Raw genomic sequence first — 56744 nt, forward strand, 5'->3', positions numbered from 1 at the left:
CACCACCCGGCACCACGATCAACAAACCACACGACGCCAAGCGACACACCACCCGCGCACCCCCCGCCCAACACGCACCCGACACCCCGCCCAACCACCACCCGGCACCACGATCAACAAACCACACGACGCCAAGCGACACACCACCCGCGCACCCCTCGCCCAACACGCACCCGACGCCCCGCCCCCAACCACCACGCGGCACCGAAGTCAAGAAATCTTGCGCCGGTAAATCACGTTGGCGAAGAAATACGCCACCACCAAAATCCCCACGCACCAAGCGAGCGCGGTCCAGACCCCGGCACCGACCGGTCGCTCGGCGAACAGGTCGCGGATGGTGTTGACGATCGACGTCACCGGCTGGTGTTCGGCGAACGCGCGCACCGGTCCGGGCATCGTGGCGGTGGGCACGAAGGCCGAGCTGACGAACGGCAGGAAGATGAGCGGATAGGAGAACGCGCTCGCGCCGTCGGCGGATTTGGCGGTGAGACCGGGGATCACCGCGATCCAGGTCAGCGCCAGGGTGAACAGGATCAGCATCCCGAGCACCGCGAGCCACGCCAGCGGGCCCGCGCTGGTGCGGAAGCCCATCGCGAACGCCACCAGCACCACGACGGCGACCGAGATCAGGTTCGCGATCACCGAGGTGAGCACGTGCGCCCACAGCACCGCCGAGCGCGCGATCGGCATGGACTGGAAGCGTTCGAAGATGCCGCCCTTCAGGTCCAGGAAGAGCCGGAACGCGGTGTAGGCGATCCCAGAGGCGATGGTGATCAGGAGGATGCCGGGCAGCAGATAGGTCACGTACGAATCGGAACCGGAGTTGATCGCGCCGCCGAAGACGTAGGTGAAGAGCAGCAGCATCACGATCGGCGTGACCGTCGTCGTGATGATGGTGTCCAGGCTGCGGGTGATGTGCCGCAGCGATCGTCCTAACAGGACTGAACTGTCGCCGATGAAGTGGCCGCTCATCGCCGGTCCCCCTTGTTTCCGGTGCCGACCAGGGAAAAGAAGACGTCTTCCAGCGTCGGCTGCTTCTCGACGTACTCGACCTTGGCCGGCGGAAGAAGCTGTTTGAGCTCGTCCAGCGTGCCGTTCACGAGCACCCGTCCCTCGTGCAGGATCGCGATCCGGTCGGCGAGGTGTTCGGCCTCTTCCAAGTACTGCGTGGTGAGCAGCACCGTCGCCCCCTGCTCGGCCAGCTCCTCGACGGCACGCCAGACATCGTTGCGCGCCTGCGGGTCGAGCCCGGTGGTCGGCTCGTCGAGGAAGATGACCTGCGGGTTCCCGATCAGGCTCATCGCGATGTCCAGGCGCCGGCGCATGCCTCCGGAGTACGTCGAGACCTTCCGCGCCGCGGCGTCCGTCAGCGCGAACCGCTCCAGCAATCCGTCCGCGATCTCGCCGGGATTCTTCAGATGCCGCAGCTTGGCGACCAGCACCAGATTTTCGCGCCCGGTCAGGATTTCGTCGACCGCGGCGAACTGGCCGGTGAGGCTGATCGACTCGCGCACGTCCGCGCCCTCGCTCGCCACCGCGAACCCGTTGACCTCCGCCTCCCCCGCGTCCGCCTTGAGCAACGTGGACAGAATCCGCACCACCGTGGTCTTGCCCGCCCCGTTCGAGCCGAGCAACGCGAAAATACTGCCGCGCTCCACCTCGAAATCAACGCCGCGCAGCACTTCCAGCTTGCCGTAGGACTTGCGCAGCCCGCGCACCCGAATCGCCGGTGCCGTCATATCGCACCGCCCACCGCGCGGTCGATCGATTCGGTCAGCCGCGCCCGCTCGCGGGAAATCCAGTTCCCCTCGGGATAGCTCCGAAGGAATTCCTCCGCGAACTCGACCGGCTCGTCGCCGACGATCTCCCGGACCGTCGTCCCGCCGGCCACGCTCTGCTCGAACAGGTCGATCAGATCGTCCAGCATCCGCAGATGCCCGTCCGCCGTGCCCGGCCCGAAGTACTGCAGATACCGGTGCAACGCCTTGATCGCGGCCCGGTAGTCCGGCGGCAGTTCCTCGACGCGCGCCTTGTACCGCCGGTACCGCTTCTTGTCCTCCAGCGGCCCGGTGACCACTTCCAGGTAATGCAGATACCTGCTCTTCCCGTCATTCCCCATGATCGATTCCCTCCTTGCGCAGCTGTTCGAGCCGGTCCGAGAGAAAGCGCCAGTTCCGCCAGAACTCGTCGAGACTCGCCCGCCCCGGAGCGTTCAGCGTGTAAACCTTCCGCGGCGGCCCCTTCTCGGACGGCACCTTTTCGACGTCGACGAGCCCGCGCTGCTCGATCCGCACGAGCAACGCGTAAACGGTGCCCTCGGCGAGATCGGTGAACCCCCGCTCGCGCAGCCAGGAGGTGATCTCGTACCCGTAGGCGGGCCGCCCGGCGAGAATCGCGAGGACGATGCCCTCCAAGGTCCCCTTGAGCATCTCCGTCGCCTGCTTGCCCATCGAACGCCCTTCAACTAGTCAGCGACACTGAGTACCAGTAGATAGTAACACTGACTACCGACGACGCGAGGGGAAATTCCGGGCACGCGGGAAACCGAACAGGTTTCGCGAGGTCGTTGCCCCGCAACAGGATTTGAGACCCCGCAACTGTGACTGGGGTCAAGAAGAGGTCACGCGTCGCCGCGGGCAAGCCGAATCAGCGGTCCAACGCCCGGACGCGCCGCGCTGAAGTTCAGGGCAGTTCCCGCCACCGGAGGTCGCCCCAGCCGGCCGAGGTGACGTCGGCCAGTTCGGCCCAGCGAGTCGTCCCGGGTCGCACGTGCGTGTCCGAGCCGATCGACCACTCGGGCGCTTCCGGCTCGACGTGGTCGAACTCGTCGATGCCGGACGGCGTGCGCCACACCGCGGTGCAGGAGTCGCACATCAGCACGACCTTGCCGTGCTCGGTGACGACCGGCCGAATCAGTCCCTGGTCCCAGAACGACGGACATTCGACCAGCCACATCGCGCCACCACCGCCTCGCGCCTCGGAAGCCTCGGAAACCGCCGCGGCCCGAGCAAGGCCGCAGCCTTTCGACAGCACAACACCGCTCCGTGAACGAGCCGCTACGCACGTGCCAACTCGGCCGGAACAGGCGCGGACGATGCCGGACGACCGGCGCCGCTTCGCCTGGATGCACGACCCGGCCCTGCCCCGGAGTCCCGCCGACCGGTGCCGCGCGGCAGCCGATCGCCGCGGCGCGCCGTCCGGGCCCACCGCCCCGCGACCCGAGTTCGACCCGAGTCCAGACAACCGGCCCCGCATCCGACTCACCGTGCGCGAGCCGGAGCGCATGGTCCGAACCAACCAAGCGGACAGCCGGGCCGAGCGGCGGCCGGGCAGGGATGTGGCCGGAATCACCCCAAACCGGCCGAGGGGACGGCAATCGGTTCGGGCGACGCGTACGGTGGTCTCTGCTGTCTGTCAGGCTGGGCCTCTCAACCGATCCAGACAATGACCTGTCTCACGAGCGTCCAGGTGGCGTGTTTCGGGCCACCGGCAGGGGACTAGCCTGGCGGTCAGCAGATGCTTGTGATATCGGATCGAGAATGGATAGAGGCGAGAGCCAGCCGTGGCCAGCAGCAGTCCCGCATCGCAGTTCGGTGCCAATGAGTGGCTCGTCGAGGAAATGTACGAGCGGTTTCTCGCGGACCCCCAGTCGGTAGACGCCGCCTGGCACGATTTCTTCGCCGACTACAAGCCCACTCCGGGCGGCAACGGCACGCAAGCGGGAGAGAACGGAGAGGTCAAGGCCGCCACGCCGGCCCCTGCCGCCAAGACCGCGTCCTCCGCGAAGGCCCCCGAGACCACGGCCCCGGCCGCGAAGGCTCCCGCGGCGAAGGCCCCCGAGGCCAAGGCTCCGGCGGCGAAGGCCCCGGCCAAGACCGCCCCGGCCGCGAAGCCCGCGCAGCAGGCGCAGCCCGCTCCGGCCGCCAAGACCGCACCGGAATCCAAGCAGCTCCGCGGCGCCGCGGCGGCGATCGCGAAGAACATGGACGCCTCGCTCGCCGTGCCGACCGCGACCAGCGTGCGCGCGGTCCCGGCGAAGCTGATGGCGGACAACCGCATCGTCATCAACAACCACCTCAAGCGCACCCGCGGCGGCAAGATCTCCTTCACGCACCTCATCGGCTACGCCATGGTGCGGGCGCTGAAGGACTTCCCGAACATGAACCGGCACTACCAGCTGATCGACGGGAAGCCGTTCGCGGTCACGCCGGAGCACGTGAACTTCGGCCTCGCCATCGACATGAAGGGCAAGGACGACTCCCGCACTCTCGTCGTGGCCTCCATCAAGGCCACCGAGAACATGACCTTCATGCAGTTCTGGCAGGCCTACGAGGAGATCGTCAAGAAGGCCCGCACGAACAAGCTCACCGCGGACGACTTCGCGGGCACCACCATCTCGCTCACCAACCCGGGCGGCATCGGCACCAACCACTCGGTGCCGCGGTTGCAGGCGGGCCAGGGCGCGATCATCGGTGTCGGCGCGATGCAGTACCCGGCCTCGTTCGAGGGCACCAGCGAGAAGACCCTGGTCGACCTCGCGGTCAGCAAGATCATGACGCTGACCTCGACGTACGACCACCGCATCATCCAGGGCGCGGAGTCCGGCGAGTTCCTGAAGCGGATCCACGAGCTGCTGCTCGGCGAGGACGGCTTCTACGACGACGTCTTCACCAGCCTGCGGCTGCCGTACGAGCCGATCCGCTGGGTCGCCGACATCCCGGACGGCCCGGTCGACAAGACCGCGCGCGTCATGGAGCTGATCGAGGCGTTCCGGATGCGCGGCCACCTGATGGCCGACACCGACCCGCTGAACTACCGCCAGCGCAGCCACCACGACCTGGACGTGCTCAGCCACGGCCTGACCCTGTGGGACCTGGACCGCGAGTTCGCCGTCGGCGACTTCTCCAGCCGCGAGCGGATGAAGCTGCGCGACATCCTCGGCGTGCTGCGCGACTCGTACTGCCGCACGGTCGGCGTCGAGTACACGCACATCCTCGACCCCGAGGAGCGCGGCTGGATCCAGGAGCGCGTCGAGGTCCGGCACAGCAAGCCGGAGCCGTCCGCGCAGAAGTACATCCTGTCGAAGCTCAATGCCGCCGAGGCGTTCGAGACCTTCCTGCAGACCAAGTACGTCGGCCAGAAGCGGTTCTCGCTGGAGGGCGGCGAGACCGCGATCCCGCTGCTCGACACGATCCTGGACAAGGCCGCCGAGCACGAACTCGACGAGGTCGTCATCGGCATGCCGCACCGCGGCCGGCTGAACGTGCTGGCGAACATCGTCGGCAAGCCGATCAGCCAGATCTTCCAGGAGTTCGAGGGCAACCTCGACCCGGGCCAGGCGCACGGCTCCGGCGACGTGAAGTACCACCTCGGCGCCGAGGGCAAGTACTTCCGGATGTTCGGCGACGGGGAGACCCGGGTGTCGCTGGCGTCCAACCCGTCGCACCTGGAAACCGTCGACCCGGTGCTCGAGGGCATCGTCCGCGCCAAGCAGGACATCCTCGACAAGGGCGGCGAGGGCTACACCGTGCTGCCGGTCCTGATGCACGGCGACGCGGCCTTCGCGGGCCAGGGCGTCGTGGCCGAGACCCTGAACCTGGCGCTGCTGCGCGGCTACCGCACCGGCGGCACCGTGCACGTCATCGTCAACAACCAGGTCGGCTTCACCACCGCGCCGGAGCACTCGCGCTCCAGCCAGTACGCCACCGACGTCGCGAAGATGATCGGCGCGCCGGTCTTCCACGTGAACGGCGACGACCCGGAGGCCGCGTACTGGGTCGCGAAGCTGGCGGTCGACTACCGCCAGGCGTTCCACAAGGACGTCGTGATCGACCTGGTCTGCTACCGCCGCCGCGGGCACAACGAGGGCGACGACCCGTCGATGACGCAGCCGGCGATGTACGACATCATCGACTCCAAGCGTTCGGTCCGGAAGACCTACACCGAATCGCTGATCGGCCGGGGCGACATCTCCGTCGAAGAGGCCGAGGCCGCGCTGCGCGACTTCTCCAGCCAGCTCGAGCACGTCTTCAACGAGGTGCGCGAACTCGAGCGGCACCCGGCGAAGGCGAGCCCGTCGGTCGAGGGCGAGCAGCAGATCCCGGCGAAGGTCGCCACCGCCGTGTCGCGCGAGGTCGTCGAGAAGATCGGCGACGCGTTCGTCAACCTGCCCGAGGGCTTCACCCCGCACCCGCGGGTCAAGCCGGTCATGGAGCGCCGCCACAAGATGTCCCGCGAGGGCGGCATCGACTGGGCGTTCGGCGAGCTGCTGGCCTTCGGGTCGCTGGCGCTGGAAGGCCGTCTCGTGCGGCTGTCCGGCCAGGACTCCCGGCGCGGCACCTTCACCCAGCGGCACTCGGTGTTCATCGACCGCAAGAACGGCCAGGAGTACGCGCCGCTGCAGCACCTGGCCGAGGGCCAGGGCCGCGTGATGATCTACGACTCGGCGCTGTCGGAGTACGCGGCCGTCGGCTTCGAGTACGGCTACTCGGTGGCGAACTCCGACGCGCTGGTGATGTGGGAAGCGCAGTTCGGCGACTTCGTCAACGGCGCGCAGACCGTGATCGACGAGTACATCTCCTCCGGCGAGGCCAAGTGGGGCCAGCGCTCGGACGTCGTGCTGCTGCTGCCGCACGGCCACGAGGGCCAGGGCCCGGACCACACGTCCGGCCGGATCGAGCGGTTCCTGTCGCTGTGCGCGGAGGCGTCGATGACTGTCGCGGTGCCGTCCACCCCGGCGAACTACTTCCACCTGCTGCGCCGGCACGCCCTCGACGGGATCCAGCGTCCGCTGATCGTCTTCACCCCGAAGTCGATGCTGCGCAACAAGGCGGCGACCTCGTCGGTCGAGGACTTCACCGGGCAGAGCCGGTTCATGTCGGTGATCGACGACGCCACGCAGGACCCGGCGAAGATCCGCAAGGTGCTGCTCACCTCGGGCAAGCTCTACTGGGAGCTGGTGGCCGAGCGCGAGAAGCGCGGCGCGGACGACATCGCGATCGTGCGGATCGAGCAGTACTACCCGCTGCCGAAGAAGAAGCTGCTGGCCGCGGTGGAGCGCTACTCGAACGCGCGGAGCATCACCTGGGTCCAGGAGGAGCCGGAGAACCAGGGCGCGTGGCCGTTCTTCGGCCTCAACCTGCCGCGGAAGTTCCCGGAGGTCTTCGCCGGGCTCGACGTGGTGGCGCGGCGTCCGATGGCCGCTCCGTCGGCTGGTTCGTCGAAGGTGCACGAGGTCGAGCAGAAGGCGCTGATCGCCAAGGCGTTCGACTGATCCTCAGTTGCTCCGAAGGCCGCCGCGGGACTCCGCGGCGGCCTTCGCCGTTGTGGGCTCGTGAGTGGCGATGCCGGTTCTAACCGGCTTCCGCACTCACGACCCCTCCACGCGGAACACCGCGATCTTCCCGGCGGCCGCCGCGACTCCGTCCGGTGTCGGCGACTCCGCCAGCCCGGTCGTCACGTACCGCCGGCCCACACTCGGCGGCCCGCCCGCCACCACTTCCCGCAACACCGGTCGCCTCTCCTCGACCGGCAACTCCGCGAACCGCACTCGCCGCGACCGGCGGCCCCGGGACAACGTTCCCTCCTTCGCCGCACGCACGTTCGCCACCCATGCGGCCTTCGGGAACGCCTGGATCAGGTACTCCCCGCCGTGGACGTGCAATACCGCCAGCGGAAAGGTCCGCGGCTCGCCGCTGCGCCGTCCGGGGACGGTGAGCAGCTCGGTCGGCCCGAACGCGAGCCCGGCGCGCTGCAGGGCGGTGATGACCCGGTTGATCGTGTTGACCTTGCGCCGGTATCCGGCTGCTTTGGTGTCCATGCCCTCGAGCGTACGCCAACTTATACGAGTTTCATACTTTCTCTAACTCGTATATATACCCGCCGGGTATGCCCGGGGTGCCGGAACGGCAGTGGCGGCCTCCTCGCCGGACCCAGTTGACTGGTTCGCAAACACCTGAGGAGGGTTGCGGTGCACTACGACGTCGTCGTCGTGGGAGGCGGTGCTGGGGGTATCGCCTCCGCGGCCGGAGCGGCGCGGGCCGGGGCACGGGTGCTGCTGGTCGAGCAGTACCCGTACCTGGGCGGCGCGGCGACGATCAGTTCCGTGCTGACCCTCTGCGGTTTCTTCGACCAGACCGGTCAGCAGGTCGTCGCAGGCATCGGCGAGGACGTGCTGCGGCGGCTGCGTCGGCGCGGTGCCTACGAAGCGAAGACGATGGGCTGGACCGGCAACAAGATCGTCCTGCTCGACCTGGAAACCACCAAACTGGTCTACGACGAACTGGCCGCGGACGCCGGCGTGGACGTCCTCCTGCACACCACGCTCATCGGCGCCCACCGCACGCACGGCGTCGTCACCGAGGTCGAACTGCACCATCGTGGCGGGCTGGAACGGGTCACCGCCGGCGCGTTCGTCGACGCCAGCGGCGACGGCGCGCTCTTGGCCGCCGCTGGCGCCGCCGTCCGCGTCGCCCCGCTGAGCGACCGGCAAACCAGCACACTCGTCTGCCGATTCTCCGGCGTCCCCGAAGACGCCGATCTCTCGCGCGAGGGCCTGCGCGCCGCCGTCGCCGCGTACCAACGAGAAACCGGCATCCAGCTGGCTCGCGACTACGGCATCGCCGTGCACCTTCCGTTGACCCGCGACGTCATCGCGCTCCTGGTGGACGAGCAAACCGACGTCCTCGACGCCGCCTCGCTCAGCCGCGACGAAGCCAGCGCGCGCCGCCAGGCCTGGCAATACCTGGACGCTTTGCGCAAACACCTCTCCGGATGGTCGTCGGCGCGCCTCGAAGAAACCGGCCCGCAGCTGGGCATTCGCGAAGGACGGCACCTGGTCGGCCGTGAACAGCTCACCGGCCGCGACGTCCTGACCGCCCGCAAGCGCCCCGACGTGTCGATCGGCCGCTGCGGCTGGCCCATCGAGGACCACGCGGGCCCGGGCGTCACGCGCTACGAACCGATCGCCGGCCGAGGCTGGTACGACCTGCCTTACGGCGCGATCTGCTCCGCCGACACTCCGAACCTCTGGGCCGCCGGCCGCCTGACCAGCTCCGACGACGACGCGTACGCCTCCGTCCGCGTCATGGGCACCGCCTTCGCGACCGGACACGCCGCGGGGATCGCCGCCGCCCAGTACGTCGACGGCCGAGCCCACGACATCCGCGCGATCCGCGCCGAGTTGCACCGGCAGGACGCGTTGGCTTGACCGCCGCCGCCGGTCACGGGAACCTTCCCTGATCATCCTCCCCGGCCGAAGGAGCGCCTATGCCGAGCCGCTATCGCTGGGTCGTCCTGCTGCTCTGCTGGGCAGTGTTCACGATGACTTCGGTGGACCGGTCGACGTGGGGCCCCGCGTCCTCGGCGGTCAGCGATTCGCTCGGCGTCCCGCTCGCCGCGCTCGGGATTTTCGCCACCTGCTACTACATCGGCTACGTCGTCTCCAACACCGCGGGCGGTTTCCTCTCCGACTGGCTGGGCGGCCGGTCGATCCTCGGCATCAGCTCTCTGGTGGCGGGCGCGCTGATGGTGGGATTCGGCTCCACCACCTCGATCGCCTGGGGCCTGGTCCTGCAAGCCCTGCTAGGTCTGTTCGCCGGAGTCGACTTCTCCGCCGGGCTGAAACTCATCACCACCTGGTTCCGCCCCGAGGAACACGGCCTGGCGAGCGGCGTCTTCATGACGGCGACGTCGCTAGGCACCGTCGTAGCCAACGCCGTCGTGCCCACGCTGGTGAAAAACAGCGGCTGGCCAGTGTCGTACCACCTCTTCGGAGCAGTCACCGTCGCACTCGGCTTGCTGTGCCTGGCCTTCCTGCGCAACGGCGACGTCGCTGCGTCCGGCCGTCGCGCGTTGCCGGATCCCCGCCCGCTCTTCCGCAATCGCGACCTGTTGCTGTTGGGCCTGGCCGGTTTCGGCGGCCTGTGGGGCACCTACGGTTTCGTCACGTGGTCCAACACCCTGATGATCCGCGGCGAGCACATCGACCCGGTCCGGGCGGGCGTAGTCCTGGTGATCTTCTCCGGCACGGCGGTGGTGATCAAACCGCTGATCGGCTGGCTCACCGACAAAATCGGCCTGGGCAGGCGGATTCCGATCATCGCGGTCCTGATCCTCTTCGGCGCCGCCCTGCTGATCTTCGGTTCGCTCAGCAGTTACCGCGCTTTCCTCGTGGTAGCCCCGATTCTCGGCATCGGCGCGTATGCCTACAGCCCGCTGACCGCCGCCATGATCCCCGCTCTGACCGGTGCCGGCCTTGCTGGGTCCGCTGCTGGCGCGGTGAACGCCTTCTGGCAGCTGGGCAGCGTCATCGTGCCCGCGGTGGTGGGCCCGGTTTTCCACGCGACCGGCTCGTTCTACTCCGCGTTCCTCACCCTGGCCGCCGGTCCGATTGTGGGCGCGGCGGTGCTCCTGTTCATGCGAGACGACCGTCCCGTCCGGAAATCAGTTTCCGCGCAGGCCGCCGTTCCGGGAGACTGAGCGGCATGCAGATCCGCCAGTCCACCGCTGACGACGCACCCGCCATCCACGCCGTGCACACCGCGGCGTTCCGGGTCCACAACCCGGACGTCACCGGCGAAATGCCGGAGGCGAAGCTCGTCCCCGAACTCACCGCGGACGGCGATCTGCTCCCCGCACTCTCGCTGGTCGCCCTCCGCGACGGCGAAGTGATCGGCCACGCCTGCTCCAGTTCCAGCCGGCTCGGCACCGACGCGGACTCCGCCATCGGCTTCGGCCCGCTCGGCGTCCTTCCCGACCAGCAACGCAGCGGCGCGGGCTCCGCCTTGGTCCACGCGACGATCGGCGCCGCCAACGCACTCGGCTATGGCGTGATCGTGCTGCTGGGCGACCCGGGGTATTACTCCCGCTTCGGTTTCGTACTGGCCGAGAAGCTCGGCATCACGCCGCCGGTACCGGAATGGGCACCGCACTTCCAGGCTCTCCCGCTGGCGGCGTACCGCCCGGAAAACCGCGGTGCCTTCCGCTACGCGGCGGCCTTCGAGCGGCTCTGAACCCTTACGAGGACTTCAGCCCGTTCCGCCGCAGAAACTCCTCCGCGATGTCCTTCGCGTTCCGCTTCTCGTCCGTGTACTGCACGTTCAGCTCAGTCAGCTGCTCCGTGGTCAACGCCGCCGAAACCCGGTTCAACGCGGCCGTTTCCGCGTCGTTCAACGTGCCCTTCGCCACGAGCGGCACGATATTCTGCGCCGGGAACATGTGCTTGTCGTCGTCCAGCGGCACGAACCCGTTCGACGCGATCGTCGCCGACGTGCTGAACAGGTCGGCCACCTGCACCTCGCCCGATTTCAGCGCGGCCACCGTGACCGGTCCGCCGGTGTCCGTGGTGCGGATTTCCTTGAACTCGCACCCGTAGAGCTGCTTGATCCGGTCCTTCCACCGGCTGCTCCACTGCCCCGGCCCGCCCATCACCAGGTCTTTGCAGCGCGGTCCCAGATCGGAGAACGTTTTCACCCCGGCGGCCGCGAGTTCCTTGCCCACCACGAGCAAGTCCTTGTCCTGCGCGGGCGACTGGTCGAGAACCGTGAACCCGGCCAGGATTTTCTGCTTGAGTTGCGCGTAAACGTCTTCCGAAGTGGTCGCCGCGGTGTTCTTGTCGAAGTACCGCAGCAGGTTCCCGGAGTAATCCGGGACCACGGACAGGGACTTGTCCTGCAACGCTTTCACCACGACTTCGCGACTGCCGACCGGCGGCCGCACCGTCACGTTGTGCGCGCCGACGTTCCGCAGCGCTCCGGCGTAAATCTGGGCCAGCAAAGAGCTTTCCCCGACATCGGAGGCACCGATGATGATGTCGCCGGTATTGCCGCCCTCGCCGCCGCCGGACAGCGGGTTTCCGCACGCCGACGCGAGCAGCGCCAGCCCGGCCACCAGGATCCCCCACCGTTTCACGCCGCTCCTCCCGCAGCCACTGCCCGTCCGGACGCGGCCTGTGCGGCCAGCCGGACTCCCTTGGGCACCAGGGCCCGCTGCGCCGCGGCGAGCAGCAGGTCGACCACGATCGCCAGCAACGCGGTGAGAATCGCGCCCGCGACGACCTCGGTGTAGTCCAAAATGGCCAGTCCGTCGAGCAGGAACCGGCCGAGTCCGCCGAGGCCGACGTACGCGGCCACCGCGGCGGTCGCGATCAGCTGCAGGACGGCGTTGCGAACTCCGCCCAGCACCAAGGGAAGCGCGATCGGCACCTCGACTTGCCACAGTCGTTGCCAGCCGGTCATTCCGATGCCCTGCGCGGCGTCGACGACATCGTGTTCGGCCGCTTGCAGACCGGCGTACGTGCCCGCCAGCACCGGCGGGATCGCCAGCACCACCAGGCCGATGATGGTCGCCGTCGTGCTTTCGGTGAAGAGCAGGAACAGGAACGTGACGAGCCCGAGCGTCGGCAGCGCGCGGATCGCGTTCCCGGCCCCGACCAGCACGACGCCGCCGCGGCCGGTGTGGCCGACGAACAGTCCGATCGGGATCGCGATCACCAGCGCGATGACGAGCGCCAGCGCGACGTAGCCGACGTGCTGGGCGAGCCGGGCGAGGACGCCGCCCGGGCCCTGCCAGTTCGCCGCCGTGGTGAACCAGGTGAAGACGTCGCCGATCATCCCGCCACCTCCGCGGCCGGCGCGCGACCCGCTCTCTCCCAGGGCGTCAGCAGATTGCGCAGCAGCACCAGCAGCAGGTCGACGACCAGCGCGAGCAGCATGGTCAGCACGATCCCGACCACGATCGGCGAGAAGTACTCCCGCTGGAAGCCGTCGGTGAACAGCACGCCGAGCGCCCCGGTGCCGATCAGCGCGCCGACGCTGACCAGGCTGATGTTGCTCACCGACGCCACCCGGACCCCCGCCGCGAGCACCGGCACGGCGAGCGGCAGTTCGACGCTGAAGAACCGGCGCGGCGAGCGGTAGCCGATCGCGGTGGCGGCCGCGACGATGTGCGGCGGCACCGCTTCCAGCGCGTCGAGCACCGGGCGCACCAGCAGCGCGGTGGTGTAGATGGTCAGCGCGACGATCACGTTGACGCTGTCGAGGATTTTCGTGCCGATCACGCCGGGGATCACCACGAAAAGCGCGAGCGACGGGATCGTGTACAGCAGATTCCCCACGACCAGCAGCGCGCTGCGCGCGGGCCGCCAGCGATGCCCGAGCCAGCCCAGCAGGATCGCCAGCACGATGCCCGCGACCAGCGGGACCAGCGCGAGGTAGATGTTCTCGAGCAGATTGGCGAGGATTTCGCCGCGGTTGTTGGGACTCGACAGATAGCGGCCGAGTTCGCCGAAGAAGCCGCCCATCAGGACGCCTGCGGGGAGGCCTCGATCACATCCAAGACCTGGTGCGCGACCACCGTCCCGAGCACGCGGTTCTCCTCGTCCACCACGACGCCGAGGCTGGCCGGAGACGACAGCGCCGCGTCCAGCGCTCCGCGGATCGGCGTGCCCTGCACGTACAGCGATCCGCCTGCCACGAGGTCGGTCTCGGCCAACGGACCGTCCACAGTGGAGCCGGGCGGAAGCCAGCCGCGCGGCTGCTTCTCCTCGTTCACCGCGAGCTGCCAGCCCTCCGACGGACCGTCGAGCTTGCTGCCGAGGTCGATAGTGCGGGCCGGCGACACCTCGACGCCGCTCCCGGGGAGGAAGGAAAGCCCGCGATAGCCCCGGTCGCGGCCGACGAAGGACGCGACGAAGTCGTCCACCGGATGCCGCAGCACCTCGGCGGGCGTGCCGTACTGCGCGAGCTTCCCGCCGACGCGCATCACCGCGACCTTGTCGCCGAGCCGCACCGCCTCGTCGATGTCGTGCGTCACGAATACGATGGTCTTGCCGAGCTGGGATTGCAGCCGCAGCAACTCGTCCTGCAGTCCTTCGCGGACCACCGGGTCGACCGCGGAGAACGGCTCGTCCATCAGCAGCACCGGCGAATCGGCGGCGAGCGCCCGAGCAACGCCGACGCGCTGCTGCTGCCCGCCGGACAGCTGCGCCGGGTACCGCTTCCCGAGTTCCGTCGGCAGCCCGACCGTCTCGAGCAGCTCGGCCGCACGGGCGCGCGCTTTGCGTTTGTCCCACCCGGACAGCAGCGGCACGGTGGCGATGTTGTCCAGCACTGTCCGGTGTGGAAAGAGCCCGGCGTGCTGGATCACGTAGCCGATGCCGCGGCGCAGCACCGCCGGGTCGCCGTCGCAGACGTCCTTCCCGTCCAGCAGTACCGTGCCCGAGGTGGGCTCGACCATCCGGTTGATCATCCGCAGCGAGGTCGTCTTGCCGCATCCGGACGGGCCGACGAATACCGTGATCGTGCCGTCTTCCACGGTGAGCGAAAGGCCGTCGACCGCGACCGTGCCGTCCGGATAGCGTTTGACGACGTCTCGGAATTCGATGGTCACAGACTTCTCCCCACGTCCGGTGCAAAGTCCGACGGTAGCCGACTCGCGCGGGCTTGGCAGCCTGTCTCGGAGGGTGGCCTACTACTCTCGGAGCCCGTGACCGCCCTAGACGACGTCCTCGCCGCACACGGCGCCGCCGTCCGCCCGCTCTACGAAGTGCTCACCCTGCTGCGCGGCGGCTCGTACGAGCTGGCCGACCTCGTGCGGCTCACCGCGGCCCCGCGCCGCAGCGTCGAAGACCTCTTGGCCGCGCTGGAACCGGACCTGGAACGCTCCCCGGCCGGCGTCCGGATCGCCCCGGGATCGCGCTCCGCCTACGCTTCGTACTCCCTGCCCGCCCTGCCCGATCCGCTCGACGCGGCAGTCGCCGCCCAGCCCGCTCTGCTCACGATGCTGGCCGAGCGCATCGCGGCCGTCCCGCCGCCGCTGGCCGCACTGGACCACGTGCAGGCGACCCCGGAGACCGTGCTGCGCCGCGCGTTGTGGCTGAACTCCCGCTACGACCTCCGCCGCAGCAAGGTGCTCTTCCTGGGCGACCACGACCTGACCTCGCTGGCCGTGCGCTCGGTGTGCCCGGAAGCCGAATTGTCCGTAGTGGACCTGGACGAACGCGTTCTGTCCTACCTGGACACCACCGGCGAGCGCGGCATCTTCACCGCGCACGCGGATCTGCGCGTCGGCCTGCCGCCCGCGCTGACCGGCAAGGCCGACCTGGTGTTCAGCGATCCGCCCTACACGCCGGAAGGCATGGGCCTCTTCGCGGCCCGCGCGGTGCAAGCTTTGCGTGAGCCCACCGAGGGCCGGATCCTGCTGGCTTACGGCTACAGCCCGCGGCATCCCGCGCTAGGCGCACAGGTGCAGCGCTCACTCGCCACCCTTGGCCTGACCTTCGAGGCGATTCTCCCGGACTTCAACCGCTACACCGGCGCTCAGGCGATCGGCAGCGCAGCGGATCTGTACGTCTGCCAGCCGACCGCGAAGGCGAAGAAATCGTTCGCCCGTAAGGGAAGCTCGGCGATCTACACGCACGGCCCGCAGTCGGTCGAATCCGCCGGCACGAAACCGGGCCTGCTCGCCGCTGCCCGGGAGATCGCCTCCGAAGGCGGCCTGGCGCTGGAAACCCGCCCGGTCGGCTGGGCCACGTCCGGACCGGAAGGCGACGCGGTCGCGATGGACCTCTCCGCCGACCCCGGCCCGTGGCTCCTGCGCACCCTGCTGGGCACGAACGCCCGCCGCTTGGCCCTGCTGCTGCCGAACAACCACCCAGATCTCGCCGATGCGGCCGCACAGTCGTCGCTCACCTCGCTGGTGGCGGACAAGTACCGGCTCCGCCTGCTGCGCAGCACGCCGGACAACCGGCACGCCATCGTCGTCGCCGACCTGGTGGACCACCCGTCCGAACTGCTGACCCGCGCCCACGCCCGACTGGCGAACGCGGCACTGAACGTCCCGGCGGAACTGGCGGACCTGCGCCTGGTGGACGTCCCGCGGCACCGACTGGCAGAACTCCTCCCCGGCTGACGCTCGCGCGAGGCGAACGCCGGGTGGCGGCACCCGATCGCGACGCCTCGCGCATGCGATCGCTACTGCCGTGCGGGGAAAAGAAAGGGCTCCCCGGCACCGAAGCCGGAGAGCCCTTCCCAGGAAAAACCTCAGCCGGTCACGCCGTCCTGCTCCGCGGCCTTGGCCACCGCCGCGGCCACCTCGGGCGCGACTCGCGGGTCCAGCGGGCTGGGCACGATCCGGTCCGGCCCGAGATCGTCCGACGCCACCGCCACGATCGCCTCCGCGGCGGCCAGCTTCATGTTCTCCGTGATCGCCCGCGCCCCGGCGTCCAGCGCTCCCCGGAAGACGCCCGGGAACGCCAGCACGTTGTTGATCTGGTTCGGGAAGTCGCTCCGCCCGGTGGCGACGATCGCCGCGTGCTGGGCGGCGACCGCCGGGTGCACCTCCGGGTCCGGGTTGGACAGCGCGAACACGATCGCGTCATCGGCCATCGTGGACAGCAGCGACGGATCGATCGTCGCGCCGGACAGCCCGAGGAACACGTCCGCCCCGCGCAGCGCCTCGGCGAGACCGCCGGTCAGCCCGGCCTTGTTCGTGGTCTCCACCAGCTGCCGCTTGATCGGGTTCAGGTCGTCGCGTCCGGCGTGGACGATGCCGCGCGAGTCGAGCACCGTCACGTCCGCGACGCCCGCCGCGAGCAGGATCTTCGCGCAGGCCACCCCGGCCGCGCCCGCCCCGGACACCACGACCCGCTCGCCGGCGATGTCGCGGCCGAGGACCAGGTTCGCGCCGCGCAGCGCGGCGAGGGTGACGATCGCGGTGCCGTGCTGGTCGTCGTGCATGACCGGGCAGTCCAGCGCTTCCTTGAGCTTGTCCTCCAGCTCGAAGCAGCGCGGCGCGGAAATGTCCTCGAGGTTGACCGCGCCGAACGACGGGCGCAGCCGGACCAGGGTCTCGACGATCTCGTCGACGTCGGTGGTGTCGAGCACCAGCGGGATCGAGTCCAGCCCGCCGAAGGTCTTGAAGAGGACCGATTTGCCCTCCATGACCGGAAGGGAAGCGCTCGCGCCGATGTCCCCGAGGCCGAGCACCGCGGTGCCGTCGCTGACCACTGCCACGAGCCGGTCCGCCCAGGTGTACCGCTTCGCCTTGGCCGCGTCCTCGGCGATCGCGCGGCTCACCTTCGCCACGCCGGGCGTGTAGGCGATCGAGAGGTCGCGCGGGTCGGAGATCGGCCGGGTCGCCGCCACGGAGAGCTTGCCGCCCTCGTGCCCGGTGAAGATCTCGGCGTCGGTCACGGCCGCGACGGTGCTGGCCTGGTCGGTCATCGGAGAACCTGTCGTGGGATTGACGGAAGCGGGCGGATGGGTCTGGGTCATCGAACGTACTCCTGGGACTGCGAGCGGGGGACCACCTGGTCGACGGGCGAAGACGCACCCGGCGAGAGTGGGAACTCGTCCTCCGGACGGCAGCCCAGCGCGGTAGCGCCGGCCTGTCGGCGAGGCGTCTGCACGGCCATCCGATCCGTGGGGTGTGGCGATGGCCGCCGACGCTGCGGTCCGTCAATCATGACAGGCCCCCGGTCGGGCCCGACCCCTCGGTGCGGCTCATGTCACAGATTCGCCCATTCCCAAGACGTCCGTCCGGTTTCGGAAGCAGTTCCGTCCCGGCCCGGAAAACGCACTCGATAGGGTGGCGGCCATGGACTTCCGCCCGCTCAAGGTCTCCGGCGCATTCGAGTTCGTCCCCCGGGTCTTCCCCGACGAACGCGGGCTTTTCGTCGCGCCGTTCCAGGAGGAAGCGCTCGTCCGCGCGACCGGGCATCCGCTGCGCGTCGCGCAGACGAACCACAGCGTTTCCCGCGCGGGTTCGATCCGCGGCGTGCATTTCGCCGACACTCCGCCGGGGCAGGCGAAGTACGTCTACTGCCCGAGCGGGTCGCTGCTGGACGTGGTGGTGGACCTGCGCGTCGGCTCGCCGACGTTCGGCGAATGGGACGCGGTGCGGCTCGACTCGGCCGAGTTCCGCGCGGTGTACGTGGCCGAAGGAATCGGGCACGCCTTCATCGCGCTGGAAGACAACACCGTGATGGCGTATCTGTGCTCGGAGCCGTACAACCCGGCCGGCGAGCACGGCGTCAACCCGCTCGATCCGGCACTGGACCTGCCGTGGCCCGCCGATCTGGCGCCCATTGTGTCCGAAAAGGACAAAGCGGCGCCGACCCTGGCCGAAGCGCTCGACCAGGGCCTGCTGCCGTCCTACTCCGATTGCGTGGCGTACTACGAAAAGCTGCGGGCAACGCAGCGCTAGGCGCGCACGCCGTCCTCGGCGATGACCCGTTCGATATTGCGCTCGGCCAGCGCGGTGATCGTCACGAACGGGTTCACGCCGGTGCTGCCCGGAATCAGCGAACCGTCCGTCACATACAGGTTCCGGTATCCCTTCACGCGCCCGTAGTTGTCCGTCGCGTCGCCGAGCACCAATCCGCCGAGCGGGTGGTAGGTGAAGCGGTTCTCGAACACCCGCGTGTCGCCGAAGAGGTCGTAGCGGTAGATCGTCGAGTTCGCCTTGTTGATCCGGTCGAACAGCGATTTCGCCGCGTCGATCGACGGCTGCCCCTGGTCCGGCGTCCACTGCAGTTTCGCCGAATCGCTGGCGGCGTCGTAGGTGAAGTGGCCGCGTTCGGGATTCTTGGTGATCGCCAGGTACAGGCTCGCCCAGGTTTCGAGCCCGGCGGGCACCGGCGCGATCTCGGCGAACACCGGATGCGTCGGGTTGTCCCAGTCGTCGATGCCGAGCGCGGGCATTCCGGCTTCGAGGCTGCCGGTCGTGTCCCACACGTGGTTGGCGCGGCCGAGCATCACGTTGCCGTTGGTGCCCCAGCCCTGGCCGACGGCCTCGGACAGCCGCGGCAGCCGGCCGGTGTCCCGGGCCCGCACCAGCAGTTCGGTCGAACCGAGGCTGCCCGCGCCGAGGAACAGGTACTTCGTGGACAGGTGCTTGGTGGCGAGCACGTTCCCGAGCGCGTCCGACTCGCGCACGACGAGCGTGTACGTGCCGTCCGGCTGCTGGATGATTTCGCGGACCTCGTGCAGGGTCTGGATGGTCACGTGCCCGGTGCCGAGCGCGGCGGCGAGATACGTCTTGTCCAGCGAACGTTTGCCGTGGTTGTTGCCGTAGATGACCTCGGAAGCCAGCGCCGAGCGTTCGACCGTGCCCGCTTCTTCTTTCTTCAGGTACTCGAAGTCGTAGACGCTCGGGACGAACGTCGTCTTCAACCCGGTTTTCTGCGCGGCTTTCCGGGAAACGCGCGCGAACTGGTAGGACTTGCACGTCTCGAACCAGTCCGGATCGATGTGGTTCACGCCGAGGCCCGCGTTCGCGCGCGGGTAGTACTTGCCGTACATCTCGTCGGCGTCCACCTGCGGCAGGATTTCCTCGAAGTACGAACGCTTCGGCTGCACCGCCATCGCGCCGTTCACCAGCGACCCGCCGCCCACGCCGCGCCCGACGTAGACCGACATCCCGCCGTAGTTCACCCGGTCCAGCACCCCGGCGTAGGGATCGATGTCGTGGTTCGCGAGGTCCAGCCACAGGAACGACGCGAGCGGCGCTTCCGTGCGCTTCTTGAACCACATCGACCGCCGGTCCGGCTTCAGCATGTCGCAGAAGACTTTGCCGTCCGGGCCCGGCTCGTTCCACAGCTGGCCCATTTCGAGCATCACCGTGGGCACGCCCGCCTCGCCGAGCCGCAGCGCGGTGACCGCCGCGCCATATCCGGTGCCGATCACGACCGCGGGCGAATAGTCCGGCAGCTTCGCCACCGTCGCGGCGCGTGCGGAAGTCGCCGAAATGCTGGTCAGTCCAAGGGCCGCGGCGGAGTTCAGCGCGGCGAGGCCGAGAAATCGGCGACGGTTGAGGGAGGCCATGCCCGGCATGCTGACGCGGCGGCGCGCACCCTGGCAAGGCTAAAACGAACGTCATTCGCATTTGCCCAGTAAACGGTGTTAAGTTTCACTCGGCCGGGGTAACGAGACGGACCGCTTTCGCCGGTCAGGCGGCTTTCTTGGGGGTTACCCACACCGTGATCGTCGCGGTGACCACCTCGGTCCCGCGAGAGTCCACGACGCGCACCGGAACCGGAAGATCGAACCCCTGGTCGCCGAACTCGGGAAGCTCCGGCAATTCGGCGATCGCGCGCAACCCCGTTTCGGCCTTCGCGACGTAACTCACTTCCATGCCCTTGGGCAGCCACCGATGCGTGGCCGGGACGGTGGCCTCGGCCAGCATGCCCATCGCGATTTCGGCGAGGTTGCAGGCGGCGATCGCGTGGAAGGTGCGGATGTGGTTGTGCACACCCCACCACTTCGGCGCGGTCACCGCGCAGTAGCCGGGGCGGATCTCCCGGATGCTGGGCAGCACGGTGCAGAAGTAGGGCACGCGCAGGCACATCGCGGCGGAAAACAGCTGCTTGCCACCCGGTTTGGCGGCCAGCTTGCGCCACAGCCCGTACGTCGACGGCGTACCCATCGGCACCTCCCAAGTGAAGTTACTCTCCAGTAGCGAAGCACACGACGAGCCTGCCGGGCAAACCAGCCCCGGCTATATTCGGCCGCGTGGCACATCGGCTCTTTCTTCTCCGGCACGGCCAGACCGAATGGTCGTCGAACGGCAGGCACACCGGGCGCACCGACATCCCGCTGACCCCGGCGGGCGAGGAACAGGCGCGCGCGGCGGGCGGCACCCTGCGGACCCTGCTCGGCGGACCCGGGCTGGTGCTGTCCAGCCCGCGCGGCCGCGCGCTGCGCACGGCGGAGCTCGCCGGCCTGCGCGTGGACGAGGTCACCGAAGACCTGGCCGAATGGGACTACGGCGACTACGAAGGCGTCACCACGCCGACGATCCGCGAGACGGTTCCGGACTGGACGGTGTGGACGCACCCGATCCCCGGCGGCGAAAGCGCGGAAGACGTGCAGGCGCGCGCGGACAAGGTACTCGACCGGGCCCGCCGCGAAATCGAGAACGGTGACGTCGTCCTGGTGGGACACGGGCATTTCAGCCGCGTGCTCGTCGCGCGCTGGCTCGGCCTGCCCGGCACCTCCGGTGTCCACTTCGGACTGGACCCGGCCGGTCTCGCGGTGCTCGGCGACGAGCGCGGCGAACCGCAGATCGAGCACCTGAACCTGCTGCCCGCGTTGGAGGGATGAAGTGACCGACCCCCGCGTACGGCGGATCCGGCCGGAAGACGTCGACGCCGTCGTGGAGCTCGTCTACGCGCTGGCCGAGTACGAACGTGCCCCGCAGGAATGCCACCTGACCTCCGAGCAGCTGCACGGCGCGCTGTTCGGCGAGTCCCCGGCGCTGTTCGGCCACGTGGCCGAAGTGGACGGCGAGATCGCCGGATTCACGTTGTGGTTCTTGAACTTCTCGACCTGGCGCGGCACGCACGGGATCTACCTGGAAGACCTGTACGTGCGCGAGGAACAGCGCGGTTCGGGTCTCGGCAAGGTGCTGCTGGCGACGCTCGCCGCGGAATGCGTGGAGAAGGGCTACCACCGGCTGGAGTGGTCGGTGCTGAACTGGAACCCGGCGGTCGGCTTCTACCGGGCACTGGGCGCGTTGCCGCAGGACGAATGGTCGGTGTACCGGCTGACTGACGAGCCGTTGAAGGTGCTGGCGAAAGAGGCGTGAAGCCCCCGGCGGGCTCTGCTCCTCGGGCAGCCCGTCGACCAGATAGCGGCGCGTCGACGATCTGGTTCAGCGCGGATCCCGGTTCCGCCGGGCCGAGGTCGGCTCCGGTGCTCGCCGGGCCGCCGCAGGTGACGTCGGTGGCACACAGGCGGGCCGGTCCAGCGGTACCGACGGGATTCCCCTCGGCGGATCCGGTCGCGCAGTCCGCTCAGTCCTGTTCGCGCCGCTCCCGCTCGGCCCGCCGCCCCGCGAGCCCGCCGCGCTCGGCGGCTTCTTCCTCGGTCTCGTCGTCGTGCATTCCGAGCGCCCACGCCCGCGACGGACGCCGGAACAGCAGCACCAGCGCCGCCAGCCCGCACAACCCGATCGGCACGCCCCACAGCGGCTGCCCGGACGGCCCGAGCAGGTACCAGCCGACCCCGATCAGCAGCAGCGCCACGACGACGCCGGGCGAACGCGCCCACGTCTGCCCGAGCAGCAGGCCGACCGAGGCGGCCAGGAAGATCAGCGCCAGCACGGCGTAGGTGCCGAACTCGGCCCACACGTTGTTGCCCGGGATCGGCGGCGTGCGCAGCCCGTGCACCAGCAGCACCACGCCGAAGACCAACAGGCCCAGCCCGGGCAGCCCGGTCAGGACGCCGGCGAGGCGGACCTCGAACGGGGCGGGCGGCGGGTTCTCGGGATGCGACACGGGCGCGGCCCTTTCAGCTGCGGGGCGGGGAACTTGCCGGGGCACAGCCACCCGACCAGCGCGAGTCACCGTGCGTGAGCACTACCGATCGTATGCCACCCGGTCGGCCGTTTTCCGGGGCGGCGGCTCGCGGAGAAAATCGGATCAGTCGTCGATGAGCGGGCGGTCGGCCCGGGTGCACTTGTCACGACGCGCGGAGGTTTCGCCGTCTGCGAAGGAGGATCGCCCGCCACAGGGTTGCCACAGGTCACCGAGCCGGGACGGCGTGCGCAAGCGGCTGAGCTTCGCGTCACCATGTGGCGCTGAAGGTACGTCTGCCGGGCAGAAAGCACTTACCCTGCGGTAGTGCGCGCCATCCTCGTCGTGAACCCCCAGGCCACCTCGACCACCGCGGGTGGCCGGGACGTGCTGGCGCACGCGCTGGCCAGCCAGGTGAAGCTCGACGTCGTCGAAACCGACTACCGCGGGCACGCGCTCGCGGTGGCCCGTTCGGCGGCCCGCGACGGCTTCGACCTGGTCGTGGCGCACGGCGGCGACGGCACGGTCAACGAGGTCGTCAACGGGCTCCTCGCCGATTCCGCGGGCGCTCCCGGACGCTCCGGGTCCGTCCCGATGCTCGGCGTCGTGCCGGGCGGCTCGGCCAACGTGTTCGCCCGAGCGGTCGGCCTTCCCTCCGATCCGGTCGAGGCGACCCACCAATTGCTCACCGCGCTGGAAACCGAACGGACCCGGCGGATCGGCCTCGGGCTGGCCGACGGGCACTGGTTCACCTTCAACGCGGGCCTCGGCTGGGACGCCGACGTCGTCGGCCGCGTCGCGAAACGGCGCGGCAAGCAAACCAGCGCGAGCCTCTATCTGCGCGCCGCGGTGCGCTCCTACTTCCGCCCGCCGCTCGGGCGGCCGACGCTGACCGTCCGGATCCCGGGCGAGGAACCGGCCGAGGCGGTGACGGCGTTCGTGTCCAACACCGATCCGTGGACGTACCTCGGGGAACGCCCGGTCCACCTCAACTCCGGCTGCTCGTTCGAGACCGGTTTGGGCCTGTTCGCGTTGAGCGGTCTGCGATTGCCCACCGTGTTCACGCATGTACGGCAAGCTCTCCTCACGGAGAGCGATCAGCACGGCCGCCGTCTGCTGCGCCGCGACGATGTGCCACTGATCCGCATCGACGCAGCTGAACCGGTCAACTTCCAGGTCGACGGGGACCTCGTCGGGCAGCGCACCCGGGTCGAGTTCCAGAGCGTCCCGGATGCACTCACCGTAGTCGGATGACGAAACGGCCGCTGATCGCCCGCGGCAAAGTGCGTTCTGCCGCTCGGCGACGCAAACCCTCCGTTCACCGCACCGGCCTTCCGGCGAGCGGAGCTTTTCAGAACGAAACCGCAGGTCAGAGGCATAGCTCGGCCGGGTGAGCTGACTCACCGATCTTCTCGAAACCCTTGTCGAACTCGGTGCTTCGTGAAAGCATTCACAAGCACCCAAAAACACGACCGCCACTACTGTGGCGCGGCCCTCCCGCGTCACTGTGAAGGAGCTCACGAACATGGACTGGCGCCACGACGCGGCCTGCCGAGACGAGGACCCCGAGCTGTTCTTCCCGGTGGGAACCAGCGGTCCGGCTCTGCTGCAGGTCTCCGAGGCGAAGGCCGTGTGCCACCGCTGCCCCGCGGCTTCCGACTGCCTGGCCTGGGCTCTGGCCAGCGGCCAGGACGCCGGCGTCTGGGGCGGAATGAGCGAAGACGAGCGACGCGCGCTCAAGCGCCGCCGTACGCACATCGGCACGCGTACCACCGCCTGAGTCTTTCGGACTCAGCTGCAGTACCCAGAACCAGCTGCACCACCTCGGACCGGACTTTCGCCCGGCGGGCATTCGCGTGCCCGTGCCGCACATGGCGACACATACCCGGTTCGAGCGTAACAACCGAGGTCGGCCACCCCGCATCCGGGTGCCGCCTCGCCCAGGACTATCCAAGTCCTCCCGCGGAACGTTGAACGGGCCGGTACCACACGCTTCACTGGTACCGGCCCTTCAACGCGTCTGGGGTCCACAGTGGACGCTTCAGGCTTCGAGCGCCCACCCGGCCCGCTCGGAAACTCCGGGAGCACCGGAAGCGCTCGCCGAATCCGCGACAAGGCTGGTCTGGTCGTACCCCTGCTCGGCCGCAGCCCGCAGCGCGTGCGCGAGGACCACGCTGGCAAGTCTGCGGCGCGCCCCAATGGTCCACATAGGACTGATTGCGGACCAGCCGGAAATCCTCGTCGAGATCCCGCGTCCAGTGTTCGAAGCGGAATCAGTCCGGACTCGCTGCCTCGCCGACGGCCTCCAGGGGATGTTCCATGCGCTGGAAGTACCGGACGGGCGGAAACCCTTGCCCGGCAAGAATTCTCTGGTTACGGCGATGTGCTCGGCCTTGTGGATGTCGACGGCGAGCAGCCTGTCGCCGGTCTTTCTAGAGCCGCCGGGACAACGGAATCCGCAGTGCCGCTTCGGTGCCCGGCACGCGGTTGCCCGCCTCGTCAGTCCGGACCTGGCGCAGCGAAAGCGAGCCGCGCAGCTCCGATTCGACGAGCGTCCGCACGATCTGCAACCCCAGGCCGTCGCTGCGTTCCAGCGAGAACCCGGACGGCAGGCCCCGGCCGTTGTCTCGGATCAGGATGTCCAGCCACCGCGCCGACCGTTCCACGATCAGCTCGACCTTGCCCGGCCGTCCCTGCGGGAACGCGTGCTCGATCGCGTTCTGCACCAGTTCGGCGAGCACCATCACCAGCGGCGTCGCGATCTCGGCCACGACCACGCCGAACGAGCCCTTGCGCGTCATCCCGACCTTCGATTCCGCGGTGGCGACCTCGCCGACCATCGGGAGCACGTTGTCGAGCAGCTTGTCCAGGTCCACGCGCTCGTCGACGGAAATCGACAGCGCCTCGTGCACCATCGCGATCGACGACACCCGCCGCACCGATTCGCCCAGCGCCAGCCGGGCCTCTTCGCTCGTGGTGCGCCGCGACTGCAACCGCAGCAGCGCGGCGACCGTCTGCAGGTTGTTCTTCACGCGGTGGTGGATCTCGCGGATCGTGGCGTCCTTCGACATCAGCGCGCGGTCGCGGCGCTTGACCTCGGTGACGTCGCGGACCAGCACCAACGCGCCCGCGGGCTGACCGGCCGGGCGCAGCGGCAGCGCCCGGAACAGCACCACCGCGCCGCGCTTCGAGTCGGCCTCGGTGCGCGTGGACGGCTTGCCGTCGAGGGCCTCGATGATCCGGTGCGACACCTCGGTGGCGTCGAACGGGTCGCGGATCAGCGACCGGGTGAGCGGGGCCAGCCGCTGTCCGACGAGGTCGGATTCGTGGCCCATCCGGTGGTAGGCGGACAGGCCGTTGGGGCTGGCGAAGACCACGGTGCCGGCCTGGTCGAGCCGGACGAGACCGTCGCCGACGCGCGGGCTGGTGTGCGTGTCGGTCTGGTTCCCGCCCGCCGGCGGGAAGGTGCCGTCCACGATCATCTGGCACAGGTCGCCCGCGCTGCCGAGATACGCGATTTCCAGCGGGCTCGGCACGCGCGGCGCGGCCAGGTTGGTCTCGCGGCTCAGCACGGCGATCACCTCGCCGCCGAAGCTCACCGGCACCGCTTCGCGGCGCATCGGCAGGTCGCGGTACCAGTGCGGGTCTTCCTCGCGGCAGATCTTGACCTCGCGCATGGCCTTGGCCAGCTGCGGGTGCTCGTCCACGGTGAACCGGGTACCGACGACGTCCTCGGGATGCGCGGTGGGCGCGGTCGTCGGCCGGGCGTGCGCGACGCACACGAAATCGCCGCCGTCGGGCTGAAGTTCGGCGGAAACCGGAACCCACAGCAGGAAGTCGGCGAACGAAAGGTCGGCCAGCAGCTGCCACTCGGCGACGACGGTCTGCAGGTGGTCGGCCGCTTCGCCGGGAAGGCCGGTGTTCTCGGCGAGCAGGTCGGAAAGGGTCGACACGGCTACCGGCCGCCCTCGAATGCGGTGGGTTCGTTCATGCCTGCGCACCTCCTGAAGTCCATCCAACCAGAGCGTAGGCGCGGGTGCCGCCGAGGAGCACGGAGGCCGCATGACACACTGGCACGGTTGACCCGTTCCCGGCCGGTGTGTCGAACCCCGCCCCGGGACACTCAGCGGACACCCGAGGAGAGAACATGTCGAAGCGCGCCCGCAAGCGTCGCGACCGCAAGAAGAACGGCGCCAACCACGGCAAGAAGCCCAACGCCTGAGTCCGCGCCCGGACCTGACGCGGCCCCCGCACCGGATTCGGTACGGGGGCCGTTGTCGTGCAGGGGGCTCAGTCGCTGGTGGTGCGCTGTTCCACGGTGATCTCGGTGCGCTCCATGGTGACGCCGCCCTGCGTGGCGACGGTCTGCCGGATGGAGGCGCGCAGCCTGCTCTTCAGCTCCGCCGGGGCGAGGTCGCCGCCGCATTTGCGGGCGAGCAAGGCCTTGATCTGCTCGTCGATGCCGTACTCCTCGAGGCACGGCGGGCAGTCCTCGATGTGCCTGCGCAGTTCCGCGTCCCGCTCCGGACTGCATTCGCGGTCCAGCAGCAGGTAGATCTCCGCGAGCGCGTCCTCGCAGGGCATCTTCTCCGCGGGCACGTCTTCCGAGCTCATCGTTTCGCCACCTCCTCGCGGTTCCCCCGGATGAAGCCGCGCTCGCGCGCGACGTCGGCCAGCAGGTCGCGCAGCTGGGCGCGGCCGCGGTGCAGCCTGGACATCACGGTGCCGATCGGAGTGTCCATGATCTCGGCGATCTCCTTGTACGCGAAGCCCTCGACGTCGGCGAGGTAGACCGCGAGCCGGAACTCCTCGGGCAGCTTCTGCAAAGCGGCCTTGACGTCGGTGTCCGGGAGGTTGTCCATCGCCTCGACCTCGGCCGAGCGAAGGCCGCTCGAGGTGTGGCTTTCCGCCCGGGCGATCTGCCAGTCGCTGATCTCGTCCGTGGGCTGCTGCACCGGCTGCCGCTGACGCTTGCGATAGCCGTTGATGTAGGTGTTGGTGAGGATGCGGTACATCCACGCCTTGAGGTTCGTGCCCGCCTTGAAGGACGCGAACGCCGCGTACGCCTTCAGGTAGGTTTCCTGGACCAGGTCCTCGGCGTCGGACGGGTTGCGGGTCATCCGCATCGCGGCCGCGTATAGCTGGTCGAGCAGGGGCATCGCGTCGCGCTCGAAGCGCTCCGCGAGCTCCAGTTCGTCGGCCGCCGTCTCCGGCGCGGAGTTGGGGGTGCTCGGCAAACCGTTCCCTTCCCGTTCGGCGTCGATGCGCGTCTGCGCATACGGCAGCACCGAGTTTACGCGGGGGGTGGGAAAGCCGGTCCCGGGACGGCTCCTGCCGGTGCGGGGAATGGCGAGCGTCGTGGTCACGATGTCTACAACAGAGTGTGCCGACCAGGCATTCCCGGCCGGTTCGTAGACTCGCTCGCATGGCGGGCAAGGGCACACCGGCGACGGCGCTGCTGCAGAAGCAGAAAATCGCGCACACCGTGCACACCTACGACCACGATCCGCGGGCCGAGTCGTTCGGGCTGGAGGCGGTGGAGGCGCTGGGCCTGGAGCCCGGGCGGGTGTTCAAGACGCTGGTGGCGGACGTCGACGGGAAGCTCGTCGTCGGCGTGGTGCCGGTCACCGGCCACCTGGACCTGAAAGCCCTCGCCGCGGCGGCGGGCGGCAAGAAGGCGAAAATGGCCGACCCGGCCGCCGCCCAGCGCGCCACCGGGTACGTGCTCGGCGGGATCTCTCCGCTCGGCCACCGCAGCCGGCTGCCCGTGGTGCTGGACAGCTCGGCGCTGAACTACCCGACGATGTACTGCTCCGGCGGCCGCCGCGGGCTCGAGGTGGAACTGGATCCGGCCGAGCTGGTCCGGCTGACCGGCGCGGTCGTGGCCGGGATCGCGGCGGGTTAACCGGCGTCGGGTGCTTCGGGTGCTTCGAGGACGAAGAACAGGAAGCAGAGGAAGGCTTCCTTGCCCCGCATTTCGTCGGGGAACTTTTCCTTGGCGCCCTCAGCCGGGTACGGCTCGCTGACCACCGAGATGCGGAAACCGGCCTGGGTGAAAGCGTCGGTCATCGCGTGCAGCGGGCGGTGCCAGTACGCGAGCACGCCCCGCTGGCCGTTGAAGGTGTATTCCTCGGACCAGCGTTCGACGGCGAAGTAGTTGCCCTCGGGGTGCGCGAATTTGTAGAGGATCGGATGGTTGACGGCCAGGATCAGCCGCCCGCCGGGCCGGATGATCCGCCGCAGCTGCGCCAGCGGGGCGGACCAGTCCTCCAGGTAGTGCAGCACCAAGGCCGAGATGACGTCGTCGAACGCCTGGTCGGCGTAGGGCAGCGGCTGGCTGAGGTCGGCGACCCGGAGGTCCGCGTCCGCGCCGAGTCTTTTCCGGGCCAGCTCGACCATGGTGGCGCTGGAGTCGAATCCGCTCACCTGCGCGCCGCGGTCCCGCAGCGAGGCGAGCAGCGGCCCGGCGCCACAGCCCGCGTCGAGGATCTTCCGGCCGGTCACGTCGCCGGCGAGGGCGAGAATCGCGGGGCGCGTGTAGTAGGCGTTGATGAGACTGTGCTCGGTTTCGATCGCGTAGGCCTCGCCGAAGGTGTCGTAGTCGTTGGCTAGGGCCTCGTCGGAAGCGTTGCCAGTCATGGGATCCACCCTGGCACTGGACGGATCAGTCAGGCGGCCGTCGCGCGCCAATAGCGTTTCAGCACCTCCAGCTGGAGCGTGCATTCGACGGCGGTGACCTCGTCGCTGCCGGGAAAACCGCCGCTGACGAACTCGGCCAGGTCCTCTTCGCCGCGGAAGACGCCGTCGAAGACGAAGGTGGACGCCGCCGCGGTGAGTGCGAGGAACCGGGTCGCCGGGTGCGCGGCGATCGCGGCGCCGAGCCGGGCCGTCGCGGCCGGCGGGCAGGAAATGCCGAGGACAGCCTCGACCTGGTACCCGAGCTTTCCGGGCTCGATCTCGACGCGAGGCCGCAGCAGCCCGGACCCGAACATCGAGGTCGCGACGCGGCGAGCCCTGGACTCGGAAATGTCGAGCGCGCGAGCGACGTCCGAGTACGACGTCCGCGCGTCGTCGCGCAGGACCGCCGCGACTTCGCGTTCCAGCGGACCTAGCTCGCCGCCGGATTCCTCCGCCGCGACCCCCGCGTGCATAGCGAGCGCCTCCTCCTGCTCACGGGTCAGCCGGCGCAGCCGCCACGCCGCGGAACTGGTGAGCCGCCGCAGTGCGGACTCCGTGCGCATCGAGCGGATTCCGGGCACCGCGGGGATCGCGTCGAGCAGCGCACGGGCCGTGGCACCGCGCGTCATCCCGTGGACCACGGCGTAAACCTCGCCACGGCCGGAGGCAAGCGCGACGTGCGTGGTGTCGTCCCGCCGCACCAGCGCCTCCGCGACCGCACGAGACCGGCCGGGTTCGGTGCCGAGCCACACGTGCGCGGGCGGCCCCTCGGCGAGCAGCGACCAGTCGACCTCGCAGATCACGCGGAGCAGTCCGTCGTCCAGCATCCGGCCGTAGCGCCGCCCGACCGTGCGCGCCGAGCTGTCCAGGACGCGAGCCAGCACGTCGAACGGCGCGCGCGGCGCGTGCTGCAGCGCCGCGACCAGGTCGAGGTCGATGTCGTCCAGCACGCCGTCGTCGGCCACCGGGCGCCTCCTTCAGGTTCGGGCCGGTGAAGCCTATCCAAGCCCACCTTTGACTTAATCAGGCGTATTCTAAGCTCTGAACGCATGGATAAGGCATCAATAGCATTGTTCTCGCCTGAACTAGCCAGAATGGTGGCAGTGACCGCATGACCGACCCGATCGTCCTGGGCGCAGTGACCGCGACCCGCGTCCTGGAGTACGAAGGAACCACCCGTCCGCCCGAAGCGATGTTTCCCGGCCTCGCCGAGGAAACCTGGCGGGCGCACGAACCCCGGCTGCCCGCGGATTCCTGGGACCGCCAGTCCGGGCTGCTGCGCACCTGCGTGCAGACGTGGGTGCTGCGCAGCGGGGGTGCCACGATCCTGGTCGACACCGGGGCAGGCGACGGCAAGGACCGGCCCGGGACCCCGGCGTTTCACCAGCTGCGCACCGGGTTTCTCGACCGGCTGGCCGCGGCGGGCGTCGTGCCGGAAGAGGTCGACTTCGTCGTGAACACGCACCTGCACGCCGATCACGTCGGCTGGAACACCGTGCTCGACGATGGCGAATGGCGTCCGGCGTTCCCGAACGCGACCTACTTGCTGCCGCGCGCCGACCACGACTTCTGGGATCCGGCCGGGCCGCACCGGCCGAAACTGGCCCGGGCGAACGAAAACGTCTTCGCCGACAGCGTCGCTCCGGTAGTCCACAGTGGACAAGCGGTTTTGTGGGAGGACGGCTACGACATCGACGGCGCCCTCGGGCTCGAACCGGCGCCGGGACACACGCCGGGGTCGTGCGTGCTGACCGTGCGTTCCGGCGCCGATCGGGCGCTGTTCGTCGGCGATCTGCTGCACCACCCGCTGCAATTCGCCGAACCCGGCCTCAGCAGTTGTTTCTGCGAGGACCCGGCGCAGGCCGCGGCGACCCGGCACCGGTTGCTCGGCCAGGCCGCCGACGACCACGCCCTGGTTTTCCCCGCGCACGACGGCACCGGACCGGCCGTCGAGATCGTCCGGGACGGTGCGAAGTTCGCCGTTACTCGGTGGGGGTCCGGCGCATGACCGTGGTTTCCACCGCCGCTGGACGAGCACGGGGTGTCGCGGCGAACGGGGTGCACACGTTTCGCGCGATTCCTTACGCCGCACCGATGTCCGGTGCCGCGCGATTCCAAGCACCCGCCCCGGCGCCACGCTGGGACGGCGTTCGCGACGCCACCCGGCCGGGACCGACCGCGCCGGCTGCCCGGCGTGATTTCGGCGGGGTCGACCTGCGGCCAGTACTGGGTTCGGGCTGGGTCCCTGGCGCGGACTACCTGTCGGTCACGATCAGCACGCCCGACCCGGCGACGCGCGGCCTGCCGGTTCTGGTCTTCTTCCACGGCGGCGGGTTCACCGCGGGCACCGGGCAGACCGAGCTCTACGCCGGCGACACCTTCGCCCGCGACGGCGTTGTCCTGGTCACGGTGCAGTACCGCCTCGGGGTCGCCGGGTGGTTGCGGCTGCCGGACGCCCCGGCCAACCGCGGCCTGCTCGACGCGCTCGCGGCACTGCACTGGGTCGCCGAGAACATCGCGGCGTTCGGCGGCGACCCCGGCAATGTCACGGTGGCCGGACAGTCCGCCGGGGCGATGCTGGTCTCGGCCTTGCTCGTCAGCCCGGGTGCCGCGGGCTTGTTCCGCCGGGCGATCAGCCAGAGCGGAAGCGGCGAGTGCGCGTTCCCGGTCGAGAAGGCGGACCTGATCACGCGCGCGACAGCCGACGTGCTCGGGGTGGCACCGACCGCGGCCGGCCTGAGCGAGCTTCCCGACGAGCGACTGGTCGCCGCACCGACCGCGATGCCGCCCGCGGCGATCGCCGGATTCCGCGATACGTCACTGGGCAGCAGCGCGTTCAAACCGGTCCTGGACGAGCAAACCCTGCCGGCCCAACCCGCGTCCGGGAACCCGGCCCGGGTCAGCCTCCTGATCGGCACCAACGCCGACGAGGCGAACCTCTACTCCGCGAACCTCGACGACGCCGCGCTGCAGGCCGCGGCCGCCCGCCGGTTCCCGGACCCCGCCGCGGCCCTCGCCCGCGCCCGGGCACAACTCCCCGGCGCGTCCCCTGCCGAACTGGCCGCGCGCTTAATGACCGAGGCGTACGAAGCCAGCAACCGGCGGCTCGCGGACGCGCACAGCAGGGCCGGGAACCCCACTCATGTCTACGAGTTCGCGTGGCCCCCGCCCGGACCGGACCACCCGCTGGGCGCGTGCCATTGCGCCGAGCTGCCGTTCGTGTTCGACCACACCGCGCTGCCCGGCCTCTACGGCCAGTCCGGCCTGCTCGGCGCGGGACGACCGGACCCCGCGCTGGCCGCTCGCACCCACGCGGCGTGGGTCGGCTACGCCACGAACGGCGACCCGGGCTGGCCGCCCCACCAGCCGGACGCGCCCGCGATCATGCACCTCGCCGAAGATTGGTACCTCAAGACCTGACGCCGGTACTCAGCCTACCGGCACGAGCGGACCCGGAACCTGCCTCCGCGCTAGTTGCCCACAGGCTGGCCAGGTTGTGGACAACTCCGCGGAAAGCGCCCTGACCAGCGGGAAGGAGTTCCCGAACTATCCACAGCCAGCACCGTCACAGATGCGGCCGGACCACCCGCACCAACCATTCCGCGGCAGCCCGCGCCACCGCGTCCAGATCAGCCGACAGCGTGTGGTCCCCCGCCACCACCACGACCTCGTGGTGCGGAGCGGCCGACGGGCGCCCGAACGGATCCCGCTCCCCCTGGATCACCAGCGCGGGCACCTCGACCGCGTCGAGTTCGGCCTGCCTCGACTTCTCCGGCTTTCCCGGCGGATGTTCCGGAAAAGCCAAGCACAGCACCGCGACCGCCTGCCCGGCCGAAGCCGTCCGGCACGCCACCCGGGCGCCGGAAGAACGGCCGCCGAACACCAGCGGCAGGTCGTCGAACCGGGCGGAGATCTCGTCCGCCACCGTCAGCCACGCCGCGTCCAGCTGCTTGGCCGGAGCCGGCGCCCGGCGGCCGGCCACCCGGTACGGCTGTTCCACCAGCGCCACATGCATCCCAGCCGCCCTCGCCGCCTGCGCCACCGCCACGAGATCCTTCGCCCCGATGCCGCCGCCCGCTCCGTGGCCGAGCAGCAGCACCGCGTCGCCGTCCGGCGCGCAATGCAGCTCGGCCCGCGCGAGTCCGTGTTCGGTGTCGATCTCGAGGGTGGTCATGACAGGTCGAACAGCGAATCGACGGGCTGTTCGGTTTCCGCGCGCCGCAGCAGTTCCGGGCCGTTGTTGCGGACGTTGTTCACCAGGGTCGACACCGGCCGCAGCTCCAGCGATTCGACGATCGCGGGCGGCGTCGGCGTCAGCAGTTCGTCCACTTCGGACCGGTCCGGGTCGAGCCAGCCCGCCCAGTTGTCGCGCGGCACGATCAGCGGCATCCGGTGGTGGACGTCGGTGAGCTGGCCCGCGGCGTCCGTCGTCAGGATCGAGAAGGTGATCAGCGGTTCGGCGTCCGCGTCGTCCTTCGGCCGCCAGCTTTCCCAGATTCCGCCGAAGGCGAGCGATTTCCCGGAGGGATCCGTCATGTAGAACGGCTCCTTCTCCTTGCCCGTGCGCCGCCATTCGAACCAGCCGTCGGCGGGAACGAGGCAGCGGCGCGACGCCAGCGCGCGCTTGAACGCGGGCTTTTCCTTCGCGGTTTCCGCGCGGGTGTTGATCATCCGCGAACCCGCCGAAGGATCCTTGGCCCAGAACGGAACCAGGCCCCACCGCATGATCCGCAGCGAGCGCTGCGCCGGCTCGTCCTCGAGGACGAGCCCGTCGGCGTCGCGGGGATGCCGCTGCACGACGGTCACGACGTTCTTGGTCGGCGCGACGTTGTGGTCCACTCGCGCCCGGCCCTCGGTCAGGTCGACCGCGGCGAACTCCTCGACCAGCTTCGCCGGGTCTTTCGTCGCGGCGTAACGGCCGCACATGCCAACCTCCTCGGGGTGCCTCGAGCGCCATCGTCGCACGCAAACCGGGCCCGGCGCGACCGGCATGGGATCATTCGACCAGGCAGAGGGCGACCGGGAGGACGTGGGCGGCTTGGCGCGAGGCGACTGGAGGCGGCTGGACGAATCCGACGTGCGGGTGCGTCCCGGCAAAGGCACCAGGCCACGCAGCAAGCGCAGGCCCGAGCACGCGGACGCGGTCACCGCGATGGTGATCGGCAAGGACCGCGGCCGCTGGAGGTGCGCGGTCAACGCCGACCCGGACCGCGTCGTGACGGCCATGCGGGCCCGCGAGCTGGGCCGCGTCTCGGTGGTCGTCGGGGACCTGGTCGCGCTGGTCGGCGACGTGTCCGGACGGCCGGACACCCTCGCCCGGATCGTCCGCGTCGACGAGCGCACCAGCGTGCTGCGCCGCACCGCCGACGACACCGACCCGTACGAACGCGTGGTCGTCGCCAACGCCGCGCAGCTGCTGATCGTCACCTCGCTGGCCGATCCCCCTCCCCGGCCCGGATTCATCGACCGCTGCCTCGTCGCGTGCTACGCGGGCGGCCTGGAACCCGTGCTGTGCCTGACGAAATCCGACCTCGCGAGCCCGGATTCGCTGCTCGCCGGCTACGCGGGCCTGGACGTCCCGGCCGTCGTCACCCGGCACGACGAGGAGCCCGAGGGCCTGCGCGAACGCCTCGCCGGCCGGATCACCGCCCTCGTCGGCCACTCCGGAGTCGGCAAGTCGACCTTGGTCAACCGGCTGGTGCCCGCCGCCGACCTCGCGACCGGCGACGTCAGTTCGGTCGGCAAGGGACGGCACACGTCGGTCGCCGCGGTGGCGCTGCCGCTGGCCGGCGGCGGCTGGGTGGTCGACACCCCGGGAGTCCGGTCGTTCGGGCTCGCGCACGTGACCGCGGACGACATCGTGAACGCCTTCGAGGAGTTCGCCGAGGCGGCGGAGGAATGCCCGCCGAACTGCGGCCACCTCGGCCCGCCCGAGGACCCGGACTGCGCGCTGGACGACGTGGTCAACGACGGCAACGCCGGAGCGGAACGGCTGGCGTCGCTGCGCAGGCTGCTGGTGTCGCGCGCGGGCGGAGGGGACGTCCGCACCGAATCGTGACCTGGAGGCGGTAACCTCGCGCGGCCGTCGCCGATACGCGGGCAGGCGCCCAGCGGGGGACAAACCGGGGGAAAATTCCTCCGTCCGGAGGGAACCTTTTCCCGCCGGACGGCGTCACAGAAGCGACCTCGCGGAGTCACCCGGGCAGTGACCCGCGCACCGGACCGCAAGGACGCGGCCCCGAGGCCGGCCGGCGACAACGCAGGTGTAGACCGATTCCTTCCTAGGGGGAGAACCATGCGCAAGACCACGACGTTCGCCGTCGCCGCGGGTGCGGCGCTGGCGCTGGTGCTGACGGGCTGCGGCTCGAGCACCGAGAACGGCACCGCGTCCCCGGCCGGGCAGGCCGGCCAGTCCAAGGACGGCGGGTCCGGCCTGGCGTCGCCGTTCAGCGACGCGCTCAAGCTGGCCGACGCGGCGAAGCAGGGTACGGAGAAGGCCAAGTCGGCGAAGATGACCATGGACATGTCCATGGGCGGCCAGTCCGTCAAGGCCGAGGGCTCGATGCGCTTCGACGGCGAGAACTCCGCCATGGCGATGACCATGAACACCCCGCAGGGCGCCACCGAGATGCGCTACGTCGACAAGACCCTCTACATGAAGGTCCCGGCCGCGCAGGCCAAGCAGTTCGGCACCGACAAGCCGTGGCTGAAGATCTCGCCGGACGCCACCGACCCGATGTCGCAGTCGTTCAGCAAGGCCATGGCGCAGTCGACCCAGCAGAGCGACCCGACGCAGATCCTCGATCAGGTCTCGAAGACCGGCCAGATCGTCGGAGCCGACCAGGTCGAGCTGAACGGCGAGAAGGTCAACCACTACAAGGTCGAGCTGGACGTCAGCAAGTCCATCGAGACCTACGCGAAGGGCCAGCCGGCCGAGGTCCAGGAGCAGATGAAGAAGATGCTCGCGGGCAAGAACATCAAGATCCCGGCCGAGATCTGGATCGACAAGGACCAGCTTCCGCTGCAGGTCACGATGGACCAGTCGGAGCTGATGAAGCAGCTCGGCGGCGCGAGCGCGGCAGGAGCCGCCGGCGGCCAGATCACCGTCAAGTACACCGACTGGGGCAAGCCGGTCGACGTGGCCGCGCCGTCCGCCGACCAGGTCACCGACTTCGGCGAGATCATGAAGAAGATGGGGCACTGATCCCCGAGGCTTTCCGCGGGCCCCGAGCCGCTCCGGCTCGGGGCCCGTTTTTGTGCGCTACTGCCAGTAGCACGCGTTCCCCCGAACGGGGCCGCTTCGCCCGTTGTGCTTGGCTGGAGGCACCTTACGGCCGGTCAGAGAGGGTTTTTCGGATGCGCAGGACGGCCGTGGCGGGGGTTGCCGCGCTGCTCGCGATCGTCTCAACGGGTTGTTCCAGCACCCCGCAACCGCAGCGCTTCACCGACGCCCGAGCCCTCGCCGACGCCGCTTCGGCCGCGACGCTGGCCGGCCACACCGCGAAGTTCACCGCTGACGTGACCACCGGCACCCTCGTGTCCCACGGGAAGGGTCAGGCGAAATTCGATCCATCCGGAACGTCGCTGTCGATGACGACGGACTACGTCGGCGAGCCGCTCGAACTGCGCCTGCTCGACAAGACGCTGTACGCGAAGGTCCCGGAAAGCACGCGCGACCAGGTCAGCGACCACAAAGCGTGGGTGAAGGTGTCGCCGGACGGCACCGATCCGCTTTCGCAGGTGCTGGGCGGCAGCCTGGCGCAACTGGCCGAGCAGAACGACCCGACGCGCACGCTCGCGCAGATCCGCACCGCCGGGACGGTGGCCTCCAGCGAGGAAACCACCCTCGACGGAGCCGCCGCCGAGCACTATCACCTGACCGTCGACCTGGCGAAACTCGGCTCCGAACTGCCCGGCGGCCTGCCCGCCGAAGCCCTGACCCGGCTCGGCGACCGCGGCAAGGCCGTCCCGTTCGACCTCTGGCTGGACCCGCAGCACCGGCCGATGCAGCTGGTGCTCGACCTGACGCCGGTCATGCAGGCCACCGGCCAGACCGGCGTCGCCACGGTCAAGGCGCGCTACACGGACTGGAACACCCCGGTCACCGTCGAGGCTCCCGCACCGGCGGACGTCGGCGTCCTCACCGGCGGCTGACCCGCAGGGCCGGGGTGCGGGCGGAGATCCGCGTGCGGTCCGTGAAGGGCTCCTTGAGGGAATCAGATTCCCGCAAGGAGCCCTTCACGGACGGTCAGAGCAGTTCGAGCAGGAACGGCAGCTCCTGCAGCGCGTACCAGGCCAGCTCGTGGTCTTCGGCGTCGCCGAGGGTGAACTCCGCGTCCTCGTCGCCCAGATCAGCCGCGTCGATCACCGCCGCGGCGGCCGCCACGGCCTCCTCGGCTTCGGCCGCGTCGACGTGGATCGCCGCGATCCGCGACTTCGGCACCGGACCGGCGAGGCGTACGACGGCCGCGTCCAGGTCCGGCCGCAGCGTCGCGTCGTCGACGTCCACGGACACCACCGCCCGCCGCGGTTCGGCCTTCTCCTCGGCGGCGATCAGACGCAGCGAAGCCCGGGCCGCGTCCAGCAGAGCCGCGTACTCCAGCTCCTCGTCGGAACCGCTCGCGTACGCCTCGCGCAAGGCGGGCGTCAACGCGAACCCGGTGCCGCTGCGAGCTCGGAACTCGCCGTTCGCCTCCAGGTCTCGCAGCATCGCGATCGTCGCGGGCAGATAAACCCTCACCAGTGCGCACCCTTCAGCTCTTCCAGCGCTTCTTCGATCATCCCGCCGAGCAGGCCGACGTCGAACGCGGCCTTGCGGTCGCCGTTCAGTCCGAAGTAGACACCGCCGTGGTAGGAGGTGACCCCGATCGCCAGCGCCTGCGTGCGCATCAGCGGCATCACCGGGAACATCTCCACCAGTCTCGCCTCTCCGGCATACATCGGCACCTGCGGGCCGGGCGAATTCGTGATCATCAGGTTGAAAATCCGCCCGGACAGCGATCCGCCCGCCCGCGCGCCGAGCGAATGCAGCGTCGCCGGGGCGAATCCGCTCACCTTCAGCAACCCGCGCGCGGCCACCGATCTTCCCGAATTCAGGTGCTCGGCCATCGCGTGGCCCAGGTGCTGCAGCCGAAGGACCGGGCTCGGCTCGCCGACCGGCAGGTCGATCAGATACGCCGCGACCTGGTTGCCGACCAGCGCGGGCGTGGCGAACTCGGCGGTTTCGGCGTCGGTGACCGCCATCGGCACGAGCGCGCGCACGGTCTCGGTCGGTGTGAGGTTCTCCCCGCGCGACAGCAGCCATTCCCGCAGCGCGCCGGTGATCGCGGCCAGGATCACGTCGTTGACCGTGCCGCCGTGGTCCGCACGGATCTTGCGGAAATCCTCCAGCCGCGTGCGCACGACCGAGAACACCCGGCCGCCGGACACCCGGACATTCAACGGCCCCGGCGGCGCGGGCCGGGTGATGGTCGCCGCGACGCCACCGAGCGTTTCGACGGTCTTGCTCACCGTGGTCACCGCGTCCCCGGCGATCGAGCGCACGTTTTCGATCAGCTCGCCGGGCCGTTGCACGGTCTCGCTCATCGCGTCGAGGACCAGTTGCGTGCGGCTGGGTTCGCTTCGCGGCGCCCACAGGTCCTCGAACGGCTCGGGCGGTTCCGGGGTCTCGTCGAGGATCAGCTGGCCGAGGTCGATCGTGCCGACACCGTCCACAACGGACTGATGCGTTTTCGTCACCATCGCGACCCGGTCGCCGGCCAGCCCCTCGACGAAATACGCCTCCCAGAGCGGGCGTTCCGGCGCGAGCCGCCGCGACATCAGCCGCGCGACCAGATCGAACAGCTGGTCGTCGCTGCCCGGCTGGGGCAGTGCGGAGCGGCGGACGTGGTAGTTGAGGTCGAAGTCGACGTCGTCCACCCAGACCGGGCGCGCGAGGTGCCCCGGCACGGCGAGCACGCGCTGGCGGTAGCGGGGCAGGAACGCCAGCCGCGCGCCGACGAGGTCGAGCACCTGCTCGTAGGTGAAGCCGGACGACGGCCGTTCGAAGATCGCCACGCCCCCGACGTGCATCGGCGTCGTCTGGTCCTCGACGTACAGGAACGAGGCGTCCAGCGCGGACAGGCGGTCGGGCATGAGCCGATCCTTACACAATGCGAGACTGACCGGTGTGGGTGATGAGCTGGCGGGTTCGCCGAAAGACCGCTTCCTGACCGTTTACGGGCGCAAGCCCGTGCTGGAAGCGCTGGGCGATCCGGACCTGCGCGTGGACAAGGTGATCCTCGCCGACACCGCGCGCGGCCCGGCCGCCGCGGAGATCCAGCGTGCCGCGAAGGCCGCCGGGGTGCCGGTGCAGCGCGCGAGTGCGCACCGGGTAAAAGTGCTGGCCGGCAACGGAAAACAGGACCAGGGCGTCCTGGCCGACGTCGTCGCGCCGCGGATGCGCGCCCTCGCCGCGGCCCTCGACGACCGCCGCCCGCCCGCCCGGCTGCTGCTCCTCGACGGCATCACCACCCCGGCGAACGTCGGCATGATCCTGCGCACCGCGACGGCCGCCGGGCTCTCCGGCGTGATCGTGCCGCGCCGCGGAGTCGCCGCACTGGATCCGATGGTGGTGAAATCCTCGGCGGGCGTTGCCTTCCGGGCGCCGGTGCTGCGCTGCGGGTCGGCGCGCGAGGCAGCGGAAATGCTGGTGGAAGCCGGATACAGCCTGTTCGCGCTGGGTGCCTCCGCGTCGACGTCGGTGTTCGACGTGGAGCTCCCGCAGCGCTCGGCGTTCGTGCTGGGCGGCGAAACCGGAGGCGTCGGCGAGGCGGTGGCGGAGCTGGTGACGGAGTGGCTGTCGATCCCGATGCCCGGCGACGTCGAATCGCTGAACGTTTCCGCCGCGGCCGCGGTGCTGTCGTTCGAATTGGTGCGGCGCGGGGTCAGCTGAACAACGCCGCCAGCTCGTCGAGAGTTTCGGCGATGGTGTGGTGATGCACGCCGACCATGCCCGCGGCGACGGCCCCGCGCACATTCCGCTCGGCGTCGTCCACGAACACACACCGGGGCGCGGCGAGCCCGATCCGTTCGGCGGCGACCAGGTAGATCTCGCGGTTCGGCTTGGCCACGCCGACCTCGCCGGAGAAGACGAGCGCGTCGAAGTAGGGTGCCAGCTCGGTTTTCACCTCCGGCGCCGCTCCCGGCGCGTTCGAGACGAGCGCGGTGCGCGTACCGTTCGCCCGGGCGTCGCGAAGGTAGTCGTAAAGCAGCGCGGCGTCCTGGTCGGTAAGCACACCGGCGTAGTCGACTAGCAAACCCTTCAGCACTACGTCAGCCTATCCGCTCGTTCGGCCGGTCCGGGCCCATTAGCGCATCAGGAGAATCCTGTCTGCCCCGTTCTGCCCCTTTTCGCCGGATCAGGCACTCCCCGTCCCATCTCTGGCGGCAGAACGCACTAACCACCAGGTGGACGTCCATGTTTCGGGGAGGGAACTCGATGACGAACCACAGCCTCCGGCCGCTGTCTGCCGTCCTGGAGGTGAAGGGCCGGCGCAGGCACCGGCGCGGGCGGTGGCCGTCGCCGTACGACCTGCCGCCTGCCGGGCATCGGCTGGTGCGGCTCACCGACCCGCCCACGGGGCAGCGGCTCAGCCAACGGCTCAACGCCATCCTCGAGGTCCTCGCCGGGCGGCGCGCGGCGGGGCAGATTCGGCCGCTCGTGGACGAGGCGTTGTTCTCCCGGCTCAGCAGCCAGGGGCTGATGCCGGGCATCCGCCATCACGTCGCCGGGGAGCTGCGCGTGTGCCGTCCGGCCGAGACCGCGCTGGAGACCAGCACGATCATCCATTCCGGTCCCCGCGTGCTCGCCCTGGCGGCCCGGTTCGAGCGCACGCGGACGGGGTGGGTGTGCACTCGGTTTCACGTGCTCGCGCCGCGGTCCGAGACGGCGCAGGTCGGTCGCCCCTCCGTAGCCTGAACCCGCGCAGGACACCCGTCCTAACTTTTTGGACACCGGGCCTGCCACTAATCCACTGTGGACCCGCGGAAACAGAAGAACGGCAGCACGAGCGTTCTCGTGCTGCCGTTCTCAGTCGTGCCGTCCACAGTGGACAGCTCAGCGACGCGGTCCCTTCTTGCCCTTCTTCGCCTGCGCCCGTTCCGCGGCCCGCCGCTCGCGACGGGTGCCGCCCGTGGCTCCGGCGTCCGAGTCGTTCGCACTGTCCGAATGGGACTCGACGCCGCCACCCTCGGACGGGCCGGACATGGTCAGTCCGGATTGGACACCGCCGCCGAGTCCCTTGCCGCGCAAGGCGGACGGGACCGAATCGGAGTCGGTGGCCGGGGGCTGCGGCGGGGCCGGGCGGGCGTGCTTGCCCTCGTCCTCGCTCTTGGCGCCGAAGGCTCCGGCCGCCGCGGCGGTCGCGGACGTGACGCCGCCCGGGAGCGCCGACGGTTCCGGCTGCTGCACGGTTTCCGGCTCGGCGCGCTCGACTTGCAGGTTGAACAGGAAGCCGACGGCCTCCTCCTTCAGCGAGTCGAGCATCGCGCGGAACATGTCGAAGCCCTCGCGCTGGTACTCGATCAGCGGGTCGCGCTGCGCGAGCGCCCGCATGCCGATGCCCTCCTTGAGATAGTCCATCTCGTAGAGGTGCTCGCGCCACTTGCGGTCGAGCACGGTCAGCATGACCTGGCGCTCGAGCCGGCGCATCGCGCCTTCCTCGCCGACCAGTTCGTCGATCTCGGCCTCGCGCTTGGCGTACGCCGCGAGCGCGTCGTCGACCAGCGCCTGGCTGAGCGATTCCGCGTCGAGGTCGCCGTCCTCGATCAGGTCGTCCCAGTCGAGGCTCACCGGGTACAGCGTCTTCAGCGCGGTCCACAGCTGCTCGTGGTCCCAGTCCTCGGCGTAGCCCTGGGACGTCGCGCCCGAGACGTACGCCTTCACCACGTCGACGATCATGTGCTCGATCTGCTCGCGCAGGTCCTCGCCCTCGAGCACGCGGTGGCGCTCGGCGTAGATCACCTTGCGCTGCTCGTTCATGACCTCGTCGTACTTGAGGACGTTCTTGCGGGTCTCCATGTTGAGCTGCTCGACCTGGGTCTGCGCGCTCTTGATCGCCTTGGAGACCATCTTGTGCTCGATCGGCACGTCGTCCGGCAGCCGCATGGTGGTCATGATGCGTTCGACCAGCGCCGCGTTGAACCGGCGCATCAGGTCGTCGCCCAGCGACAGGTAGAACCGCGATTCGCCGGGGTCGCCCTGCCGGCCGGAACGACCGCGCAGCTGGTTGTCGATGCGCCGCGACTCGTGCCGCTCGGTGCCGAGCACGTAAAGCCCGCCGGCCTCGCGGACCTCGTCGGCTTCGGCCCGCGCCTCTTCCTTGATCTCCTCGAGCACCTTCGGCCACGCGGCCTCGTACTCCTCGGAGTTCTCGACCGGGTCGAGGCCGCGCTCGCGCAGCACCTCGTCGGCGATGATGTCCGGGTTGCCGCCGAGCACGATGTCGGTACCGCGGCCCGCCATGTTCGTGGCGACGGTGACCGCGCCCTTCCGGCCGGCGCGCGCGACGATCAGCGCTTCCTTGTCGTGGTACTTCGCGTTCAGCACCTCGTGCGGCACGCCCAGCTTGAGCAGCAGCTTCGACAGGTGCTCGGACTTCTCCACGCTCGTGGTGCCGACCAGCACCGGCTGACCCTTTTCGTGCCGCTCGGCGATGTCCTCGGCGACGGCCTCGAACTTGGCCTGCTCGTTCTTGTAGATCAGGTCGGCGCGGTCCGCGCGGATCATCGGCCGGTTCGTCGGGATCGGCACCACGCCGAGCTTGTAGGTCTGGTGGAACTCGGCCGCCTCGGTCTCGGCGGTACCGGTCATGCCGGACAGCTTCTTGTAGAGCCGGAAGTAGTTCTGCAGCGTGATCGTGGCGAGCGTCTGGTTCTCCGCCTTGATCTCGACGCCTTCCTTGGCCTCGATCGCCTGGTGCATGCCCTCGTTGTAACGGCGGCCGACGAGGATGCGCCCGGTGAACTCGTCGACGATCATGACCTCGCCGTCGCGGACGATGTAGTCCTTGTCCTTGTGGTAGAGCTCCTTGACCTTCAAGGCGTTGTTCAAGTAGCCGACCAGCGGGGTGTTCGCCGCCTCGTAGAGGTTCTCGATGCCGAGCTGGTCCTCGACGAACCGGACGCCCTTCTCGGTGACCGCGACGGTGCGCTTGCGGACGTCGACCTCGTAGTGGTACTTCGAGTTGATCAGGTTGGCCTTCTCGACTCGCTCGCGCGTGCCCATCGTGGTGGTGTCGATGCCCTGCATCAGCGGCGCGAGCCGGGCGAACTCGACGTACCACCGCGACGACTGGTCCGCCGGGCCGGAGATGATCAGCGGGGTGCGCGCCTCGTCGATGAGGATCGAGTCGACCTCGTCGACGATCGCGAAGTTGTGCCCGCGCTGCACGCATTCGTCGAGCGACCAGGTCATGTTGTCGCGCAGGTAGTCGAAGCCGAACTCGTTGTTCGTGCCGTAGGTGACGTCGGCGTTGTACTGCTTGCGGCGCTCCTGCGGGTCCTGCTCGGCGACGATGACGCCGACCTCGAGCCCGAGGAAGCGGTGGATGCGGCCCATCCACTCCGCGTCGCGCTTGGCGAGGTAGTCGTTGGTGGTGACGACGTGCACGCCGTCCCCGGGGATGGCGTTCAGGTAGGCCGCGAGGACACAGGTCAGGGTCTTGCCCTCGCCGGTCTTCATCTCGGCGACCTGGCCGAGGTGCAGCGCGGCGCCGCCCATCAGCTGGACGTCGTACGGCCGCTGGCCGAGCACCCGGTGCGCGGCTTCCCTGGCGACGGCGAACGCCTCCGGCAGGAGCTCGTCCAGGGACTCGCCCTTGCCGTACCGCTCGCGGAACTCGTCGGTCTTGGCCCGCAGTTCGGCGTCCGACAGGTCCTTCACGTCGTCTTCGAGGGTGTTGATGTGATCGGCGATGTTGCGCAGCCGCTTCACCATCTTGCCCTCGCCCGCGCGGAGCAGGCGGTTCAGCACCATCCGGTCGACCTCACTAGCTGATCATGATCGCGCCCAGGCCGTTCCCGGGCAGTAAATCGCCGCGGCCGGCGCCCGTGTGCGCCGCCGCCGTCTCCCCCATCGTAGGGAACGCGGACTGGTCCGCGCACGCACGTCGTCGCAGAAGGTCACGGGAGGTTTCCACAGGTCCCGACGAAGGTCGTGCCGAGGGTCGCGCTCCGGGCACGCGGACGGCCCGCACGCGTTCGCGTGCGGGCCGCCGGTGAGGGTGGTTCGGGCCGGATCAGCCCAGCCGGATCACGCCGTAGTCGAAGCCCTTTCGCCGGTAGACGACGCTCGGCCGGCCGGCCTCGGAGTCGTTGAACAGGTAGAAGTCGTGGCCGACCAGCTCCATCTCGTAGAGAGCCTGGTCCACCGTCATGGGGTCCGCGGCGTGCTGCTTCTCGCGGACGACGCGGCCTGGCTGATGGCCGAGGTCCTCGTCTTCCCATCGCCCCTGCCGGGGAATGTCGCCCGCACTCGTCGCCGCGAAACCGTTCGCCATGGATTCGGTCGCGTCGGGTGCGTCCAGGACGGCCGTGCCCATGGCGGGCCCGGCGACCGCGTCGGATCCGCCGGCCATCGACGTCGCCTCGGCGACCGATTCCGGACGGCTGCGCCCGTAGTGCACGCGCCTGCGGTCGTGTGTCCGCCGAAGCCGGTTTTCCAGCTTGGTGACGGCGGAGTCGAGCGCTGCGTAGAAGTCCGCCGCGCACGCTTCGGCGCGAACGGCCGGACCGCGGCCCTTCCCGGTGATCTCGACGCGCTGGCAGCTCTTGGCCTGCCTGCGGTTGGGCTCGTGGAAGAGCTCCACGTCGTAACGGATGACCTTCTTGTCGTAGCGCTCAAGGCGGGCCAGCTTTTCGCTGACGAGCGCCCGGTAATGCTCGGGCACCTCCACGTTGCGGCCCTTAACGACGATGTCCATACACGACCTCCCTCGCTGAGGAAACTGCGAGCTGTTGTGTTCTCACGGCACCGGTACCGCAGCGGCTGCTGCTCGGGTTCGGCGGGCTGAAAAGAATTCGGCGACCGGATCACGACGTCTCGTGGCGGAAGCGCGAACGCGGACTCAGCGGGCCGCCGGCACCAGGGACATGGGCTGCACACCTCCCTGCCTGCGGGTTTTGCTGATAGCGGAGCACGTTAGCTTCATCACGCCGTCCGCAACAGCCCCCGAGCCGGGGGATGTCACGATCCGGGAACTCGTCACGGCGCGCAGTGAATCATGCGTGCGCTGCCCGGAACCGCCGCCCGGACGGCCGAGCGCGCGCGCCCAAGTTTCACGCGTACGGCTCAACCCGGCGACACCTCGGACGCCGAGGGTGACCGCCCCGTCCGGCACAGCCGCCACCTCGGTGGACTGCCCCGCCCCGGGGGTGATTCCGGCCTCGACCCTCATGCCCGGACAACGGGCGGGCCCGGGGTGAGGTTCCCTCTTGACGTCACTCGTGTAGGTGACGCCTGGCAGTAGTGGACATTCGAACGCGAGTTGCCTCCCTGGGGAGAAAGCGGCGGATGTTTTGGGGCGGACGGTTTTTGGAATCGTTCCGTTTTGCGCCGGGAGCGAAACGGAGGATCGGTTTCCGCACAACCGGATTTCGGTTTCGGGACCACCTGGCTCGGTGCTCTCGCGGATCCGCGGAGCGGACTGGACTAGGGCGCGTTCAGGTTTCAGACGACGCCCGGCGGACGCGGCGCGCGACGGATCCGCGGAGCGCACCAGGCCAAGGCAGCCTTTGGACGACCACCACCGGACTCAGCGCTCGCCGGAGCCGCAAAGCACCGCGGACCAAGACACGACCGGGTTGAGGACGACACCGCCTAACTCAGCGCACGCCGGGTTCACCGAGTGGACTGGACCAGAGCGCGCTCAGCTTTCCGACGACACCACCGGACTCGACACAGCCCCGATCCGCGAAGCGCACCAGACAAGGCGCCTCCAGTTCTCGACGACAGCACCGGGCTAGGCACGCCCCGGCCACCCGGAGCACGCCGGACCGGCTTTGCGACGAGACCCCCGGACTCGGCATGTCCCGGAAACCCGAAACGCACCGGACCAGGTCTCCGACCACACCGCCAGACCCGCCGCACCCCGCAACCGCGAAGCACGCCAGACCAAGGCACCTCTCCTTCCCCGACGACAACCAACGAACTCAGCACGCCCCAGACACCCGGAGCACACCGGACCAGGCCTCCGACCACACCGCCGGACCCGGCGCACACCGGAACCGGAGCGGGCCAAGACGAGGGCTGGAGCGGGTTCGGGTTTCCGACCTAGGACTCACCGCCTTCCAAACCTCACACTGTCGCCAGCAGGGCGAGCACCGCCACCACCGGAACCCCCGCGTTTTTCAACGTCGTGACGCATGCGGCGGACGTGGCTCCTGTGGTGATCACGTCGTCCACCACCACGACTCGCGTACCCGGCGGCGGCCGGCCGGCCGCGGCGAAGCGCAGGCGTCCTTCCAGGTTGGCCGCGCGTTCCGCCCGGTTCAGGCCGACCGCGTCCCGTCCGCCCTTCAGTACCAGGGCGGGTGCGACATACGCTCCCGTCAACCGGGCGGCTTCCCGAGCGATCCGCTCGACGTGCGGGCCGCCCCGCACTCGCGAAGCCGTCCGTCGGCTCGGGACCGGGACGAGACACCACGGACTGGCGCGAGGGCCTCCGGACGGCAACGCCATCAGTCCAGCCGCCAGCACCCGGCCCAAAAACGGAGCCACGTCCCGGCGGCGGCGTTCCTTGTACGCGATCAAGGTCCGCTTGCCGACGCCCGCGTAGCGGGCCAGCGCGTAGGCCGGGGCCAACGCGGCCAACGGCGCGCGGAATACCGCGGTGGGGGACCCCCACGTCGTGGAGCAACCGGCGCACACGGGCGCGCCGCGGGTGTCACAGCCGGCGCAGAACGTCGGCAGGAGCAGGTTCACCAACAGTCTCAGCAACATGACTCCGAGTGTGCACCCGACCACCGACAGTTTCGGGCCGCGCGAACGCCGGAGCCGGCGAATCCCCCAGAAAGAACTCACCCGGGAAAGAACTCGCCCGGGAAACAACTCACCCGGGATAGAACGGATCCGCGTTCTGCATCGAGTGCGCCTGCGGCCGCCACACCTCGCCGAGTTCGGTCGCCGTCCACAGTCCGCCGGCGTCGGCGACCACGATCGGCTGGCTCGGCGCCGCCGCGACCGCGCGCACCGGCGCGGTGAGGTTCGAGCTGTTGTAAGCGTCCATCCGCCGTCCGTCGACCGACAGCCGCTGGACCGGCTGCGAGGGCGAAGACGTCGCGGCGACCAGGGTGTCCGGCGTCGAGCCCCAGTCCACGTCCAGCACGTCTGTCAGCACGCCGGGCTGCAGCACCCGTGGCTCGCGCAAGGTGACCGTGTCGCCGTTGCGCACCACCGACGCCACGACCAGCTGGCCGTTCACCGTCGCGGCCACGCGCGCGCCGTCCCGGGAGAGCCGCAGCACGCCGATCGGACCCAGCGCCAGCAGGTCGTTCGCGTTGACGCTCTGCCGCAGCCAATGGCCGTTCGGGTCGAGAACCATCCGCGCGATGATCGAGTGGTCGACAACCGTCCACACCTCGTTCGACGGACCGGCCCCGGCCTGCGCCGGACGCCAGGTCGGACGGCTCAGCGAACCGCCGCCGAGGTCGACCGTCGGGAGGTCGCGGCCGAGGTCGCCGATGCGCAGCCGCACCCGGTCGCCGTCCTGCTCGACCACCGCGAGGCGTTTGTCGTCGATCGACTGGGCCGCGCTGACCACCGCGTACGCGCCATTGCCCGCCGCGCCCGCGATCGGCGCGCCGTCGCTGAGTGAGCGGACGCGGCCGCCGACCGTCATCAGGCCCGGGCCCGGCGACGAGGAAGCGTTGTAGGAGGGCACGTCGCTGCTGCGCCAGTATTCGTGTCCGGGCACGAGCGGCGCGCCGTCGGCGAGCAGCCGGATCCGGGTGGACGTGACGGTCTGCATCGACAGCACGATCTGCGCGGCGATCAGCGACCGCGTGTCCAGTCCGACGCCGGTGAGCCCGCTCAGCTGCACCGTCAGCGAGCCGTCGTCGTTGTTCTTCACGTTGTTTTCGAGCGACACCCCGTCGCCGAACAAGTTCTTCACCGCGCCGGTCAGCCCGGCGGACGGCCCCTGCAGGATCAGGTCCATCACCCGGCCCGGCATGCCCGACTGCGGTTTCGCCGGGACATAACGCAGGTCCGGCACGAACGAGCCGGAGTCGGCCGAGTAGAAGCTCACCGAGACCGGGTTGTAGTTGCCGTCGAACTCGTCGTCGGTCACCAGCAGCACCGGCGGGGGCGGGCTGGAGATCCGCCATTGCCCATCGGCCTGCTTGCGCACCTGGAAGGTCTGCTCGGCCGGACCGCTGCCGGGGATGAACGCGGAATCCGCGCTCAGCGTGCCGAGCACCGAACCGCGCACGGTGACCGTGCGGACGTTCGGATCCGGGGTCGCCGACGACGGAGTGGGCGTCGTGGTGGCGCCGCTGGCGGCTGTGGGGTCGTAGACCGTGCTGAAGGTCTTGTCGATGATCGTGAACGAGCGGTTCGGCCGCCACGCGCCGCGCTGTCTTTCGTCCAGGAACGCCCGCGACGCCGCGTTGCCCGACCGCGGATCGGCGTTGGCTTTGATGAACAGCCGCACGATGTCGAGCGGATCGGCGTTGGCCGGCGGTTCCGGAGCGTCGTTGGCCTGCGGGGGCGCTTTTTCGACCGACACCACGACCGGCAGCGATTCCTGCGGAACGTTCGCGCAGCTCACGAGCACCAGTGCGCAGGCGAGCAGGACGAGCACTCGCCTCACTGACCGACCTCCTCCCGGTCCGAGGCCGGATCGGCCAGGATCGCCTCCGGCGCGGGCTGCAGTTCGGCGACCGACGACGGCTGCAGCGTGATCTCCGAAACGGCGTCCGGCGGCGGCAGCACCAGCGGGCTCTCCGCGATCGGCACGCCTTGCCGGCGCGGCACCACGAGCCGGAAGCAGGCACCGTGTCCCGGCTCGCCCCACGCGTCGAGGACGCCGCCGTGCAGCCGCGCGTCCTCCTGGCTGATCGCCAGGCCGAGGCCGGTGCCGCCGGTGCGCCGGTTGCGCGACGGGTCGGCGCGCCAGAACCGGTTGAACACCAGCTCGGCCTCCCCCGCGCGCAGGCCGACGCCGTAGTCCCGGACGGTGACCGCGACCGCGGACTCGTTCACCGCGACCGTCAGCACCACCGGTTTGCCCTCGCTGTGGTCGACCGCGTTTGCCAGCAGATTGCGCAGGATCCGCTCGATCCGGCGCGCGTCCACCTCGGCGGAGGCGTCCTCGTCCGGCAGCACCAGTTCGACCGCGCTGCCCGCGGTCCCGGCGAGCACGCGCACCTGCTCGACCGCGCGCGTCGCGATCGGCCGCACGTCGATGTACTCGGCGGACAGTTCCTCGACCCCCGCGTCGAGCCGGCTGATCTCCAGCAGGTCGCCGAGCAGCGCCTCGAACCGGTCCAGCTCGTCGACCAGCAGCTCGGTGGAGCGGGCGAGACCGGGTGGGAACTGCTCGCGGGACGCGTGCAGCACGTCGGCGGCCATCCGGACGGTGGTGAGCGGGGTGCGCAGCTCGTGCGACACGTCGGAGGTGAAGCGGCGCTGCAGCCCGCCGAATTCCTCGAGCTGCCGGATCTGGTTCTGGATGCTGGCCGCCATGCTGTTGTAGGACACCGCGAGTTTGGCGAGGTCGTCCTCGCCCACGACGGCGAGCCGCTGGTCGAGGTCGCCGCCGGCGAACTGCTCGGCCGCCGCGACGGCCTGCCGGACCGGCCGCACCACCTGCCGGACCACCAGGTTCGTGATGCCGGCGAGCAGCAGCAGGAGCACGATTCCGGCCACGAACAGCGTGTTCTGCACCGTCGACACGGTGGTCTGCTCGCTGGTGAGCGGGAACAGCAAATACAGCTGCAGCGGAGTGGCCGCGGTCGCCAGCGAGGTGCCGACGATCAGGTAGGTCGTCCGCACGCCGTTCTCGTCGACGGTGTGCTCGACCCGCGCGAGATGATCGGCCTCCACGAACTGGCGCAGCCGCTCCGGCACCGAGTTGAACGGACCGACGAACACCGGGTCCGCGTCCGACTGGCCGCGCCCGACGCTGGCGAGCACCGGCTCGAAGGTGCCCGCGGTGGACCCCGCGCGCGACGACGACGTGGTCGAGATCTTCTTGAGCGCGTTCTGCAGCCGCGTGTGCAGCGCGTCCGGGGACTCGCCGCCGATCCCGACCAGTTCGCGCGCGGCGGTGTCGGCCAGCGCCTGGGTCTGCTCGACCGCGGCGCGGCGCTTGGTGTCCAGCAGCCGTTCGGTGATCTGGTTCTGCAGCACCATGCCCAGCACGAACACCACGGCCGAGGACAGCGCGAGCGTCGAGATCGTGACGCGGAACTGCAGGGAGTGCTTCCACAGCTCGTTGAACGCCACCGCGCGGCGGCGGGCGAAAACCGCGACCCGTCCGGCGAGCCGAGTCGCGGCGCGGGCGGCGGCGCGAAGCCGCCCCGCGAAACCGGTCATCGCACGATCACGGCGGGCCGGCCTTGTACCCGACTCCGCGCACCGTCAGCACCACCTCGGGGTGCTCCGGGTCCTTCTCCACCTTCGAGCGCAGGCGCTGGACGTGCACGTTCACCAGCCGCGTGTCGGCCGCGTGCCGGTAGCCCCACACCTGTTCGAGCAGCACCTCGCGGGTGAACACCTGGCGCGGCTTGCGGGCCAGCGCCACGAGCAGGTCGAACTCGAGCGGCGTCAGCGGGATCGCCTTGCCGTCGCGGGTCACCTCGTGTCCGGGCACGTCGATCGCCAGGTCGCCGATGGTCAGCGATTCGGCGGGCTCGGCCTCGGTGCGGCGCATCCGGGCGCGCACGCGGGCGACGAGTTCCTTCGGCTTGAACGGCTTGACCACGTAGTCGTCGGCGCCGGACTCGAGCCCGAGCACGATGTCCACGGTGTCGCTCTTGGCGGTGAGCATGACGATCGGCACGCCGGACTCGGCGCGGATCGCCTTGCACACGTCGATGCCGTTCATGCCGGGCAGCATGAGGTCGAGCAGGACCAGGTCCGGTTTCAGCTCCCGCAGCGCGGGCAGCGCCCGCGAACCGTCCGCGACCACCGCGGTGTCGAACCCTTCGCCGCGGAGCACGATGGTGAGCATCTCCGCGAGCGCCGGGTCGTCGTCGACCACCAAGACACGTGCCTTCATGACCACATGTTCGCACTACCTCCCGCACCCGTGCGCACGACCCGCGCGTTTGACCACCGGAAAGATCAAGATCACCGCCCCGGTTGGGCCATCCGGACGCCGCGGGCGCCCGGCCGCGGCCGGATTCGCCCGCTCAGCCGAACAGATCGCAGCCGAGCGGTTACTGTTGCGCTATGCGGAACCAGGACTCGGGAAACGCAACGGGGAGCGCGGTGCAGTCCGTCGACCGGGCGATCACGGTCCTGGAACTGCTGGCCCGCAACGGCGAAACGGGCATTACCGAGATCGCCGGCGAGCTGGGCGTGCACAAGTCCACCGCGTCGCGGCTGCTGAGCGTGCTGGAGGCGCACGGGCTGGTCGAGCAGCTGGGCGAACGCGGCAAGTACGCGATCGGCTTCGGCGTGGTCCGGCTGGCCGGGGCCGCGACCGGCCGGATGGACCTGGCGAAGCTCGGCAGGCAGACCTGCCAGGCGCTCGCCGAGGAGCTGGGCGAGACGGTCAACATCGCGATCGCCGACGACGGCGTCGCGATCAACATCAGCCAGGCCCGCGGGTCGGCCGCGATCACCACGCAGAACTGGACCGGGCAGCGCACGCCGCTGCACGCCACCTCCAGCGGCAAGGTGCTGCTGGCCGCGATGGACGAGGCCGAGCGCAAGCGGATGCTCGCGCACGAGCTGGAGCAGTACACGCCGCGCACCACGATCGACCGGGAAGAGCTGGCGGCCGAGCTGGAGCGGGTCGCCGAGGACGGTTACGCGGCTTCCTTCGAGGAGCTGGAACTGGGCATGCACGCGGTCGCGGTGCCGGTGCGCGGCCCCGGCGGCGAGGTCGTCGCGGCGATGAGCGCGTCCGGTCCGTCCTACCGGCTGTCCAAACAGCGGATCCGCCAGATCGTCGCGCCGATGGCCGAGGCGGCCCGGGAGCTTTCCGCTCAGCTCGGCTACTTCTCCGCGTGAACTCCCCGGCCGCGGCGCTCTCTTGACAGCGCGCCCGCGATCCCGCAATTTGTGAGTTGCAGCAGACGGAACATCGATCTCCATCCGCAACGCTTCCTCTCCCCGGCGGGGGCGTTCCGGCATGCCTGTCTCGTCCCGAGCCGGGCCGTCCGCGACGGCCGGCAGGCAGGAGGTACTCGCGATGGCAGTGCGACCGCGGGTGGTTGTGCTCGGCGCCGGGCTCCTCGGCTGCGCGGTCGCCGACGAGCTGACCGAACGGGGCTGGACGGACATCACCGTGCTGGAACCGGAACCGGCGATCGCCTCCGCCGGGCCGGGCCTGCTCTTCCGCGCGCACGCGGACCGCACGGCGTCCGAGTTCGCGAAGTACACCGCGGAGAAATACAGCGGGCTGACCGTCGACGGCGGCTGGTGTTTCCAGCCGGTCGGGAGCCTGGAACTCGCGACCACGCCGGAGGGGCTTTCCCAGCTGCGCCAACGGCTTGGCTGGGCGACCTCGTCCGGCGTGCGCGGCTATCTGCGCGAACCGGGCGAATGCGCCCAGCTGCACCCGCTGCTCGACTCCGCGAAGGTGTTCGGCGGCCTCCATCTCCCCGGAGACGGGCTGCTCAAACCGCTCCGCGCGGCGCTCGCCCAAGCACACCGCGCGAAGGAACGCGGGGCGAAATTCCTTACCGGGCAAGAAATCGTCGAGATCGTGCGCACGGCGGGGCGGGTGACCGCGGTGGCGACGGCGACTGACCGGTTCCGCGCCGACGTGGTCATTTCCTGTGCCGGAGTGCGCGGGCCGCGGTTCGGGCGGCTGGTCGATCTTTCGGTGCCGGTGGTGCCGATCGCGGTCGATCACGCGCGCACCACGCCGCTGGCCCAGCTCGCCGGGGACAACGACCACTTCACCGAGGCGGACAAACCGATTCTGCGCGGAGCCGGGCTGGCGCTGCGCGAGCACGTCGACCGGCTGGGCATCAGCGCGCTGGGTCCGGTCGAAACCGACGCCGCGTTCGCTCCGGCGGTCTTCGAGGAGGCGTGGACGGCCGCGGTCGGCTTGGTGCCCGCGCTCGCCGACGCGAAGGTCGAGGAGGGCACCCGGCACCTGGTCCCGGGAACGCCGGACGGGTTGCCGCTGCTGGGCGAGCATCCGGATCTCGACGGGTTCTGGGTCGCCGAAGCGGTCGACTGCGGGTGGTCCGCCGGGGTCGCGCGAGAGCTGGCGCGCTGGCTCATCGAGGGACAAGCGCACCTCGATCTGCACTCCGTCGACCTCGCCCGGTTCGATCGCCTGCAGCTCGCGCCGGGCCGGGTGCGGGAGCGGAGTTTGGCGGCGGCGGGCCATCCGCGACCGGCGACGGAAGCGCCGCGGACGACGCCCTGCTACGAGCGCGAAGCCGCGCTGGGCGCGGAGTTTCGCGAGGAAGACGGCTGGGCACGGCCTCAGCGGTACACCGGTCCCCGCGCGGAGGCCGTCGCGGCTCGGAGCCGGGTCGCGTTGTTCGACCTGACCCCGCGGCGCCGGCTGGAGATCACCGGCCGCGGCGCGCTGCCGTTCCTGCAGACGATGACCACGAACCAGCTCGACCGTCCGCCCGGCTCGGTCACCAACACGTTGCTGCTCGGCGAAGACGGCGGGGTGCGCAGCGATCTGACCGTCGCCCGGCTCGGCGGGGAGCAGTTCCACGTCGCCGCGCACCACCACCGGGACATCGCCTGGCTGCGCCGTCATCTGCCCGGCGACGGCTCGGTCCAGCTGCGCGAAACCACCGGCGGCACCTGCTGTCTCGGATTGTGGGGGCCGCTCGCCGAGCGGGTGCTGCCCGAGCTGTCCACATCGGACACCCGGGCTTGGCGGACATACGTCGGCGACGTGCCGGTGACCGTGCTGCGCATCTCCGAAGTGGGCGAGCCCGGCTGGGAGCTGCACACCGGCGCGGATCTCGGCCGGTCGCTCTGGGACGCGCTCTGGTCCGCCGGGGAGCCGCACGGGATCGCGGCGGCCGGAGAAGACGCGCTGCGCAGCCTCCGGATGGAGGAAGGCCAGCGAAACTGCGGCGTCGACGTGACCACCGAGCACGATCCGTACGAGGCCGGCCTCGGGTTCGCGGTGCGGATGGACAAGGGCTACTTCCTCGGCCGGGACACGCTTCTCCACCGTTCTCCCGCGACGGTGCGCCGGAAACTGGTGTGCTTGACCGTCGAGCACCCGGATTCGATTCTGCACGGACGGGAACCGGTGTACGTCGACGGCCGTCCGGCGGGATACGTCACGAGCGGCGCGTACGGCTACACCGTTGACAAAAACCTGGCCTACGCCTGGCTGCCCGTCGAGGATTCCCGGCCGCGGACGCCGGTGGAAATCGAGCACTTCGGGAAACGGTTGTCGGCGAAGGTGGCCGCGGAGCCGTTGAGGAGCGGCGAATGACGCATTACGACGTCATCGTGGTCGGTCTCGGCGGAATGGGCAGCGCGGCTGCCTACCGGCTGGCGCGCCGAGGGCAGAAGGTGCTCGGGATCGACCAGTTCGCGCCGGTGCACAACCTCGGGTCGAGCCACGGTGGTTCGCGGATCACGCGGCAGGCCTACCTCGAAGGTCCGGATTACGTACCGCTGCTGCTGCGCGCGCACGAGATGTGGGACGAACTCGAACGCGATTCCGGCCGGTCGCTGTTCACCCGCTGCGGCGCGGTGATGGGCGGACCGCCGGAGTCGCGCACGATTACCGGCAGCACGCTTTCCGCGGAGAAGTTCGACATCCCGCACGAAATCCTGGACGCGGCCGAGATCCGGCGCCGGTTCCCCACCATCACCCCGGCAGAGGACGAGGTAGCCCTGTGCGAGCCGGGCGCCGGATTCGTGTCGCCCGAAGGAAGCGTCGCCGCACACCTGCGGCTCGCCGCGCGCCACGGTGCCGAACTGCACCACGAAGAGCAGGTGTTCACGTGGACCAGCACGGAAACCGGCGTGCGCGTCGGCACCGCTTCGAGCTACTACACCGCCGAACGGCTCGTGCTCTGCCCGGGCGCGTGGGCACCGGTGCTGCTCGCCGACCTAGGCGTCGATTTCGAGGTGCGACGTCAGGTCCAGTACTGGTTCGAACCGGCGGACGTGCGGCCGTTCGTCGATCATCCCGTCTACCTTTGGGAAACCGCTGAAGGCAGCCAATTCTACGGATTCCCCGCGCATACCGCGCAAGGCGTCAAAGTCGCGGCGCACCATGGCGGCGTCCCGTGCACCGCCGACACGATCGACCGGCAGGTCCACGCCGACGAGGTGCGCGCGGTCGCCCGCCTGGTCGGCTCGCGGCTGCCGACGCTCCCGGCGACCTTCCGCCGCGCGGCGGCTTGCCTCTACACGAACACCCCGGACGAGCACTTCGTGCTCGCCCCGCATCCGCAGCATCCGCGAGCGGTAGTGGCCTGCGGATTTTCCGGGCACGGCTTCAAATTCGTGCCGGTAGTCGGGGAAATCCTCGCCGACCTGATCGTCGACGGAGAGACTCGGCACCCGATCTCGCTGTTCGACCCGGCGAGGTTCACGCAGTAGCGAAATAGTGCTCCTCGGCCAGGTCTTCAAGCAGGCCAGGGTGTTCCGGCTTCCAGTCGAGCAGCTCGCGCGTGCGCGCGGCGGACGTCGGGGCGTCGGCCTGCACCATCGGCGCGAGGAACCCGAAGTGCGCGGGGGCTTCCTCCGCCGTGATGGACTTCGCCGGGACCCCGAGCCGCGAGCCGATCGTCTCGGCGATCTGCCGGAGCGAAACGGCTTCGTCGCCGACCGCGTGCAGCATGGATCCGGCCGGGGCCTTCTCCAGCGCCAGCCGGTACAGCCGGGCCGCGTCGAGGGTGTGGCCGGCGGACCAGCGGTTGGCTCCGTCGCCGACGTACGGCGAAACCCCAGCCGCGCGAGCGAACTGGATCATGGTCGGGACGAACCCGTGCTTGTCGAGCGAACTGTGCACCGACGGCGGCAGCCGCACCACTGACGGCCGGACGCCGCGTTCGGCGAGCCCGAGCACGTAGTTTTCCGCGTCGACCCGCGGGCCGCCGGGCAACCGGTCCTCCTCCGTGCCGAGCCTGCCGAGCCCGGCGAACATCAAGGTCCCGGAGGTCGAGACCAGTGGCTTGCCGGTGCCGGCGAGCGTTTCGCCAAGCGCCTTCAGCGCGGCGAAGTCCGCTTCGACGGCGCTGGCGAACTCGCCGCTGGCCATCAGATCGTGCTTGAACGCCAGATGCACGACCCCGTCCGCCTCGGCGGCCGCTTCGCGCAGGCCGTCGAGATCGTCGAGGTCGCCGCGCCGCACTCGCGCACCGCGTTCGGCCAGCGTCGCGGCGGAGGCGTCCGACCGGGCGAGGCCGACCACCTCGTGTCCGGCGGAGAGCAGTTCGGGAACGAGAGCCGAGCCGACGTGGCCGCTGGCCCCGGTGACGAAAACCCGCATGGAATCGTCCTTCCACAGTTGATGACACCTGGTGACATCACCCTACGCCTGATGTCATCCGGTGTCATCACCTAGACTGGACAGCATGGGCCGCTGGGAACCGAACGCACGCCACCGCTTGG

55 protein-coding genes (1 of these 55 running past the window's edge) are annotated in these 56744 nt (G+C 69.8%); 23 read left to right on the forward strand and 32 right to left on the reverse strand.

All coding sequences use genetic code 11. From position 1 onward, the window contains the following. Positions 1 to 210: 210 nt before the first annotated feature. From L942_RS05115 to L942_RS05135, 5 genes are all read right to left on the reverse strand, one after another. On the reverse strand, positions 211 to 972 hold the full coding sequence (locus tag L942_RS05115; protein WP_037355516.1) for an ABC transporter permease: 762 nt from the start codon (positions 970 to 972) through the stop codon (positions 211 to 213). After that, positions 969 to 1739, reverse strand: a complete 771-nt coding sequence (locus L942_RS05120) for an ABC transporter ATP-binding protein (RefSeq protein ID WP_037355518.1) — start codon at positions 1737 to 1739, stop codon at positions 969 to 971. The genes L942_RS05115 and L942_RS05120 overlap by 4 nt, the downstream gene beginning before the upstream one ends. Further along, entirely contained in the window at positions 1736 to 2119 is a 384-nt protein-coding gene (locus L942_RS05125) for a DUF1048 domain-containing protein (RefSeq protein ID WP_037355519.1), read from the reverse strand. The genes L942_RS05120 and L942_RS05125 overlap by 4 nt, the downstream gene beginning before the upstream one ends. After that, positions 2109 to 2450 (reverse strand): PadR family transcriptional regulator, encoded by a 342-nt coding sequence (locus L942_RS05130; protein WP_037355521.1) that lies wholly within the window; start codon positions 2448 to 2450, stop codon positions 2109 to 2111. The genes L942_RS05125 and L942_RS05130 overlap by 11 nt, the downstream gene beginning before the upstream one ends. A 232-nt stretch (positions 2451 to 2682) precedes the next feature. Next, positions 2683 to 2955 carry a hypothetical protein gene (locus L942_RS05135; protein ID WP_037355670.1) on the reverse strand — a complete coding sequence of 91 codons (273 nt, stop codon included), beginning with the start codon at positions 2953 to 2955 and terminating at the stop codon, positions 2683 to 2685. Between the two features lie 607 nt (positions 2956 to 3562). Between L942_RS05135 and L942_RS05140 the strand changes: the two genes are divergently transcribed. Continuing rightward, positions 3563 to 7273 carry a multifunctional oxoglutarate decarboxylase/oxoglutarate dehydrogenase thiamine pyrophosphate-binding subunit/dihydrolipoyllysine-residue succinyltransferase subunit gene (locus L942_RS05140; protein ID WP_081654943.1) on the forward strand — a complete coding sequence of 1237 codons (3711 nt, stop codon included), beginning with the start codon at positions 3563 to 3565 and terminating at the stop codon, positions 7271 to 7273. 96 nt (positions 7274 to 7369) lie between these two features. Here the strand turns inward: L942_RS05140 and L942_RS05145 are convergent, their stop codons facing one another. After that, on the reverse strand, positions 7370 to 7819 hold the full coding sequence (locus tag L942_RS05145) for a nitroreductase/quinone reductase family protein (RefSeq protein ID WP_037355527.1): 450 nt from the start codon (positions 7817 to 7819) through the stop codon (positions 7370 to 7372). Between the two features lie 150 nt (positions 7820 to 7969). On the opposite strand from L942_RS05145, the gene L942_RS05150 reads away from it, so the two are divergent. The 3 genes from L942_RS05150 to L942_RS05160 are packed head-to-tail and all read left to right on the forward strand — an operon-like array spanning position 7970 to position 11012. Further along, positions 7970 to 9208: an FAD-dependent oxidoreductase gene (locus tag L942_RS05150; protein ID WP_235078902.1), complete on the forward strand. Its 1239-nt coding sequence runs from the start codon at positions 7970 to 7972 to the stop codon at positions 9206 to 9208. A gap of 59 nt (positions 9209 to 9267) precedes the next feature. After that, entirely contained in the window at positions 9268 to 10479 is a 1212-nt protein-coding gene (locus L942_RS05155; protein WP_037355531.1) for an MFS transporter, read from the forward strand. Positions 10480 to 10484: 5 nt separating this feature from the next. Continuing rightward, positions 10485 to 11012: a GNAT family N-acetyltransferase gene (locus L942_RS05160; protein ID WP_037355534.1), complete on the forward strand. Its 528-nt coding sequence runs from the start codon at positions 10485 to 10487 to the stop codon at positions 11010 to 11012. Between the two features lie 4 nt (positions 11013 to 11016). Here L942_RS05160 and L942_RS05165 read toward each other — a convergent pair whose 3' ends face one another. Genes L942_RS05165 through L942_RS05180 form a run of 4 tightly spaced genes read right to left on the reverse strand, consistent with a single transcriptional unit; the run spans position 11017 to position 14388 of the window. Next, complete coding sequence (locus tag L942_RS05165; protein ID WP_037355537.1) at positions 11017 to 11910, reverse strand: ABC transporter substrate-binding protein; 894 nt, start codon at positions 11908 to 11910, stop codon at positions 11017 to 11019. After that, complete coding sequence (locus L942_RS05170; RefSeq protein ID WP_037355539.1) at positions 11907 to 12611, reverse strand: ABC transporter permease; 705 nt, start codon at positions 12609 to 12611, stop codon at positions 11907 to 11909. Before L942_RS05170 ends, L942_RS05165 begins: the two co-directional genes overlap by 4 nt. Then, positions 12608 to 13300 (reverse strand): ABC transporter permease, encoded by a 693-nt coding sequence (locus tag L942_RS05175; protein WP_037355541.1) that lies wholly within the window; start codon positions 13298 to 13300, stop codon positions 12608 to 12610. The genes L942_RS05170 and L942_RS05175 overlap by 4 nt, the downstream gene beginning before the upstream one ends. Beyond that, positions 13300 to 14388, reverse strand: a complete 1089-nt coding sequence (locus tag L942_RS05180; protein ID WP_037355543.1) for an ABC transporter ATP-binding protein — start codon at positions 14386 to 14388, stop codon at positions 13300 to 13302. Before L942_RS05180 ends, L942_RS05175 begins: the two co-directional genes overlap by 1 nt. A gap of 96 nt (positions 14389 to 14484) precedes the next feature. Between L942_RS05180 and L942_RS05185 the strand changes: the two genes are divergently transcribed. Further along, the gene (locus L942_RS05185) at positions 14485 to 15909 is read left to right on the forward strand and encodes a bis-aminopropyl spermidine synthase family protein (protein ID WP_037355545.1); all 1425 of its coding nucleotides are present in this window, start codon (positions 14485 to 14487) and stop codon (positions 15907 to 15909) included. Positions 15910 to 16040: 131 nt separating this feature from the next. Here L942_RS05185 and L942_RS05190 read toward each other — a convergent pair whose 3' ends face one another. Next, positions 16041 to 17222 (reverse strand): NAD(P)-dependent malic enzyme, encoded by a 1182-nt coding sequence (locus L942_RS05190; RefSeq protein ID WP_037355672.1) that lies wholly within the window; start codon positions 17220 to 17222, stop codon positions 16041 to 16043. A gap of 373 nt (positions 17223 to 17595) precedes the next feature. Here L942_RS05190 and L942_RS05195 point away from each other — a divergent pair, with 373 nt between their 5' ends. Next, the gene (locus L942_RS05195) at positions 17596 to 18204 is read left to right on the forward strand and encodes a dTDP-4-dehydrorhamnose 3,5-epimerase family protein (protein ID WP_037355547.1); all 609 of its coding nucleotides are present in this window, start codon (positions 17596 to 17598) and stop codon (positions 18202 to 18204) included. On the opposite strand, the gene L942_RS05200 is transcribed toward L942_RS05195, so the two are convergent. Together L942_RS05200 and L942_RS05205 are read right to left on the reverse strand one after the other, a co-directional pair. After that, on the reverse strand, positions 18201 to 19823 hold the full coding sequence (locus L942_RS05200; RefSeq protein WP_037355550.1) for a GMC oxidoreductase: 1623 nt from the start codon (positions 19821 to 19823) through the stop codon (positions 18201 to 18203). The two genes, L942_RS05195 and L942_RS05200, sit on opposite strands and share 4 nt — an antisense overlap. Before the next feature lie 124 nt (positions 19824 to 19947). Further along, the gene (locus L942_RS05205; RefSeq protein ID WP_037355551.1) at positions 19948 to 20424 is read right to left on the reverse strand and encodes a hotdog fold domain-containing protein; all 477 of its coding nucleotides are present in this window, start codon (positions 20422 to 20424) and stop codon (positions 19948 to 19950) included. Positions 20425 to 20510: 86 nt separating this feature from the next. Here L942_RS05205 and L942_RS05210 point away from each other — a divergent pair, with 86 nt between their 5' ends. Beyond that, on the forward strand, positions 20511 to 21101 hold the full coding sequence (locus L942_RS05210) for an acid phosphatase (RefSeq protein ID WP_037355553.1): 591 nt from the start codon (positions 20511 to 20513) through the stop codon (positions 21099 to 21101). 1 nt (position 21102) lies between these two features. Then, entirely contained in the window at positions 21103 to 21585 is a 483-nt protein-coding gene (locus L942_RS05215) for a GNAT family N-acetyltransferase (protein WP_037355555.1), read from the forward strand. Between the two features lie 208 nt (positions 21586 to 21793). Here the strand turns inward: L942_RS05215 and L942_RS05220 are convergent, their stop codons facing one another. Next, entirely contained in the window at positions 21794 to 22276 is a 483-nt protein-coding gene (locus L942_RS05220) for a hypothetical protein (RefSeq protein WP_037355557.1), read from the reverse strand. Between the two features lie 345 nt (positions 22277 to 22621). Here L942_RS05220 and L942_RS05225 point away from each other — a divergent pair, with 345 nt between their 5' ends. Further along, entirely contained in the window at positions 22622 to 23548 is a 927-nt protein-coding gene (locus L942_RS05225) for a diacylglycerol/lipid kinase family protein (protein ID WP_037355559.1), read from the forward strand. Between the two features lie 271 nt (positions 23549 to 23819). Then, entirely contained in the window at positions 23820 to 24074 is a 255-nt protein-coding gene (locus tag L942_RS05230) for a WhiB family transcriptional regulator (RefSeq protein WP_009082948.1), read from the forward strand. Positions 24075 to 24335: 261 nt separating this feature from the next. On the opposite strand, the gene L942_RS45820 is transcribed toward L942_RS05230, so the two are convergent. Together L942_RS45820 and L942_RS05235 are read right to left on the reverse strand one after the other, a co-directional pair. Beyond that, positions 24336 to 24467 carry a hypothetical protein gene (locus tag L942_RS45820; RefSeq protein ID WP_268745711.1) on the reverse strand — a complete coding sequence of 44 codons (132 nt, stop codon included), beginning with the start codon at positions 24465 to 24467 and terminating at the stop codon, positions 24336 to 24338. 259 nt (positions 24468 to 24726) lie between these two features. Continuing rightward, a complete protein-coding gene (locus L942_RS05235; protein ID WP_037355561.1) occupies positions 24727 to 26247 on the reverse strand; it encodes a sensor histidine kinase in 1521 nt (506 codons plus the stop codon). Positions 26248 to 26441: 194 nt separating this feature from the next. Between L942_RS05235 and L942_RS46275 the strand changes: the two genes are divergently transcribed. Beyond that, entirely contained in the window at positions 26442 to 26516 is a 75-nt protein-coding gene (locus L942_RS46275) for a 50S ribosomal protein bL37 (RefSeq protein ID WP_098515123.1), read from the forward strand. Positions 26517 to 26584: 68 nt separating this feature from the next. Here L942_RS46275 and rsrA read toward each other — a convergent pair whose 3' ends face one another. Next, positions 26585 to 26908 (reverse strand): mycothiol system anti-sigma-R factor, encoded by a 324-nt coding sequence (rsrA, locus tag L942_RS05240; protein ID WP_037355563.1) that lies wholly within the window; start codon positions 26906 to 26908, stop codon positions 26585 to 26587. Beyond that, the gene (locus L942_RS05245; protein ID WP_037355674.1) at positions 26905 to 27531 is read right to left on the reverse strand and encodes a sigma-70 family RNA polymerase sigma factor; all 627 of its coding nucleotides are present in this window, start codon (positions 27529 to 27531) and stop codon (positions 26905 to 26907) included. The genes rsrA and L942_RS05245 overlap by 4 nt, the downstream gene beginning before the upstream one ends. A 188-nt stretch (positions 27532 to 27719) precedes the next feature. Here L942_RS05245 and ybaK point away from each other — a divergent pair, with 188 nt between their 5' ends. Beyond that, positions 27720 to 28199 (forward strand): Cys-tRNA(Pro) deacylase, encoded by a 480-nt coding sequence (ybaK, locus tag L942_RS05250; RefSeq protein ID WP_037355565.1) that lies wholly within the window; start codon positions 27720 to 27722, stop codon positions 28197 to 28199. Here ybaK and L942_RS05255 read toward each other — a convergent pair. Together L942_RS05255 and L942_RS05260 are read right to left on the reverse strand one after the other, a co-directional pair. Then, positions 28196 to 28933, reverse strand: a complete 738-nt coding sequence (locus L942_RS05255) for a class I SAM-dependent methyltransferase (protein WP_037355567.1) — start codon at positions 28931 to 28933, stop codon at positions 28196 to 28198. The two genes, ybaK and L942_RS05255, sit on opposite strands and share 4 nt — an antisense overlap. A 29-nt stretch (positions 28934 to 28962) precedes the next feature. Then, positions 28963 to 29937 carry an Lrp/AsnC family transcriptional regulator gene (locus L942_RS05260; RefSeq protein WP_051165730.1) on the reverse strand — a complete coding sequence of 325 codons (975 nt, stop codon included), beginning with the start codon at positions 29935 to 29937 and terminating at the stop codon, positions 28963 to 28965. Between the two features lie 146 nt (positions 29938 to 30083). Between L942_RS05260 and L942_RS05265 the strand changes: the two genes are divergently transcribed. Together L942_RS05265 and L942_RS05270 are read left to right on the forward strand one after the other, a co-directional pair. After that, positions 30084 to 30980: an MBL fold metallo-hydrolase gene (locus tag L942_RS05265; protein ID WP_037355569.1), complete on the forward strand. Its 897-nt coding sequence runs from the start codon at positions 30084 to 30086 to the stop codon at positions 30978 to 30980. After that, on the forward strand, positions 30977 to 32392 hold the full coding sequence (locus L942_RS05270; protein WP_037355678.1) for a carboxylesterase/lipase family protein: 1416 nt from the start codon (positions 30977 to 30979) through the stop codon (positions 32390 to 32392). Before L942_RS05265 ends, L942_RS05270 begins: the two co-directional genes overlap by 4 nt. A gap of 145 nt (positions 32393 to 32537) precedes the next feature. Here the strand turns inward: L942_RS05270 and L942_RS05275 are convergent, their stop codons facing one another. Both L942_RS05275 and L942_RS05280 read right to left on the reverse strand, forming a co-directional pair. Continuing rightward, positions 32538 to 33146: an alpha/beta hydrolase family protein gene (locus L942_RS05275; protein ID WP_037355571.1), complete on the reverse strand. Its 609-nt coding sequence runs from the start codon at positions 33144 to 33146 to the stop codon at positions 32538 to 32540. Continuing rightward, positions 33143 to 33898 carry an SOS response-associated peptidase gene (locus L942_RS05280; protein WP_037355573.1) on the reverse strand — a complete coding sequence of 252 codons (756 nt, stop codon included), beginning with the start codon at positions 33896 to 33898 and terminating at the stop codon, positions 33143 to 33145. Before L942_RS05280 ends, L942_RS05275 begins: the two co-directional genes overlap by 4 nt. Positions 33899 to 34010: 112 nt before the next feature. Between L942_RS05280 and rsgA the strand changes: the two genes are divergently transcribed. The 3 genes from rsgA (at position 34011) to L942_RS05295 (ending at position 37126) form a co-directional block, all read left to right on the forward strand. Further along, a complete protein-coding gene (gene rsgA / locus L942_RS05285; protein WP_037355680.1) occupies positions 34011 to 35030 on the forward strand; it encodes a ribosome small subunit-dependent GTPase A in 1020 nt (339 codons plus the stop codon). 237 nt (positions 35031 to 35267) lie between these two features. Continuing rightward, complete coding sequence (locus L942_RS05290; RefSeq protein WP_037355575.1) at positions 35268 to 36176, forward strand: hypothetical protein; 909 nt, start codon at positions 35268 to 35270, stop codon at positions 36174 to 36176. Positions 36177 to 36328: 152 nt separating this feature from the next. Further along, positions 36329 to 37126, forward strand: coding sequence for a hypothetical protein (locus L942_RS05295; protein ID WP_037355577.1), 798 nt, complete (start codon positions 36329 to 36331; stop codon positions 37124 to 37126). A 94-nt stretch (positions 37127 to 37220) separates the two neighbouring features. Here the strand turns inward: L942_RS05295 and L942_RS05300 are convergent, their stop codons facing one another. Further along, positions 37221 to 37712: a DUF6912 family protein gene (locus L942_RS05300; protein ID WP_106964804.1), complete on the reverse strand. Its 492-nt coding sequence runs from the start codon at positions 37710 to 37712 to the stop codon at positions 37221 to 37223. After that, positions 37709 to 39106 carry a WS/DGAT/MGAT family O-acyltransferase gene (locus L942_RS05305; RefSeq protein ID WP_037355579.1) on the reverse strand — a complete coding sequence of 466 codons (1398 nt, stop codon included), beginning with the start codon at positions 39104 to 39106 and terminating at the stop codon, positions 37709 to 37711. The genes L942_RS05300 and L942_RS05305 overlap by 4 nt, the downstream gene beginning before the upstream one ends. 34 nt (positions 39107 to 39140) lie before the next feature. On the opposite strand from L942_RS05305, the gene L942_RS05310 reads away from it, so the two are divergent. Further along, positions 39141 to 39905 carry a TrmH family RNA methyltransferase gene (locus L942_RS05310; RefSeq protein ID WP_037355581.1) on the forward strand — a complete coding sequence of 255 codons (765 nt, stop codon included), beginning with the start codon at positions 39141 to 39143 and terminating at the stop codon, positions 39903 to 39905. On the opposite strand, the gene L942_RS05315 is transcribed toward L942_RS05310, so the two are convergent. Beyond that, entirely contained in the window at positions 39898 to 40281 is a 384-nt protein-coding gene (locus L942_RS05315) for an HAD-IA family hydrolase (RefSeq protein WP_037355583.1), read from the reverse strand. The two genes, L942_RS05310 and L942_RS05315, sit on opposite strands and share 8 nt — an antisense overlap. Before the next feature lie 170 nt (positions 40282 to 40451). Between L942_RS05315 and L942_RS05320 the strand changes: the two genes are divergently transcribed. Then, positions 40452 to 40931, forward strand: a complete 480-nt coding sequence (locus tag L942_RS05320) for an Rv3235 family protein (protein WP_200862697.1) — start codon at positions 40452 to 40454, stop codon at positions 40929 to 40931. Positions 40932 to 41069: 138 nt separating this feature from the next. Here L942_RS05320 and secA read toward each other — a convergent pair whose 3' ends face one another. From secA to mtrA, 6 genes are all read right to left on the reverse strand, one after another. Next, positions 41070 to 43988, reverse strand: a complete 2919-nt coding sequence (secA, locus tag L942_RS05325; RefSeq protein WP_037355587.1) for a preprotein translocase subunit SecA — start codon at positions 43986 to 43988, stop codon at positions 41070 to 41072. Between the two features lie 262 nt (positions 43989 to 44250). Continuing rightward, the gene (gene hpf / locus L942_RS05330) at positions 44251 to 44934 is read right to left on the reverse strand and encodes a ribosome hibernation-promoting factor, HPF/YfiA family (RefSeq protein ID WP_037355589.1); all 684 of its coding nucleotides are present in this window, start codon (positions 44932 to 44934) and stop codon (positions 44251 to 44253) included. A 1373-nt stretch (positions 44935 to 46307) separates the two neighbouring features. Then, positions 46308 to 46952, reverse strand: a complete 645-nt coding sequence (locus L942_RS05340) for a ComF family protein (RefSeq protein WP_037355593.1) — start codon at positions 46950 to 46952, stop codon at positions 46308 to 46310. A gap of 109 nt (positions 46953 to 47061) precedes the next feature. Continuing rightward, complete coding sequence (locus L942_RS05345; protein WP_037355595.1) at positions 47062 to 48822, reverse strand: LpqB family beta-propeller domain-containing protein; 1761 nt, start codon at positions 48820 to 48822, stop codon at positions 47062 to 47064. Beyond that, positions 48819 to 50549 carry an MtrAB system histidine kinase MtrB gene (mtrB, locus tag L942_RS05350; RefSeq protein ID WP_037355596.1) on the reverse strand — a complete coding sequence of 577 codons (1731 nt, stop codon included), beginning with the start codon at positions 50547 to 50549 and terminating at the stop codon, positions 48819 to 48821. The genes L942_RS05345 and mtrB overlap by 4 nt, the downstream gene beginning before the upstream one ends. Before the next feature lie 7 nt (positions 50550 to 50556). After that, complete coding sequence (gene mtrA, locus L942_RS05355) at positions 50557 to 51234, reverse strand: MtrAB system response regulator MtrA (protein WP_037355684.1); 678 nt, start codon at positions 51232 to 51234, stop codon at positions 50557 to 50559. A gap of 173 nt (positions 51235 to 51407) precedes the next feature. Between mtrA and L942_RS05360 the strand changes: the two genes are divergently transcribed. The 3 genes from L942_RS05360 to solA all read left to right on the forward strand — a co-directional run bounded on the left by L942_RS05360 (position 51408) and on the right by solA (position 55730). Continuing rightward, positions 51408 to 52193, forward strand: a complete 786-nt coding sequence (locus L942_RS05360; RefSeq protein WP_037355598.1) for an IclR family transcriptional regulator — start codon at positions 51408 to 51410, stop codon at positions 52191 to 52193. A 181-nt stretch (positions 52194 to 52374) separates the two neighbouring features. Next, on the forward strand, positions 52375 to 54609 hold the full coding sequence (locus L942_RS05365; protein WP_037355600.1) for an FAD-dependent oxidoreductase: 2235 nt from the start codon (positions 52375 to 52377) through the stop codon (positions 54607 to 54609). Continuing rightward, positions 54606 to 55730 carry an N-methyl-L-tryptophan oxidase gene (solA, locus tag L942_RS05370; RefSeq protein WP_037355602.1) on the forward strand — a complete coding sequence of 375 codons (1125 nt, stop codon included), beginning with the start codon at positions 54606 to 54608 and terminating at the stop codon, positions 55728 to 55730. The genes L942_RS05365 and solA overlap by 4 nt, the downstream gene beginning before the upstream one ends. On the opposite strand, the gene L942_RS05375 is transcribed toward solA, so the two are convergent. Continuing rightward, on the reverse strand, positions 55720 to 56622 hold the full coding sequence (locus L942_RS05375) for an SDR family oxidoreductase (RefSeq protein ID WP_037355604.1): 903 nt from the start codon (positions 56620 to 56622) through the stop codon (positions 55720 to 55722). The genes solA and L942_RS05375 overlap by 11 nt on opposite strands. 85 nt (positions 56623 to 56707) lie before the next feature. On the opposite strand from L942_RS05375, the gene L942_RS05380 reads away from it, so the two are divergent. After that, positions 56708 to 56744: the start of a TetR family transcriptional regulator gene (locus L942_RS05380; protein ID WP_037355606.1), read on the forward strand. 536 nt of this gene lie beyond the right edge of the window; the window shows 37 of its 573 coding nt (coding positions 1-37); its start codon is at positions 56708 to 56710; its stop codon lies beyond the right edge, outside the window.

It is taken from the genome of Amycolatopsis orientalis DSM 43388 (assembly GCF_000411975.1).
Lineage (GTDB): Bacteria > Actinomycetota > Actinomycetes > Mycobacteriales > Pseudonocardiaceae > Amycolatopsis > Amycolatopsis orientalis_D.

Coding starts and splice junctions, on each gene's coding strand:
- L942_RS05115 (WP_037355516.1), bottom strand. CDS start 972: ATGAGCGGCCACTTCATCGGCGACAGTTCAGTCCTGTTAGGACGATCG.
- L942_RS05120 (WP_037355518.1), bottom strand. CDS start 1,739: ATGACGGCACCGGCGATTCGGGTGCGCGGGCTGCGCAAGTCCTACGGC.
- L942_RS05125 (WP_037355519.1), bottom strand. CDS start 2,119: ATGGGGAATGACGGGAAGAGCAGGTATCTGCATTACCTGGAAGTGGTC.
- L942_RS05130 (WP_037355521.1), bottom strand. CDS start 2,450: ATGGGCAAGCAGGCGACGGAGATGCTCAAGGGGACCTTGGAGGGCATC.
- L942_RS05135 (WP_037355670.1), bottom strand. CDS start 2,955: ATGTGGCTGGTCGAATGTCCGTCGTTCTGGGACCAGGGACTGATTCGG.
- L942_RS05145 (WP_037355527.1), bottom strand. CDS start 7,819: ATGGACACCAAAGCAGCCGGATACCGGCGCAAGGTCAACACGATCAAC.
- L942_RS05155 (WP_037355531.1), top strand. CDS start 9,268: ATGCCGAGCCGCTATCGCTGGGTCGTCCTGCTGCTCTGCTGGGCAGTG.
- L942_RS05160 (WP_037355534.1), top strand. CDS start 10,485: ATGCAGATCCGCCAGTCCACCGCTGACGACGCACCCGCCATCCACGCC.
- L942_RS05170 (WP_037355539.1), bottom strand. CDS start 12,611: ATGATCGGCGACGTCTTCACCTGGTTCACCACGGCGGCGAACTGGCAG.
- L942_RS05175 (WP_037355541.1), bottom strand. CDS start 13,300: ATGGGCGGCTTCTTCGGCGAACTCGGCCGCTATCTGTCGAGTCCCAAC.
- L942_RS05190 (WP_037355672.1), bottom strand. CDS start 17,222: ATGACCGACCAGGCCAGCACCGTCGCGGCCGTGACCGACGCCGAGATC.
- L942_RS05195 (WP_037355547.1), top strand. CDS start 17,596: ATGGACTTCCGCCCGCTCAAGGTCTCCGGCGCATTCGAGTTCGTCCCC.
- L942_RS05200 (WP_037355550.1), bottom strand. CDS start 19,823: ATGGCCTCCCTCAACCGTCGCCGATTTCTCGGCCTCGCCGCGCTGAAC.
- L942_RS05205 (WP_037355551.1), bottom strand. CDS start 20,424: ATGGGTACGCCGTCGACGTACGGGCTGTGGCGCAAGCTGGCCGCCAAA.
- L942_RS05230 (WP_009082948.1), top strand. CDS start 23,820: ATGGACTGGCGCCACGACGCGGCCTGCCGAGACGAGGACCCCGAGCTG.
- rsrA (WP_037355563.1), bottom strand. CDS start 26,908: ATGAGCTCGGAAGACGTGCCCGCGGAGAAGATGCCCTGCGAGGACGCG.
- ybaK (WP_037355565.1), top strand. CDS start 27,720: ATGGCGGGCAAGGGCACACCGGCGACGGCGCTGCTGCAGAAGCAGAAA.
- L942_RS05255 (WP_037355567.1), bottom strand. CDS start 28,933: ATGACTGGCAACGCTTCCGACGAGGCCCTAGCCAACGACTACGACACC.
- L942_RS05265 (WP_037355569.1), top strand. CDS start 30,084: ATGACCGACCCGATCGTCCTGGGCGCAGTGACCGCGACCCGCGTCCTG.
- L942_RS05270 (WP_037355678.1), top strand. CDS start 30,977: ATGACCGTGGTTTCCACCGCCGCTGGACGAGCACGGGGTGTCGCGGCG.
- L942_RS05275 (WP_037355571.1), bottom strand. CDS start 33,146: ATGACCACCCTCGAGATCGACACCGAACACGGACTCGCGCGGGCCGAG.
- L942_RS05280 (WP_037355573.1), bottom strand. CDS start 33,898: ATGTGCGGCCGTTACGCCGCGACGAAAGACCCGGCGAAGCTGGTCGAG.
- L942_RS05290 (WP_037355575.1), top strand. CDS start 35,268: ATGCGCAAGACCACGACGTTCGCCGTCGCCGCGGGTGCGGCGCTGGCG.
- L942_RS05295 (WP_037355577.1), top strand. CDS start 36,329: ATGCGCAGGACGGCCGTGGCGGGGGTTGCCGCGCTGCTCGCGATCGTC.
- L942_RS05305 (WP_037355579.1), bottom strand. CDS start 39,106: ATGCCCGACCGCCTGTCCGCGCTGGACGCCTCGTTCCTGTACGTCGAG.
- L942_RS05320 (WP_200862697.1), top strand. CDS start 40,452: ATGACGAACCACAGCCTCCGGCCGCTGTCTGCCGTCCTGGAGGTGAAG.
- secA (WP_037355587.1), bottom strand. CDS start 43,988: ATGGTGCTGAACCGCCTGCTCCGCGCGGGCGAGGGCAAGATGGTGAAG.
- hpf (WP_037355589.1), bottom strand. CDS start 44,934: ATGGACATCGTCGTTAAGGGCCGCAACGTGGAGGTGCCCGAGCATTAC.
- L942_RS05340 (WP_037355593.1), bottom strand. CDS start 46,952: ATGTTGCTGAGACTGTTGGTGAACCTGCTCCTGCCGACGTTCTGCGCC.
- mtrB (WP_037355596.1), bottom strand. CDS start 50,549: ATGACCGGTTTCGCGGGGCGGCTTCGCGCCGCCGCCCGCGCCGCGACT.
- mtrA (WP_037355684.1), bottom strand. CDS start 51,234: ATGAAGGCACGTGTCTTGGTGGTCGACGACGACCCGGCGCTCGCGGAG.
- L942_RS05360 (WP_037355598.1), top strand. CDS start 51,408: ATGCGGAACCAGGACTCGGGAAACGCAACGGGGAGCGCGGTGCAGTCC.
- L942_RS05365 (WP_037355600.1), top strand. CDS start 52,375: ATGGCAGTGCGACCGCGGGTGGTTGTGCTCGGCGCCGGGCTCCTCGGC.
- solA (WP_037355602.1), top strand. CDS start 54,606: ATGACGCATTACGACGTCATCGTGGTCGGTCTCGGCGGAATGGGCAGC.
- L942_RS05375 (WP_037355604.1), bottom strand. CDS start 56,622: ATGCGGGTTTTCGTCACCGGGGCCAGCGGCCACGTCGGCTCGGCTCTC.